The organism is Candidatus Poribacteria bacterium (assembly GCA_026702755.1).
Lineage (GTDB): Bacteria > Poribacteria > WGA-4E > WGA-4E > WGA-3G > WGA-3G.
In genome coordinates this window covers 57672-115342 of the sequence record JAPPBX010000112.1, presented here as the reverse complement: position 1 = coordinate 115342, position 57671 = coordinate 57672, and the positions used below count along the sequence as shown (strand labels likewise).

Annotated in this window: 46 protein-coding genes and 1 pseudogene (2 of these 47 cut by a window edge); 20 read left to right on the top strand and 27 right to left on the bottom strand. The window is 47.0% G+C overall.

What is annotated here, in order from left to right; genetic code table 11:
* Window positions 1-63: the 5' portion of a phytanoyl-CoA dioxygenase family protein gene (locus OXH39_22350; protein MCY3553211.1), read on the bottom strand. It extends 735 nt beyond the left edge of the window; the window shows 63 of its 798 coding nt (coding positions 1-63); the start codon lies at window positions 61-63; the stop codon falls past the left edge of the window.
* Window positions 64-581: 518 nt separating this feature from the next.
* Here OXH39_22350 and OXH39_22345 point away from each other — a divergent pair.
* The 10 genes from OXH39_22345 (at window position 582) to OXH39_22300 (ending at window position 15315) form a co-directional block, all read left to right on the top strand.
* Window positions 582-2816 carry a DUF5916 domain-containing protein gene (locus tag OXH39_22345; protein MCY3553210.1) on the top strand — a complete coding sequence of 745 codons (2235 nt, stop codon included), beginning with the start codon at window positions 582-584 and terminating at the stop codon, window positions 2814-2816.
* A 103-nt stretch (window positions 2817-2919) separates the two neighbouring features.
* A complete protein-coding gene (locus OXH39_22340; protein MCY3553209.1) occupies window positions 2920-3288 on the top strand; it encodes an EamA family transporter in 369 nt (122 codons plus the stop codon).
* Window positions 3289-3291: 3 nt separating this feature from the next.
* Entirely contained in the window at window positions 3292-3741 is a 450-nt protein-coding gene (locus OXH39_22335; GenBank protein ID MCY3553208.1) for a hypothetical protein, read from the top strand.
* Between the two features lie 39 nt (window positions 3742-3780).
* A complete protein-coding gene (locus tag OXH39_22330; protein ID MCY3553207.1) occupies window positions 3781-5121 on the top strand; it encodes a hypothetical protein in 1341 nt (446 codons plus the stop codon).
* A 42-nt stretch (window positions 5122-5163) separates the two neighbouring features.
* Window positions 5164-6126 (top strand): zinc-binding dehydrogenase, encoded by a 963-nt coding sequence (locus tag OXH39_22325; protein ID MCY3553206.1) that lies wholly within the window; start codon window positions 5164-5166, stop codon window positions 6124-6126.
* Entirely contained in the window at window positions 6117-6692 is a 576-nt protein-coding gene (locus OXH39_22320; protein ID MCY3553205.1) for a methyltransferase, read from the top strand. The genes OXH39_22325 and OXH39_22320 overlap by 10 nt, the downstream gene beginning before the upstream one ends.
* Window positions 6693-6872: 180 nt before the next feature.
* Complete coding sequence (locus OXH39_22315; GenBank protein ID MCY3553204.1) at window positions 6873-8675, top strand: carboxypeptidase regulatory-like domain-containing protein; 1803 nt, start codon at window positions 6873-6875, stop codon at window positions 8673-8675.
* Between the two features lie 374 nt (window positions 8676-9049).
* Complete coding sequence (locus OXH39_22310) at window positions 9050-11311, top strand: BatA and WFA domain-containing protein (GenBank protein MCY3553203.1); 2262 nt, start codon at window positions 9050-9052, stop codon at window positions 11309-11311.
* Window positions 11311-13302, top strand: coding sequence for a hypothetical protein (locus OXH39_22305; GenBank protein ID MCY3553202.1), 1992 nt, complete (start codon window positions 11311-11313; stop codon window positions 13300-13302). Before OXH39_22310 ends, OXH39_22305 begins: the two co-directional genes overlap by 1 nt.
* A 105-nt stretch (window positions 13303-13407) precedes the next feature.
* Window positions 13408-15315, top strand: coding sequence for a hypothetical protein (locus OXH39_22300; protein MCY3553201.1), 1908 nt, complete (start codon window positions 13408-13410; stop codon window positions 15313-15315).
* Between the two features lie 321 nt (window positions 15316-15636).
* Here OXH39_22300 and OXH39_22295 read toward each other — a convergent pair whose 3' ends face one another.
* The 13 genes from OXH39_22295 to OXH39_22235 form a co-directional block, all read right to left on the bottom strand.
* Window positions 15637-16617, bottom strand: coding sequence for a hypothetical protein (locus tag OXH39_22295; protein MCY3553200.1), 981 nt, complete (start codon window positions 16615-16617; stop codon window positions 15637-15639).
* Between the two features lie 149 nt (window positions 16618-16766).
* Window positions 16767-17894: an RNA-guided endonuclease TnpB family protein gene (locus OXH39_22290; protein ID MCY3553199.1), complete on the bottom strand. Its 1128-nt coding sequence runs from the start codon at window positions 17892-17894 to the stop codon at window positions 16767-16769.
* A 346-nt stretch (window positions 17895-18240) separates the two neighbouring features.
* Window positions 18241-18819: a hypothetical protein gene (locus OXH39_22285; GenBank protein ID MCY3553198.1), complete on the bottom strand. Its 579-nt coding sequence runs from the start codon at window positions 18817-18819 to the stop codon at window positions 18241-18243.
* A 272-nt stretch (window positions 18820-19091) separates the two neighbouring features.
* Complete coding sequence (locus OXH39_22280) at window positions 19092-20306, bottom strand: DegT/DnrJ/EryC1/StrS family aminotransferase (protein ID MCY3553197.1); 1215 nt, start codon at window positions 20304-20306, stop codon at window positions 19092-19094.
* A 22-nt stretch (window positions 20307-20328) separates the two neighbouring features.
* The gene (locus OXH39_22275) at window positions 20329-20883 is read right to left on the bottom strand and encodes a DUF402 domain-containing protein (protein MCY3553196.1); all 555 of its coding nucleotides are present in this window, start codon (window positions 20881-20883) and stop codon (window positions 20329-20331) included.
* Between the two features lie 17 nt (window positions 20884-20900).
* A complete protein-coding gene (locus tag OXH39_22270) occupies window positions 20901-21938 on the bottom strand; it encodes a homocysteine S-methyltransferase family protein (GenBank protein ID MCY3553195.1) in 1038 nt (345 codons plus the stop codon).
* Between the two features lie 101 nt (window positions 21939-22039).
* The gene (locus tag OXH39_22265) at window positions 22040-23920 is read right to left on the bottom strand and encodes an ASKHA domain-containing protein (GenBank protein MCY3553194.1); all 1881 of its coding nucleotides are present in this window, start codon (window positions 23918-23920) and stop codon (window positions 22040-22042) included.
* Between the two features lie 167 nt (window positions 23921-24087).
* The gene (locus tag OXH39_22260; protein ID MCY3553193.1) at window positions 24088-24729 is read right to left on the bottom strand and encodes a corrinoid protein; all 642 of its coding nucleotides are present in this window, start codon (window positions 24727-24729) and stop codon (window positions 24088-24090) included.
* A gap of 378 nt (window positions 24730-25107) precedes the next feature.
* Window positions 25108-26151, bottom strand: coding sequence for a TRAP transporter substrate-binding protein DctP (dctP, locus tag OXH39_22255; GenBank protein MCY3553192.1), 1044 nt, complete (start codon window positions 26149-26151; stop codon window positions 25108-25110).
* Entirely contained in the window at window positions 26151-27056 is a 906-nt protein-coding gene (locus OXH39_22250; protein ID MCY3553191.1) for a TRAP transporter TatT component family protein, read from the bottom strand. Before OXH39_22250 ends, dctP begins: the two co-directional genes overlap by 1 nt.
* 82 nt (window positions 27057-27138) lie before the next feature.
* Window positions 27139-27978: a universal stress protein gene (locus OXH39_22245; GenBank protein MCY3553190.1), complete on the bottom strand. Its 840-nt coding sequence runs from the start codon at window positions 27976-27978 to the stop codon at window positions 27139-27141.
* A gap of 114 nt (window positions 27979-28092) precedes the next feature.
* Window positions 28093-29205, bottom strand: a complete 1113-nt coding sequence (locus OXH39_22240; GenBank protein MCY3553189.1) for an aminomethyltransferase family protein — start codon at window positions 29203-29205, stop codon at window positions 28093-28095.
* A gap of 54 nt (window positions 29206-29259) precedes the next feature.
* Window positions 29260-33057: a BamA/TamA family outer membrane protein gene (locus OXH39_22235; GenBank protein MCY3553188.1), complete on the bottom strand. Its 3798-nt coding sequence runs from the start codon at window positions 33055-33057 to the stop codon at window positions 29260-29262.
* Window positions 33058-33277: 220 nt separating this feature from the next.
* Here OXH39_22235 and OXH39_22230 point away from each other — a divergent pair, with 220 nt between their 5' ends.
* Window positions 33278-34330 carry a TIM barrel protein gene (locus tag OXH39_22230; protein MCY3553187.1) on the top strand — a complete coding sequence of 351 codons (1053 nt, stop codon included), beginning with the start codon at window positions 33278-33280 and terminating at the stop codon, window positions 34328-34330.
* Between the two features lie 88 nt (window positions 34331-34418).
* On the top strand, window positions 34419-35069 hold the full coding sequence (locus tag OXH39_22225; GenBank protein ID MCY3553186.1) for a nucleoside monophosphate kinase: 651 nt from the start codon (window positions 34419-34421) through the stop codon (window positions 35067-35069).
* Window positions 35070-35100: 31 nt separating this feature from the next.
* Here OXH39_22225 and OXH39_22220 read toward each other — a convergent pair whose 3' ends face one another.
* From OXH39_22220 to OXH39_22210, 3 genes are all read right to left on the bottom strand, one after another.
* Entirely contained in the window at window positions 35101-36819 is a 1719-nt protein-coding gene (locus OXH39_22220; GenBank protein ID MCY3553185.1) for a glycosyltransferase family 39 protein, read from the bottom strand.
* A 97-nt stretch (window positions 36820-36916) separates the two neighbouring features.
* Window positions 36917-37441, bottom strand: coding sequence for a GNAT family N-acetyltransferase (locus OXH39_22215; protein MCY3553184.1), 525 nt, complete (start codon window positions 37439-37441; stop codon window positions 36917-36919).
* Window positions 37442-37465: 24 nt separating this feature from the next.
* Window positions 37466-38062, bottom strand: coding sequence for a GNAT family N-acetyltransferase (locus tag OXH39_22210; GenBank protein MCY3553183.1), 597 nt, complete (start codon window positions 38060-38062; stop codon window positions 37466-37468).
* Window positions 38063-38600: 538 nt separating this feature from the next.
* Here OXH39_22210 and OXH39_22205 point away from each other — a divergent pair.
* From OXH39_22205 to OXH39_22170, 8 genes are all read left to right on the top strand, one after another.
* A complete protein-coding gene (locus OXH39_22205; GenBank protein MCY3553182.1) occupies window positions 38601-39143 on the top strand; it encodes a shikimate kinase in 543 nt (180 codons plus the stop codon).
* Window positions 39140-40228: a 3-dehydroquinate synthase gene (aroB, locus tag OXH39_22200; GenBank protein MCY3553181.1), complete on the top strand. Its 1089-nt coding sequence runs from the start codon at window positions 39140-39142 to the stop codon at window positions 40226-40228. The genes OXH39_22205 and aroB overlap by 4 nt, the downstream gene beginning before the upstream one ends.
* Window positions 40229-40344: 116 nt before the next feature.
* Window positions 40345-41490, top strand: coding sequence for a fibronectin type III domain-containing protein (locus OXH39_22195; protein MCY3553180.1), 1146 nt, complete (start codon window positions 40345-40347; stop codon window positions 41488-41490).
* Window positions 41491-41498: 8 nt separating this feature from the next.
* The gene (locus OXH39_22190) at window positions 41499-42119 is read left to right on the top strand and encodes a hypothetical protein (GenBank protein ID MCY3553179.1); all 621 of its coding nucleotides are present in this window, start codon (window positions 41499-41501) and stop codon (window positions 42117-42119) included.
* Between the two features lie 3 nt (window positions 42120-42122).
* Entirely contained in the window at window positions 42123-42938 is an 816-nt protein-coding gene (locus OXH39_22185; protein MCY3553178.1) for a hypothetical protein, read from the top strand.
* A gap of 4 nt (window positions 42939-42942) precedes the next feature.
* Window positions 42943-43617 carry a hypothetical protein gene (locus tag OXH39_22180; protein MCY3553177.1) on the top strand — a complete coding sequence of 225 codons (675 nt, stop codon included), beginning with the start codon at window positions 42943-42945 and terminating at the stop codon, window positions 43615-43617.
* A 268-nt stretch (window positions 43618-43885) separates the two neighbouring features.
* Window positions 43886-44728: a sugar phosphate isomerase/epimerase gene (locus OXH39_22175; GenBank protein MCY3553176.1), complete on the top strand. Its 843-nt coding sequence runs from the start codon at window positions 43886-43888 to the stop codon at window positions 44726-44728.
* A gap of 2 nt (window positions 44729-44730) precedes the next feature.
* A complete protein-coding gene (locus OXH39_22170; GenBank protein MCY3553175.1) occupies window positions 44731-46110 on the top strand; it encodes a sulfatase-like hydrolase/transferase in 1380 nt (459 codons plus the stop codon).
* A gap of 32 nt (window positions 46111-46142) precedes the next feature.
* On the opposite strand, the gene OXH39_22165 is transcribed toward OXH39_22170, so the two are convergent.
* The 10 genes and pseudogenes from OXH39_22165 to OXH39_22120 form a co-directional block, all read right to left on the bottom strand.
* The gene (locus OXH39_22165; GenBank protein MCY3553174.1) at window positions 46143-47924 is read right to left on the bottom strand and encodes a von Willebrand factor type A domain-containing protein; all 1782 of its coding nucleotides are present in this window, start codon (window positions 47922-47924) and stop codon (window positions 46143-46145) included.
* Between the two features lie 294 nt (window positions 47925-48218).
* Window positions 48219-48932: an SDR family NAD(P)-dependent oxidoreductase gene (locus tag OXH39_22160; GenBank protein ID MCY3553173.1), complete on the bottom strand. Its 714-nt coding sequence runs from the start codon at window positions 48930-48932 to the stop codon at window positions 48219-48221.
* Window positions 48933-48990: 58 nt separating this feature from the next.
* Complete coding sequence (locus OXH39_22155; GenBank protein MCY3553172.1) at window positions 48991-49980, bottom strand: dipeptide epimerase; 990 nt, start codon at window positions 49978-49980, stop codon at window positions 48991-48993.
* Between the two features lie 99 nt (window positions 49981-50079).
* Window positions 50080-52293: an N-acetylmuramoyl-L-alanine amidase gene (locus OXH39_22150; GenBank protein MCY3553171.1), complete on the bottom strand. Its 2214-nt coding sequence runs from the start codon at window positions 52291-52293 to the stop codon at window positions 50080-50082.
* Window positions 52294-52402: 109 nt separating this feature from the next.
* Window positions 52403-52888, bottom strand: coding sequence for a hypothetical protein (locus OXH39_22145; protein MCY3553170.1), 486 nt, complete (start codon window positions 52886-52888; stop codon window positions 52403-52405).
* Window positions 52889-53127: 239 nt separating this feature from the next.
* Window positions 53128-54159 (bottom strand): flotillin-like protein FloA, encoded by a 1032-nt coding sequence (gene floA, locus OXH39_22140; protein ID MCY3553169.1) that lies wholly within the window; start codon window positions 54157-54159, stop codon window positions 53128-53130.
* Window positions 54160-54238: 79 nt separating this feature from the next.
* Window positions 54239-55120 (bottom strand): annotated as a pseudogene (gene floA / locus OXH39_22135) (flotillin-like protein FloA).
* 10 nt (window positions 55121-55130) lie between these two features.
* Window positions 55131-55616, bottom strand: coding sequence for a hypothetical protein (locus tag OXH39_22130; GenBank protein ID MCY3553168.1), 486 nt, complete (start codon window positions 55614-55616; stop codon window positions 55131-55133).
* A gap of 103 nt (window positions 55617-55719) precedes the next feature.
* Entirely contained in the window at window positions 55720-57234 is a 1515-nt protein-coding gene (locus tag OXH39_22125) for a hypothetical protein (GenBank protein MCY3553167.1), read from the bottom strand.
* A 147-nt stretch (window positions 57235-57381) separates the two neighbouring features.
* On the bottom strand, window positions 57382-57671 hold the 3' portion of the coding sequence (locus tag OXH39_22120) for an SIS domain-containing protein (GenBank protein MCY3553166.1). The gene runs 274 nt beyond the window's last position; only the last 290 of its 564 coding nucleotides appear in the window; its start codon lies beyond the right edge, outside the window; the stop codon is at window positions 57382-57384.

Genomic DNA, 57671 nt, shown 5'->3' with positions numbered 1-57671 from the left:
CCGTTTCACTAAGTAACCCTCTGTTTTGAAAAATTCGATGTCCTTCTGTGTAAGTTCAACCATTTTTTTATTATTCCTTGCGGTTAAATGACGTGAGTTTGTGCTTTAAAGTTCTTTGCTCGAATCCGCTCTCCATTTCATTACGAGCTAATCACTTTATACTATGAAGACCAATCGTTGGACAACTTACTTTAGGTGGACTTCGGATTTCACGTGCCTTTTTGAATCCGCTATACGAAAGAAAACAGGCACATTACCCTAATCACATTTCAAGAAATTTTAAAGACATTTAACGATTTTTTCAAGGAAAAGTAACAAATTTTTAGGATTTGACATTACTTTTATAGTAAAGCACACAATTACTTGGACATTGCGGGGAGGCGAGGATGCAATCCTCGCCAGCGGCGGCGGGGTGTTTTGCTTGGGTGTTTCCCCGTTCACTAACCAATTGTCCACATGTTTTCGGATTTTACTATAAAATTGGAGAAGGTGAAATTGGGAACCGGACCGGTGAAGATGGGAAAATTCGCTGAAAACGACGACATTTGACAACACGTCAGATTTCCACTATAATTAAACGCATGCCAAGACTCATAATTGCCTTACTGCTAATGCTCTCATATCCAACACTTCTCCTTGCACATCCAGAAGGAACAGGCGATCACGTCGTTGAAGCCTACCGAATTGTCGGCGAGCCACCGCAAATTGACGGAATATTGGACGATCAGGCGTGGCAGCAAGCAGAACCGCGCAGCGGTTTTATTCAACTCGAACCGGCACGCGGTAGTCCCGCAACCGATGATACGGAGTTCCGTATCGCTTACGATGTGCATAATATCTACGTCGCATTCCGATGTTACGATGCTGAACCCAACAAAATCATCAATCGAATGACGCGACGCGGCGACATCTACGCCTCGGATGTCATCTCTTTCTTCATTGACCCACATCATGATCATCGCACAGGCTATAAATTCGCCACAAACCCAGCGGGTGTTCAAAGCGATAATTATCGATATGAGGATACGCAACGCGACAGCAACTGGAAAGGGATTTGGTGGGTTGAAAGCAATATTGATGAATCCGGATGGAGTGCCGAGTTCAAAATCCCTTTCTCAAATTTCCGATTCACTGACAAGCCAACACAGATCTGGGGTTTCGATGTGGAACGGGTAAACCGCCGGAAAAGCGAAGTCACGGTGTGGAAACAGTTGACACAGGCGGGTGTTGTCACGCGGATGTCCGATTTAGGACATATCGTAGGCATCCAAGGTATTGAGACCGGAAAGAATTTTGAAATTTCGCCCTATCTTTTAGGGGGCGGTATGGATGCTGCCGATACTGACTTAACGCGGCAATTAGGAACAGGTTTAGATGTGCAATACAGTGTTACGAGTGCTTTGAAGGCGAACGTCACTGTCAACCCTGATTTCGCACAGGTCGAAGCAGATCAATTGGAGATCAATTTGACCCGTTTTCCGACGCGCTTTCCAGAAAAACGCCCATTTTTTGTTGAAGGAAACAGTTTTTTTGAAACGCCTTATGATTTGATGTTCAGCCGTCGGATCGGGAGTCGAGGCAACATTCTCTGGGGCAGTAAACTTACTGGGAAAGTCGGGAGCTACTCCATCGGTGTCTTGGGAAATCAGACCGGTGAATTCAGGTTTTCTGAGAGTACTTCATCCGAAAAGGAGGAAGCATGGTTCTCTGCAATCCGTGTTAAACGCGACATCCTCAAACGTTCAAACGTCGGAATTCTATTCGTGAATAAGGAACAACCGGGCAGTGACCGTTGGGAACACAGTCGAGTGGGCGGCATTGATATGAACCTCGCCTTGGGCAAGACTTATCATCTCACGGGACAATATGCGGGTAGTTTTCATCCGGGCGAAGATAGCGATAACTTTGCTTATACCGTTGACTTCGCACAACGCAACTATCTTTGGAGCAGTGGTATCGGATTTGAGCGGGTCGCGCCACACTTTGAAATCAATCAGACAGGGTTTCTACGCAAAGAACGAAACCGTGGCTGGCAGCGTGTTTATATGCGCTCCTCTTATTCTCCACATTGGGGCAATCATCAATTCTTTTCTGGCGTAACTGCCCGCCTCTCGCAAAGCCTCTACACACCAGCGTATTTTACTGAATGGGGGCTGCGGAACCCAGACCTGTCTCTCTCACCTGAATTCGATGAAGACCTGCTCAGATGGAGCGCAGGTGCGGACATCGGGATGGACTTCAGGGAAATCCTCTTGGATGACATTAATGTCTACTATACTCGAAGTCGGGAGGTTGAACTCACCGAAGTGTTTACAGCGGACAGATATGGATTTGAGATGGATACCAACTCCACATATCCAATTGCTTTCGGGATCTCTGTAGATTTCGCAGACTATTTTAACTTTGGACGACAACAAGCAGGCAAACAGCGGGGCCTCTCCTTTGAATCCACCTTACGACCGCAGAGCAATTTTTCTATAGAATTAGACAGCAGCTACGCGCAGAGTCTCGATTTAGAAGGTGCCATTGACGGCAGATTTTTCGTTAGTTCGCTGCGTGCGACATACCTATTCACACGTGAATCATTTCTCCGAATGTTTGCACAGGCGAGCAGGGCACGTCCACTATCTGGTGAAATTCATGAGAGCTACCTACTCAGTCTCCTCTTCGGATGGGAATATAGCCCGAAGAGTCACCTTTTCGTTGCTTATAACGAGGCTTGGGGTGATGCTCTCATTGGTACGACCACTCGTCGTGAGTTACAGTTAGAAAACCGTGTCATTGTTGTTAAAGTAACGTATCTCTATAACCTGTGATGGTGTGAGTTCGATATACGCGGTTGGTTCCCGTAAAACTGAAGTCTCTGCCTATACCAAGTTAAAAATTGTAAAAAGAATCAAGGTGTGATATAATAGAGCCATGAAAGATTTTATACTGCTATTCTTCAATGTTCTATTAACGGTAATAGGACAAATCCTATTCAAACAAGGCATGAATATGGTAGGTCGTGTCAATAGCCTTCGGGACGCGTTGGGGAAACTAACACAGGCGTTTCTCAATCCTTATGTCCTCAGTGGGATTGCAATATACGGTTTCACAACGCTCGTGTGGTTGGTTATTCTGTCCCGTGTTAAACTGAGTATAGCATACCCGATGTTAAGCTTCGGGTATGTCTTATCAATTCTGTTTTCCTGGATGCTGTTCAAGGAATCCATCCCCAAAACCCGCATAATAGGTGCTTTGATTATCTGTATCGGTGTCTATCTCGTCGCACAAGGAGAGTCTTAGTCAATGGCAGAACCGGTAAATGTTCATACTGGACCCAATACGCAAGGTGAACCTGCTCCTGCCCGTTCCTTTGTTGCGATGATACTATCCGCAATTCTACCGGGACTTGGTCAGTTATACTTGGGACAATCCGCAAAAGGGATTATTATCCTTATCGTTTTTGCTTCTGCACTCGGTATTTTTTACGTCAATTCACTACCGGTAACGGAATGGAGCGATTTAATGCGGTTTAAACCTGCTGCAAAAGAGAATCCTACATCGAATAGCACGGGAGATTCTGAAATTCAGGAATCCTATGCAATTCACATCTGGACGTTTGACGATGGAGAAAAATTGATGTATCGTCCTTCTTGGAAATTGAAAATCAGCGCGTCCATTCAAGGGATTTTATGTTGGTTCTATGCAGTTGGAGACGGATGGCGAGGCAGGCGCAGGATTAGAAAACACCAATAATTAATTTTCTGTCCAAATGAAGATTGGGAGACTGGAAGATTGGAAGATTGGAAGAAAATAATAATTCAATGCGGAATTCTCCTGGTTGCCTTAATGATCGGGTGCCAAAATGATACAGCAGTCCTGAAAAAGAGTGAAGAACTCTTGAACGCTGGAACCCCACAAGATGCGGTGGTGGAACTGGAGGCTTTTATAGAAACAGCACCTGAGGAGCCGAAAGCGCGGATGTTGCTGGGGAAAGCCTACAATGACTTGGGACGCTACAATGATGCCGTTGTTGAGTTACGAAAAGCCTCACAACTCTATGCTGCACAACCGGAAGAACGGATTACAGCACGGCTTGAATTGGCGCGCACCTATCTAAGGTTCGGGGACAGAGACTCTGCTTTCCGTGTGCTGCGGCTTGTTCAGCGGAGTACGCCAGACCCCGAGGTTCTGCGTAAAATTATCGAACTTGTTGGCGACAGTTATCATGCAAAACGGCTGACCCGCGGCGATTCAGATAATTATTCCCCTACCTTCTCACCAGATGGCACACAAATTGCCTTCGCATCGTTCCGACTTGACAATGGCGAAATCTATTTAATGGACCTAAACGGACGCATCCAACGCCGTGTAACGTTCACAACAGATTTCAACGATAGTTCGCCAGCATTCCTTACGGTTCCAAATTATCTGTTTTACAGCAGTGAACCGAAGTCATCTCGTGAGGTTCAAGTTGTCATCCAAAGTAGCGGTTCCACGCCGATCTACGCTGGATTTTATGTGACACACATTCATAGCAAAATAACGCGATGCGTTTTGCCAGTAAGTTTTGGTGCCCGCGTGCCTCGCACGTCGCCTATTGGAGATTTGGTGGTTTATGAATCCAATGCAGATGGAAATTTGGAATTATACCTTCTCGATTTGGAGGGTGCTGATCTCGCCCAACTTACCCCAGAGAAGACCAAACACAAACGCATCACCTTTAACGAAACCGATGACGGAAGCCCAACATTCTTCCCCGACGGAAAACGCATTATGTTTGTCTCATCGCGAAATGAAGTGAATCAACTTTACACGATAGGCATTGATGGGCAAAATGAGCAGCACTTCAATCCAAACCGCTACGATTGTTACAACCCCAGTGTGTCTCCTGATGGAAAAACAATCGCTTATGTCTCCGCGAGAGATGGCGATTGGGAAATTTATCTAATTGACGCAGATGGCAAAAATGAACGGCGAATAACTAATGACATCGGTAGATCTATCCAACCCATCTTTTCACCGGATGGAAAGCACCTCGCGTTTGTTTCCGATAGAAGCGATACTTTCCATATCTATCTGATGTCTCTGGACGAACCTGTTACGCGTGAGGACTTAGTTAAACGTTTGCAGTAGGGGCGAGGTTACCTCTCCCCTACGCTTGGAGGTAAAATCGATATGCTTCAGGTAACCAAACCAGAAGGTTTCGGCAACATCCAACTGGAAGAAGTACCGATACCGAAAATAAATGAGCACCAAGTTCGAGTGGAGACGGATACAACGTTGATTAGCCGCGGCTCCGAACTGTTTCGACGATACATCCGAGAAGAGGCAGTTCCGCCTTCAATCATGGGATACTCACTCACAGGCATTGTGGACACTGTTGGGGCTGAGGTAACGGGCTATCAGGTTGGAGAGCGCGTTATGGTCGTAGCACCGCATGCGCAATATGCCGTTGCTGAACCTAACGCAACTGAAGGACGTATTGTCCCGCTCCTTGACGGTGTCAGTTTTGAAGAGGGAACTTTTCTCCCGCTCGCCACGAGTGCTGTCGCTTGGTCGGACTCGTCCGGCGTGAAAGCAGGAGACACTGTCGTTGTTTTGGGACAAGGCTTGGTAGGAAGCCTGATGATGCAGGTGTTGCGTGGCTATAACCCTTCGCGGATTATTACCGTGGACGCATTGCCTCTCCGATGCGAACTCTCAACGCAGCTCGGTGCTGATGTCGTCATAAACGCCGACGAGGCAGACCCGGTTGAAGAAGTCCGTCGCCTTACCGATGGTAAAGGCGCAGATTTGGTCATAGATTGTGTCGGTGGGTACGCCGGAGTCAAATCTTTTGAGCAGGCACAAGATATGACGCGTCAGTTTGGTATTATCCAACTCATTGCGCTCTATCAGCAGGCACCGCTCCCGTTACATTCCTCGAAAATAATGAGTAAACGTCTCGTCGCTGGTATCTTAACGGACGAACCCCGTTCTCAGATCGCTGTGCGCGCCTTGCAAAAGATACAAAACGGCGAGATCCGTGCGTCTGAGATGATCACCCACCGTTTCCACTACACCGAGGCGAAAGACGCGTTTGACCTCCTCTGGAATACACCAGGTGATGCGCTCGGAGTCCTGATAAAATGGCAGTAGATGTTCCCTCACGAGAAGTGGAGTTCCGTACCGAATTGCGCGGTGTGCCGCTGACTTTTGCCGCAACGTGGGGGCTCTTCTCACCGAAAGCGATTGATGCCGGAACACAACTATTGATCGAACATCTGGACATCCAAAAGAGTGATACCTGCCTTGACCTCGGATGCGGATACGGTGCCATCGGCATTACACTCGCCAAATGTGTACAAACGGCAACCGTCTATTTGGTGGACAAGGACTTTGTTGCAGTTGACTACGCGCGTAAAAACGTGCAGCAGAATCAACTCCAGAACTGTCATGTCCTCTTGAGCAACGGATTCAGCCACCTTCCCGACATTCAATTCGATCTCATCGCTTCCAACCTTCCTGCCAACGTCGGCAAGGAACTTCTACAGATTTTTCTCACCGACGCGAAGCAGCATCTCAAACCCAACGGACGACTCTATGTTGTTACCATCTCAGGACTCCGAGCGTTCATCAAACGCAACTTCTTGAGCACATTCGGGAACTATCAGAAAGTTAAACAGCGTCACACCCATACGGTCGCGATGGCAACGCAGGTGTAGCGTTTTATGCTCGCTCAGAGAACTGCTCCGTTCGCGAAGCGTGTTACGTCTGTGAAGTGCTACCCCGAAAGATTTGACATAGGCGTATCCGTTGGGTATAATTGTAACACTGTAGAAACACAACAAACACTCAAAACTTTCTCACCCATTAAACAAATCCCCGAAGGAGAAACATAACAGGTGATCCGTTTAAGTTTTATGTTAGCGATCATTGCTTGTATTGGTATGTCTATTAGTCCTATCTTCGCGCAAGAAGAAGCTGCAAGTGGTGGAACCGTCCGAGGTAAAATCACTGATACCAGCAGCGCACAAAATCCGATTGAAGGCGTTCAAGTTAAAATTGTCGCTCCAGATGGCACAGAATTCATAGCAACAACCGAGGCCACCGGTGAGTACAAGCGAACGAGTATCCCCGCGGGCCGCTATCTTATCAATATTCATAAAGAAGGATACGGCGATCGGCTTGGAAAACCTGTTACAGTTGTTAACGGTGGTGATCACTATGTTCCACTCAAGATGACCAAAAAGGCGGATGGCACTTCCTTCACCCAAGGACTTCAAGAACTCCAAAAACTGATGACATCTGAGAACATGACACAAAACCCACAAGAACATTGGTACAGCCTTACCTTGATGAACACCAAGATCGGCTATATGCACACGTCTACTGAGAAAGCTGAGTATCAAGGGGAAACGGTGGATCGGAATAAAGTTGATATCGTTATGAATTTTAAGGCACTCGGGACGGCTGTGACGGTTGAAATTACGCGTGTTGAGTATACGGGTCCCGACGCAATGCCGCGCCACTTCCTCTCAACGTCCAACGAATCCGGTTTAAAACAGGTCGAGGGATCAATTATAGATGGTGTCGCCTACGTTAAAACAACACTCAACGGCGAAACCACTGAATCGGAAACGCCAGTGCCATCGGACACTATTTCTGAACACATAGGTGTGACATCACTGTTAAGCCAGAAAGCACTTAAAATAGGAGACAAACGGACTTTTCATATATTCAGTTTCGATCTGCTGAAGCCGGTGAAGACGGAAATTGAAATTTTAGGAAGAGAAACCTTAACCTATCAGTCCGGGGAAAAGCAGGTTTATGTTTTGCGTCAGACAATAGACATGATGAACGGTATTACTGCAAAACTGTGGATTGATACCGACGGCGTAAACTATCGGACAGAAGTGCCGTTGATGGGACTTTCCATGGTAACCATGAAAACCGACAAGGAAACTGCCCTTGGTGAGACAGAAGAAGTCGATGTTATCTTAAAAACTCGTATCCTTCCGTCCGGAAAACGTCCTACGCCGAGAGCAAAACATCTTGAGGCAGAAGTGAAACTCTCAACAGGAAACATCGCTGAGGTTTTTATGTCTAACCCTCAACAGAAACTTGAAGTGAGTAATGCACACGCCGGTAAACTTTCCATTGAAGTCCGATCAATCGTAGCGGATGACTGTCCGAACCTACCTATCCAGAATGCGGAAGGCGAATTTCTGGCTGCAAGTGCCTATATTCAAGTTGATCACCCTGACATTCAAGCAAAGGCAGAGGAGATTTTGGAGGGTGAAGTCAATGCATGGAACGCTGCGGAAAAACTATGTCGATGGGTCTATGCATCTATTAGCGACAAAAAAATGAGCGGAGGTTTTGGTTCATCACTAACGACTCTGGAATCACTCTCTGGGGATTGTACAGAACACACTGTGCTTTTTATAGCACTCGCGCGTGCCGCTGGAATACCAGCACGGATCTGCTCCGGTATTGTATTCGCAAAAGATGCTTTTTACTACCACTTCTGGCCCGAAGTCTATGTTGGCAGATGGGTACAAATGGATCCAACATTGGACCAGGTCATCGCCGATGCAAACCATATTCAACTCGGTGGTAGCGTTATGGAGTCAGACAACCTCATGGAGTTTGCAGAAGATGTTTTCCATACGCTCAATCAACTTGAAATTGCCATCGTTGAATAGCCGTCAGTTATCAGTTAAAGAAGTTCCTGATAAACCCATATCTTCTTTGAAACTATTAGCATTTCAAAACGATAATATCTTCAGGACTTACGCAGCTTCCTCGCTGGCGAGGTTTCAAACCTCGTCAGCGGCGTGTGGTAGTCGCATTACCATTTCAGACGATAATATCTTATAGTAAAATCCGAAAATAAGTTTACATTTTGAAAAAAACGCGCCCTGCTTCATGAACCCTGTAGGAGGGAAGAAACACTTTCTTCGCATTGGATTTTAGCGTTTGCAAAAACACTCCGATTCCCGACTTCTTACTCTTAACTGACAACTGACAACTGACAACTGGCAACTGATAACTGACAACTAACAACTGATAACTACTGATGGCATTTCTCAATCCACTCTTTCTTTTCGGACTTCTCGCCGCTGGCATCCCATTGATTATCCATCTCTGGAACCGTCGTCGTGTTGTAACAATAGATTTCAGCAGTCTGATGTTCCTTACAGCGGCACATCGTGAAAACGCCCGCCGATTCCAACTCCGACAACTTCTCATTCTGTTTTTGCGGATGCTAATTGTAGCACTCATCGCGCTCGCCTTAGCACGTCCCTTTTTGACGCTTGGACTGCCCGTCGCGTCCGTGCGCGCGAAAACCGACCTCGTTATCGTTTTAGATAACTCCTACAGCATGGCATATCAAGACATTGATGGCATTCGGTTCGAGAAAGCGAAAACTTTGGCAACTGATATCCTCAACACTTTGCGTCACGGTGACAGTGCCGCGTTTATATTAATGTCAGACATCCCCAAACCTCTCTTTCGGCAACTCACACCGGATGTTGAGAGCGTCACTGAAACCATTAAGGATACGGAGGTCTCTTACCGCACCACGAATGTTCAGCCCAGCATTGAACTCGCCCATGAAATCCTCGCTGAGTCAGAGCAACTGAACAAAGAAATCTATTTGATTTCAGACTTCACCCAAAACGGATGGAAGAACTGGAGTAGGCTCCCGAATCGTTCAGGTGCCCGTATTTCTCTGATTCCTGTTGCCAAAGGTGAAGCGCATAACACAAGTATTAAAGAAATTCGTCCCTCCAATCAACTAATAGGCGTAAATTTACCACTCCAATTGAATGTGACAGCTGTGAATCATTCAGTAGCACCCTTGGAGGAAAATATACTAACGTTGTTCACTGGGGGAAAAAAACAAAAAACTATGAGTTTTTCTGTCGGCGCAAACGAATCACTGAATACGACTTTAATACACAACTTTTCTACACCCGGCACGCATATCGGTTACTTCACATTAACAGAAGATCGACTCAACATTGATAATCTGCGTTATTTTGCCTTTAATGTTCTCGGTGAAGTGCGTGTGCTATGCGTGGGAGAACAGACGGAATACCTAACATTAGCACTAAATCCACATAAAAATAGCCGTCAGCAATCGGTTTCCGTCAGCAATCAGCAAAGGGATTTTCCTAACGCCCGTCGATCACCGACAGCCGAAAACCGACTGCTAACAGCCGATACAATGATTTTACCAACGCAATGCACACCCGCTGAGTTTGAGAACTTCCCACTGGAAGACTATGATGTCATCATTCTCGCAGATGTGCCAAAAATCTCTCGCCAGACGAATGCACAACTCCAAAAATTCATCCGTCACGGCAAAAGTATCATCGCCTTCGTGAGCAGCCGAAGTGATGCAAAAAGTTACAATCAACTTAGCGATATTTGGTTGCCTGCCCAACTTGGTAGTGCGCTGACATGGACACCACCACAACGGGTTCACGCGTATCAGGAAGAACATCCTGTTTTCGATGTGTTTTCAAGTGAAGGATTCTCTACACAATACGCACCGCAGTTTTGCAACGGTGTGACATTATACCCCTTGTCGGAATCCAAGGTTATTGCCCGTTTCGGAGACGATACACCCTTTTTCGTTGAACGAAGTCAAGGTACAAGTATTGTGCTACTCTATAATTGTGGACTCCTTACACAACAGGCGACGACATCTACATCCACCACAGTTTATACAAATGACCTACTTGTTAATCCGTATTTCCTTCCAATGCTCCAACAGAGCGTGCTTTATGCAGCGACAGCCAGTAACAATCTTTTAGCGTGGGAAGGACATATCGGCGACACCTATACAGCAAGTTATCCGCAAAGTGCCGGTGGGAAAGCGTCTATTCGCCTAAAGAGCACAGTTGGCGAATGGAACGATGATACCTCCGATATAGACGATAGCATAGTGGTGCCAATTGCTGAAGATGGTACATTACGATTCCAAGGTACAGAACGTCCCGGTATCTATCAGGTTGAAGTACAAACGCAAAACAGGATCCAACGAAACTTCTTTGCAGCTAATGTTGACACCACCGAAGGCGACTTAACAGGGATTCCATTAGAACGCGCCGCAGCGCGAGTCGGTGCCCAAACAGCAACAGATCAGGAAACTGAGGGAGTAGCGATAGAAGCCGACGCTTACAACATCAATCGACACGGCAGGGAAATTTGGGGCGAATTGCTGGTCTTAGTTGTTTGCCTTATGCTCCTCGAAAGTTTTCTCTCGAACCGGGGTCCCCAGCCGTTACAGGGAAGGGGCGAAAACGTGCGCACGGCAGGTGAAAACTAATGAAACATCTTTGGTATGTCAAGCGCTCGTTTCAGGCTTTATGTTTAATCGTCCTGCTTAGCATAAGCATACAAGTAGAAACCTTGGCAGAAACGGTAGACGCTGCACAGCGTAAAAGCGTCGCTTTAAAAGATGAAGCAAGCGTTGTACGTAGCCTTGTAATTGATGGAAACCAAGCATTCTCTGAACAGGAAATTCGCGCGTTGATGCAGACAGATGTGTGGCGTGTTTACGATGAAGCGGTTCTGAAATCAGACCTTGAAGCGATTATAGGCTTCTATAGGAAAAACGGGTACCGTTTCGCGCGTGTCGGTGAAGAGCAAATTTCTGCGAAGAAATTCGCGGACGGTGTTTATCTCGGCATTGAAATTGATGAAGGCACTATCGGGGAAATTACTTTATCGGGTAACGAGAAAACCAAGAAAGACGTAGTCCTTCGTGAACTCCTGTTTGAGGTCGGGGATACCTATGTAGAAGCGGATAAGAAAGAAAGCGAGCAAATACTCCGAGACAAGACTTATATCGGAGCCGCAAGGATTGAGACGTTCTGGAACGCCAAGGCAAACACGGTTAGGATTCACGTCAATATCACAGAACTCTGGTCACCACCTCTCCCTTCATTCGATCCGGCATTGAACAGTCAAGGTGGAACATTTCTTTTGGGGATACGAGAATCCAATGTATTTGGTTCCGGTCATGACACTGAAGTCCGCTATCAGCGGATTAGCGAGATCGGCGAAAAGACGAAGAGTCTACTCACATGGAAATATAGGATGCCCCGCGTTTTCAGCTCACATTGGAATTTTGATGGTGCCTATATTCAAAAACGTGAGGGAGATTCATGGGCAGTTGTGCTTGAGCGTCCACAATATACGCTGAAGAGTCGATGGAGCGCAAAGTTTAGTCTCTCAGAAGCAATAGGTGATTTCGCATGGTATGAAATGATCCCGCTCTCTGATAGGTTAGAAGCAACAGATAGATTTGAGGTAAATCTTCAAGGCGTAGCCGGGAGAGTCCGCCGATATTTCGGTGACCGGGAACGGCAAAACTATATTGGGGTTTGGGCGACCTCACGCCGTTCAAAGTACGTGTTGATTGAGAAACTCTATGACTCTACGGCAGCACCCTCAAGCCGCGATGTTAAACTGGTTGGTGTTACCGTGGGTCGAAAACGCGTCACCTACTATAAAACCCGGTTCATCAGAAGGATGGGGCGCGAGGAAGATTTCTTTGTCGGATCCGAATACGCTTTCTCACTCGGACAGGCTTCTCCCCTTTACGGTTCAGACAAAGCAGAAACTTACGCAAACTTTATCGGTAGATCGGGTTGGACGGCAGGAAACCGTATATTAGGGACAATCCTTATAGATATGGGCACATACTTTACAACCCGAATTGAGCGTTCCATACTGCAGGCGCAAACCTCGTGGTATTACACAGATGTATTCAACACAGGCGAGATCTATACAGTCGACAAAGGATTTCGTAAGAACGGTTTTTTCGATTTTCATCAAACGTTTGTGGTGGAATTCAAAACGGAGATGCTGTTTGGATGGCGCGGTGAAAGTCAGGTCGTTCTCGGAGCTTTCAACGGACTGCGAGGTTACAACTACCGACAATTTAACGGCGAAAAAATGATGGTGCTACGCCTTGAAAGCCGAACCGTTTATGGTGGGACGTTCTTCAGGAAACTCGATGAAGGGATCGAAGCAGTTGCTACGTTCATTGCGAAGCCGTTTATCAAACGCTCTGTTAACTTAGGTCTTATCGTAAGTTCTACTGCCTTTACTGACATCGGTTACATCTGGAATGGACATTACACATTCAATCTGGCAGAACCGAAACGAAGTGTTGGATTCGGGCTACGGGGTGGATTTGCCAAAGTTAGTAATGCCGGTATATTCCGCGTTGAATTTGCATTTCCGCTTGACGCGCCTTCCGAACCCGCGTTCAAACAGATGATCTTTTGGGGAATTGAGCGTACATTTTAAGTAGTTATCGGTTTTCGGTTGTCGGTTTCAGTTAAAAAAGTGTTTGTGCCTGACACAGCATTCTCTTTTAACCGATAACTAATAGCCATTAAAAAAACAGAAAGCATGGGCATACCCTCACATACTTCAGTCGAAAACGTTACCTGGCGAGCCATACTCTTAGGTTTGCTAACACTTCCACTCAATATCTATCTTGTTGTTCAGACAGAAACGGTGTGGACAACGCAATACCCTACCACGATGGCGATTTTCTTCAACGCCGTCTTTACACTTTTCCTCGTTGCACTTTTCAATCTGTTCCTAACGCGCTATCTTCCAAGATGGCAGCTCACACAAGCAGAAATGCTAACAGTGTATCTCATGGTAACACTGGCATGCGTCGTTTGTGGACACGACCTGTTGCAGGCGACAATGTGCGTCCTGGGACACGCGACGTGGTTCGCTACGCCAGAGAATGAATGGCAATCACTTTTCTTCCGATATATTCCAGACTGGATTGCCGTGATGAATCGACGTGCTTTAGCTGGCTATTACGAAGGCACCTCAAACCTATTTGAAATGGAGCACATCCGCGCATGGCTCACACCGGTGTTAGCATGGTTGGTTTTCTTCTCCGCACTTGCGTTTTCTATGATGATGCTTAGTGTTATCCTCCGTAAACAGTGGATTGAACACGAAAAGTTGAGTTACCCGATCATCCTGCTCCCTTATGAAATGACGAAAGATGCAGGGTTCTACCGAAACCGACTCCTTTGGATAGGTTTCGCTATCGGATGTGGACTTGACCTACTCAATGGTATCAGCTTTCTCTACCCCTTCGTACCAAGTATCCCCATTCGGCACGACATCGGACGCTTGTTCACAGAGAAACCGCTCAGTGCTATCGGTTCAACGCCTATCCATCTGAACCCTTACGCTATCGGTATAGGTTTCTTAATGCCGTTGGATTTGTCGCTCTCTTGCTGGTTGTTCTACCTTTTCTGGAAGGCACAACTCGTTTTTGGCGCGATGACAGGGTTGAATCAGACACCGGGTTACCCGCATATTGACATGCAATCGACGGGTGCGTACTTTGGACTCTGTTTCTTTGCGCTTTGGATAACACACAAGCACCTCTGGCAGGTCGCTCGCAATATTTTAGGTTTGAAAACGAACCTTGATACGACAAATGAACCGATGGGATATCGGGGTGCGTTTGTCGGATTCCTGATTGGTATTGCAGTCGTGTTTGGATTTTGCCTGAAGGCAGGGATGTCGTGGTGGGGCGTACTTGGGTTTTTCAGTATTCAATTTATACTTGTTTTAGCGTTCACCCGGATGCGTGCCGAACTTGGAACCCCGACGATGGATTTTTATCGCGCCGGTCCGGGACTCTTCCTTACGTCGCTTGTTGGTTCCAGAAAGATTGGTCCACCGACGTTGACAGGCTTCGCCTTCCTTTATGGGTTCACTCGTAATTACCGTTCGCAACCGATGCCGAACCAATTGGAAGGATTTAAACTCGCCGATAGAGGCGGAATTAACTCGCGTCAAATTCTTTGGGTGATGTGGGGTGCGACAGTTATCGGGTTAGCTATTGGGTTTGTTGCGTTCCTTCACGCTGGTTATCGACATGGCAATCTGGGAACATGGCGTGGGCAGGAGGCGTTCAGCGATCTACAACGGTGGTTAACCCTCCCGAACGACACAGACTGGGGACGTATGGGATTTTTTGGTTTCGGTATCACGCTGACCCTGACGACGCTCTTTATGCGCCTGCGGTTTATCTGGTGGCAGCTACATCCATTGGCTTATCCGCTTGCGGGGAATTGGAACTTCGGTAGGCTTTGGTTCCCCGTATTTCTGGCGTGGTTGCTGAAATCCATATTGATTCGCCACGGTGGGATTGGTGCGTATCGCCGAACACTGCCGCTCTTTTTAGGGACAATGCTCGGCGAATTTGTGATGGGGAGTATATGGGCAATTTTAGGGTTATTTCTTGAACAACGGATGTATTCGTTCAAACATTGGTAAATGGTTATCAGTTATCGGTTGTCAGTTTAAGTATGAATCTGTAGGTTGGGTTGAACGGCGTTGAGAGGATAGATGTCGGGGAGCCAAACACACCTCAAATCCAAGAGGCTGCCCTATACACTCAAGAACATAGTGAAACCCAACTTCATACCCTCAGAGTCGTGGCACTTCAGGACAAGAGCGTTGGGTTTCACTCGGTCTCTGGCGGATGTAGCGTGTCTGGAGAAAAGTTTGTTTTTTCTTTGGTTTTTACGGTTTTGATGGAATCCGTTCAACCCAACCTACAATACTATAAATGACCCTACCGATCCGAAAAAGTGCTTAATCCGTAGCCTTCTGTAAATGAATACTCCCACCAGAGGTGCGCAATTTCAGCAAGGGACCGCCGCCATTTATGCGACCTTTCAATCTATTTTTCGGAACCTTCCCTTGAATAACCGATTCTACCACAAAATCCGTTGAGACATGTCCGCCGCTGGTTTCTGCTTCTACGTCAACAGCAATGTCCGGGATAAGAATGGTGGTTATTCCGCCACCCGACGTGTGCAGACTACAGTCGCTATCGGGTTGCGTTATCATAAAGGCGTGGATGTTGCCTCCTGACGTTTTCGCATTCACACTCCCACCAACGTTCTGCAGTATGATGTTGCCTCCCGAGGTCTGGACATCTGCCCCGCCACTACACTTCGCAACCTTGATACTGCCTCCTGAAGTCTTGCCCCAAATAGAACCTTGAACGGCACCAAAGCGGAGGTTGCCTCCTGAAGTTCGTGCTTGAACATCACCCGCGACATTGACCACTTCAATACTACCACCGGACGTTTTCAGTTCCGCTTGACCACCACATGATGTGAGTTCGATACTTCCGCCGGATGTCTGTCCCCACACTGTACCTGTAATATCCCCTAAACGCAAACTACCGCCCGAGGTCTTCACACGAACATCACCATCAAGGTCGGCAACCGAAATACCACCACTTGAGGTGTCCAAGTCAACGCTGTACTGTTGAGGCACCGTTACCAGAAAATGGATTTTCAAGCGATTTAACTTTTTTTGCCAGTGTTCTCGACCGCGTTTGAAAGCTCCTTCAATACGAACATCGGAACCCTCATGTTCAAATGCCAACTCAAAATCCTCAAGCACTTCTTGAGATGCCTTAGCCAATTTAGATTTTGATTCTTTAGTGACAGCAACCTCAACTTTATTCTGTTCAGCGGTTTGAATATCAATTGCACCGAACTCCGACACAATAGTCAAACTTCCGCCAGCATTGACACTAAACGCTTTCTCAATTTTTTCCAAAACAGGTTCCTCCGCCGTTAGAGATGTGATACCGCCCACACACTAAAGCGTGGGGCTTCGGCTTCGTAGCGACTGCGGTTTTCTCAAAGAGTCCACCGTCTAACTGTCGCTCCACCAGCAGGCAATTCCCTGAAACTCTGAAACGAGTATCAGGCATATCGTGCGGAAACTTTCACAGGTATCCCTGCCTGCAATATGTTTATCGCAGCGTTGATGTCTCGGTCGTGGTGTGAACCACATTCCGGACATGTCCACTGCCTATCAGAGAGTGTTAGGGTTTCGTTATGAAAACCACAATCGCTACAAGGTTTCGTTGTCGCTGTCCATTGACCGACTTGGAGCAATGTGCGACCATATTTTTGACACTTATACTTCAATATCTCAACAAACTGGTAGAAGGCAAGATCGGAGACCTTACGTCCCCACAAGCATTTCATGCCAGCAAGGTTCAAGGTTTCAATAGCAATCGTATCAAAAGACTTACAAAGATCGGTCGCAAGTTGCCAATGAAAGTCTTTGCGTTGATTGCTGATCTTCCGATAAAGGCGTGTGAGTTGTCGCACACAACGCCACCACCCGTTAGAACCTTTTTGCTTACGACTCAATGCCTTGTTGAGAGACCGAAGTTTGTTCAAGTTAGTTTTCAGGGGTTGTGGGTGTTGTATTTTATCACTTGTGCTAAGTGTCAAATATGCGTCTTTCATACCATAGTCTGCCCCAACACTCTTACCCGTTGTCGGCAGAAGTTTCGTCTCTACAAAATCCGTGAGTATGTAGAGCCAATAATCACCGCAAGTGTCACGCTTGATCGTGATACGACTGATATTTCCGTAAAACTCACGGTGTTTATGAAAAGTATAAGCGACTTTATCATATCGCCATTTGCCATTCTCCCATTTACGAAAGGTAAGGGTAATGCGATTGTCCGTCAAAAACCAGCCCGTTTGTTTAAGCGTGAAGGATTTAAACTTATGCCGTTTTTTGATTTTCGGTCTACCGCCCAGTTTCTTGAAAAATCGCACATACGCTGCATCAATGCGTCTGAGTTCTTCTTGAATGGCTTGACTCGGCAACGCATTCCAATGCGGGTGTGTGGTGCGTTTCAACCCTGTGAGGTGCAGACACATTGCCTCGTAGTTGGCATACGGCAGGCCGTCTTTATATCGCTGACGCTGCCACGTGTGGAAATACTCGTGAACTTGCCACATATCATCAAGCAGGTTGCCAAGACGAATACAATTCGATTGATCGCCAAACTTATACTTATACGTTTTCATGGTATATCACGGAACACAGTTTTAACCCCGTTCAAGTAGGTAGACAGACACATAACCTTGTGATTATGCTTGAACTGTCTGCCACTGTGATACTTTAATCATACCACAATTTGGCTGAATGTCAACTAAAAATGGCGTTTTGGTCCTTTCTACAAAGGCGGTGTTTCATCCCCAACCTAAAGGATGGGGCTTTCACACCAAACTCTCGGTAAGGGGCTAAACATCTTCATTGTATGAGTTATCAGCCATCGGTTGTCAGAAACCTTCAGACAAGAGGTTTTTGGTAAACTCTCACTGCGAGACAACTCTCTTACTGATTGCTGAGCACTGATGGCTGACACCTATTCTAAAGTTCTTTGTTCTGTTCAACTTGTTGTGTCCGGATCTCTTGGAGTATTTCCACAACAGTTTCCATTTGCCCTTCAAGTTTGGCAATACGCTGTTCAACAGATGTCACGTCCTCATCCTCGTCTGAGGTGACCTCAACGGTCTCAGCGGTATCAACATTATCTTCTCGTGGTTGTCCGCTCCAGACATCTTTGAGGAAAGAGGGCATCGATTGCCGTACAACCTCGCCGACATCTTTCAACTCATCGCCGATAGTTTTCTTGATTTGCGAGAAGTCAAAATCGTCAGCGCAGCTCTCTTTAACGTAAGCAGAGACTTGATGACACGCGAAGCAAATATCACCAAAAGCCGCATCCGTTTCTAAGGGTTCAAACAGACCGTCGGGGACCGCACCAAGGTCAGCAAGGAGGTTAAGGGCATTGTTAAATTGTCGAGCACATCGCTCTTCACCGTCTGAAAATTGGTCTGTAATCGCTGAAGTTTCGATGAGGCGTGCTGTTGTTTCCAATAGCCGCAGAATCTGCCGTATCTCCTTCATCCGACGTATTTCCTTCTGGGCTTCCCATTCGTTAGACATGATTTTCTCCTATTTATGTGGATTTACCTATATAGAGTTCCTTAAGACTGAAAAGGATAGTAAAATTTTTTTAACTCTAAGAATAGTTATCGGTTTTCAGTTATCGGTTTTCAGTTAAGAGGTTTTCGTCTAACAGAACCCTCTTGTAACTGACGACTGACAACCGAAAGATTTTTCGTAGAAAAATCGTACTGAAAACTATTCTTTGCGCTTGTCTATATAGACCCACTTCAAGCCAAAAGGATAGTGAAAAATTTAATGAGGTTGACCCGCTAAGAAGTTTCCGTCTTTAATTCAGCAACATTCCGGCGGATTTTAATTGCTGCCTTAATGATATCCTCTATGTCCTCTTCGCTCGCCATCAACACATTTTGACTTAAGGAGAGACCTGTTTGACATATCTTCTCGGTTTCAGGACAATGAACATCATCATAATTGAGATCCTGACCGAAAAGATTAGAGGCGAGAAAAGAGGCTCGATACATAGGCGTTGAATACCAATATCCCATCGGTATTCCCTCCGCGCGCATCGCACGCAGAAACGTCTCACGTGAGATGTCCTCAAACTCCTCAGCGTCAAAGATTGCTTTATAACCGTGACATCCGCCACGTGTGGCGCGCGGATCAAGTGGGGTGACCTTAATACCGGGAATCTCGCCGAGCCAACCATCTAACCACCGCATATTTTTATGTCGGTAGTTGGTTTCAGCTTCAAGTCGCGTTAAACGGGAGAGAAGGAGTCCCGCTTGCCACTCTGTCATGCGGAAGTTACCACCGAAGGGTTCTGCCTCTCCGAACTCAGCATCGGGTAGTGTGCGTCCACAATTATGCAGTGCATAAGCGCGTTCATAGAGCTCTCTGTCGTTTATGAGGACGATACCCCCTTCACCAGCACACAGGTTTTTCGATGACTGAAAACTAAAACACCCGAAATGACCCCAACTCCCGACACCTCGCCCGCGCCATTCCGCACCGTGAGCCTGTGCGCAATCCTCAACAATCCCAAGGTTATGCCGATTCGCAATATCAACAAGTGCATCCAGATCCGCTGGATATCCAGCGATATGAACCGGCAAAATGGCTTTCGTTTTTTCTGTTATTGCAGCCTCTACTTTAGAAGCATCCAGCAGAAAACTGTCGGGAGCAGTGTCTACAAAGACAGGCACGGCGTGCGTCATCAGAATCGCGACGACTGTCGCTTGGAAGGTATACGGTGTCGTGATAACCTCATCACCCGGACAAACGCCTGCTGCTTTCAGGGCGATATAGAGTGCCGATGTGCCGCTATTGACGCAAACGCCATATTTTGCCCCTTGGAATTTGGCGAATTGCTGCGCAAATTCTGGCACCTTCGGTCCACCGACTCCCCACTGTCCACTCTTGTAGATACTTTCAAACGCTTCGATATCGGCAGGATCCTGCGTGGGCCAGGTCGGATAGGAATCAGTACGGGTGGGTTCGCCACCGTTTATTGCCAATGTTGCCATCTCTTCATCCTCCCTTCAATTCTTAAAGTAACTTTTCTACATAGTCCCGCAAATCTGGAAGTTGCGCTCTATCAAACACTTCTTGCAAAAGAGATTCTAAATGACCATCTTCAACCTTAGCAATTAATGTATTCAGTACTTCTCGTGCTTTTCTTTCCAATTCAGCGTTGATCGCGCCATTTTGAATCGCTTCTTCAAACTCGTCTTCATCCTGAATTTCATAAGTGCCATCTGGATTTACCCAAAGGTCCAAGAACAGATCCGTTATTTCAAAACGATTAAGTTTCCCATTTACATCCACACTCCGCTTGACTGGCTTCAGAACATCACAATAATAACCCGTCCACTCGTTATCCAGATTGTAAACTTTCCCGACATCGTACCACAGTCCCGTAAACACAAACCAGATGGCGGCGAAGTTATCCCCTAAAACTGTTTCACCGTTTTGAACGATAGGTGAGGAGGGTTTAACCCGTTGAGAGGTAACAATAACCGCATCGTCGAGATAAAGTAATTCCTGTTGAAAGTAATTGACTCGATCAGGGGGCCTTTTATAGGTAAGTGTTACTATTTCCAAAAGAATTTTCCTTCAGATTATCCGTTGTCTTGTGCTGAACGGTGGGACGCAATTGCTTCACGGAAGGCTTTGATATGCTTCGGCGTTGTTCCACAACAACCCCCTATTAAGTACGCACCTGATTCAATGAGTTCTGGAACGCGACTTGCCATCTCTGTTGGTGTCTGCGTATAGACGGTCTGATGGTTTTCATCAAGCTTCGGCATGCCAGCGTTTGGATATGCCATCATCCATTTACCATCAGTTCCTGTTTCAGTGAGTGCCGTGCGCAGCTGCTGGATTCCTGCGATTGCATAAGGCATTCCGGTATGTTCATCACGTCTGGATTCAGCCCCGCAGTTTACACCGATGATGCTAACGGAATCCAATAACGAGTCTCCACCTGAAAGTTCACCTTGTGTGAGAATATCCAGCAGATCTGCCGGGGAGTTTCCCCAATCCGTCCGATAGATGACCTTGCCAGTCCGCCGCTCCTTCGTCCATTTGTACGTCAAGTTCACCGCAATAGGAAGGGCGGTCTCACGCGCAATATCTACGGCGATTGCCGCTTCTTTGGCAGAAAACATTGTCTCCAGACAGAGAAAATCCACACCCTCTTCTACCAAGGTATGGATTACCAATTTATGTGCTTCTCTCGCGTCTTTATTTGCAATGCCGAAGGTCGTATCTCCGCTATCGGCTTCAATCGCACCAGGGGAGGGTCCCACGGAGCCTGCAATATATACCTCTTTTTCGCTCTGTTCGACAGCGGCTTTCGCATGTTGAACAGCGAGTCGTGTGAGCCGTTGTGCGTCCGATATGTCTTGTCCCGCCATTTCCAGATGAAGCGGAGATGCTACAAACGTGTTTGTTCCAATTGCTTCAGCACCCGCGTTGATATAATCCGAGTGAATATCAATAACACTCGTGGGATGCAATTCATTGGCGAGCGCACTGTTGGTGAGTTCTATATCGCGTGCGAATAACTGTGAACCGAACCCGCCATCGTATAGAATCGGTTCATCCAATTTTAATCGTTCTTGAAAAGGTGTTTTAACTATTGGGTTTTTGCTCATTTTTTCTCTTAATAGTTGTCAGTAACTCGCTTGTAGCGGAAAAAAACGTTCTCACCTGCCACGCGTCTAACTGGTAACTGACAGCTGATAACCGACAACTCCTAAGCCATCGGTTTGAATTGACAACCTTCCACGAATATATCAAAGAAATCTGGTGTCGTTTCCAATTCAATATGCTCGATGTTATTAACGAACGCTTCGATATGTGCGCGCTTCCTTTCAGAAAGGAGGACAGCGGTCGCCCCTGCTACCGCGGCGTTACCGATTTTGACGACATTTGCCTCGGGTACAGGCGCGAGGAACCCAATTTCAACTGCATCTTGCAGGTTAACGTAATTGGCGAATCCGCCCGCTAAAAAGAGTTTCGTAATGTTCTCAGGAACGCAGCCGAAGTGTCGGAGCACAATATACTGCCCACAGTAGTTTGCCGCCTTTGCCTGTGCCAAATTGCTCGCGTCCTCACGTGAGAAAGTAATGCCGTGTTCCGGTAAAAGCGACATAACGCGTTGCTTCCTATCTGCAAAAACGCCCTTTGGTGTCATCTGATCGTTCCGACGCAACTCAGCGAGGAGTGAAATCAGTCCAGAACCGCACAGTCCTTGTGGCGTTTCTTCATCAATTGTATCATAGTCGAACTGACTACCGTTCCATTTCACAGACTCAATCGCACCCGGGTAAGCAGGCATCCCGTATTCAATACCACCACCTTCAAATGCTGGACCCGCAGGACACGATGCAGCCACCATCCGCTCCGCATTACCGACGACGACCTCTGTATTCGTTCCAACATCAACTAACATAACGATTTCATCCTGCGAGGGAATATCAATTGAAACTAAATCCGCTGCAACATCTGCCCCGACGTGACTGGCAATCAATGGCAGACTGGACACCATCGCCTTCGGATTCGCACGGATCCCCAAGCGGCGGGTCTTCTCAGTCAACGAAGTGGTTGAGCGGACACCGTCCCGATATTCATGCTCAATCAGCGATTTATACGGTTTTTGGCCAATGCTTTGAACATCCTGTTTGAAGAAAATGTCGCGCATGGTTGTGTTACCAGCGACGATGACCTCATAAATCTCCTGACGGACGAAGTTGTGGCGGGTACACATCTCCATAATCTCGCTGTTTAGTGCAGCGATAAGTGAACGGCGCAGTTCTCCTTGAAATTCACCGTCGTAAGTGATGCGATTCATAATATCGCTACCACCGAAACGCTGCGGGTTTTCAAAGGAACTGACAGAAACGGTTTCCCCGTTCTCCAGATTCACCAGATTTGCTACCACCGTCGTTGTTCCAATGTCCAATGCCAACCCGTAAAGATGTCCTCGGTAGCGGTCAATAGGTTCGTCGTTGTAATAGACAGTCCCATCGCGATGAACGACTCTCGGATCTAATTCCGGTGCCCCTCCGTCCATTGCCACAGCGTGCGTCAGAATTTTAGGGGTGCGCCGAAGTGGGGTGAACTCAATGTCCTTATCAACATCAAGAACAACCGCTTGACAGGCGAGGCGATAGTTGTCTCGGAGGAAGGCTTCTGCTTCGTTGGGAGGTTGGAGACCTTCCATACCACGTTTAATCTCAACGATGCATTCGTGGCACTGTCCGGTTCGGAAACAGGAGGTAGGTACTTGGACGGTTAAATCGTCCGCATAATCAAAAATAGTTTTTCCGGGGGTGAGTTGATAGACCTTTCCGTCGCATGCGATTGTGCCTTGGGATTCTGTTGTTCCATCAGGCGCGTCGGTTTCCCACGCGCTCCGATAATCTAACTTATCATCCCCGACACAGAGAAGGCCCGTCCCTTCATCAATTTTCCGCTGGTTTCGACACCCGAACTTCGCTGTGCAGTGGTCAAATCGATTTTTGTAGGGACAACGGTAGGTGGCTTGTTCATCCGCATGGACAACCAAACCTTCAAAAATTTGCGTAATTTTATCGAGTCGTTTTTCGTATTCGGCTTTATCTATTTTTTTCATGTTTATTGGTTATCGGTTATGAGAAAAATGGTTTTCAGTTTTAAAATCGTCAGTTGTCGGTGCGGTTTTTCGCCGAAAAATCTTTCAGTCGTAGGAGCGAGGTTACATCGCCCTTACAGAGGCCTTCGTTTAACGGCACCCTCTTGTAACTGATAACCTATAACTACCTACCACTCTTCGTCCGTTGCCTCAAGAAACTCTTTGGCAAGTGCGACACATGCCAGTGCATCTTTACCGTATCCATCGGCACCCATGTCATCGGCAAATGTCTGTGTAACCGGTGCACCGCCTACCATAATCTTGACCTCTTCCCGCAAGTCTTCGTCAATAAAGGCATCAATTGTTTTTCCCATGTTCGGCATCGTTGTCGTTAGCAGTGCTGACATACCCAAAATCGGTGCTTCGTATTCCTCAACAGCCTCAATAAAGTCATCTTCAGAGGTATCAACACCTAGATCGTGTACAACGAAACCCGCGCCGCGCAACATCATAATACATAGATTTTTGCCTATGTCGTGCAGGTCACCCTTGACGGTTCCCATAATCACTGTCCCAACAGGTTCGATGCCTGAGTCCGAGAGAATCGGTTCAATATGCGCCATTCCCGCTTTCATTGCGCGGGCACAGGCTAAAACCTCCGGGACGAAAATGAAATTCTCGCGGAACTTGATGCCAACGATACCCATCCCTGCGATGAGCCCGTCATCCATAATTTCCAACGCTTCTGTGCCGTCCTCCAGAGCCGCTTCTGTCAACTCATCAACAGTGTGGTGATCGCCATCAATAAGCGCAGCAGAGATGTCTTGCATGGCGAGTGTTGCCTGCGCGAATATCTCAATTGTCCGTTCTATTTCATCAGGTTCTTCTAAGAACTCTTCAATCTCTTCTCTAAGAAATTCGTTTGCGATGTCATTAATAGATGCCACAAGTCTTGAAGCCTCCTCAAAAATATAATGATACCACGCACAAGGAAAAATAGCAAATGAATTTTGAGTATCCACTCTTCAGATACAGTAGAGCGAGCATAGAGGAAACGTAAATATTTCGGAAATTATTTCACTTTCGGGATAGGTAAGTGCTGGACCACACAACTATCCAGAAAAATAGGATTTATAGAAATTAGATAGGCGTGCTTTGGCAGCACGCCTATTCCGGAAAGGTTTACTGAAGAGCCACACCGGTCTTACCTATTTGCCTTTTCGGTACTCTTCCAAGAGGGCATTGATCTTGTCAAGAAACTCTTGTGAGTAAATCTCACCGACGAGCTGCTTATGGGTTTCCACAGCAATGGCATCCCACGCTTCTCGGGCATCATCTTCAAACTCAACAATTTCAATGCCTGCCTTCTTTTGAAGTGCCTCAAGTGACCTTTCATTATCTTTGCGAATACTCTGAATTAATTCGCTCTGATACGATTTCGCTGTTTCACGCAAAACCTTTTGCTGATCAGGAGAAAGCTGGTCGAATTTCTCCTTCGTCATGACGGTGGCACCAACACCGACGCTAACAGGTAGATCCGTCATATATTTAAATTTATCAAACCATTGCAGTGCCACAGTGACATACGGTGATACGGCGACGGCGTTAAGTCGACCTGAATAAAGCGACCCCAAAACCTGCGTAACCTCACCTGGGACAGTCGCAACCCCTGCCCTTTTGTAGAATTCAAGCCCAATTTTGTCGGTCGTACGGACCCACATCTTGACACTTGGCGACTGCAGGTCGGCAATATTTCTGATGGGTTGATTACTGAATATGTAATAGAAGCCGATATCTCCCATACCGAGCAGGACATATCCGGCATCCATAAAAGTTTTGTAGAGGTCCTCGTAGAGATAGTCGCGAACATAGTCAAGTTCTTCGTAGGTTTTGAACATCCGCGGCAGTTGAAAAATCAAGACTTCTTTCTCGATTTCGCCAAGTCCGGTGGCTGTCATAGCCCCTGCATGGAGCAGTCCAGCACGCATCTTGCGGACGACATCAATCTCATCGCCTTGTACACCGTTGGGATAGAAACGGATTCGGAGGTCACCATCCGTTTTAGAGCGAAGTTCTCTCGCCATGGCATCGAAATTGTTCATCCACGTGGAACCCTTTGGGGCAAGTGTCGCGAACTTAATAGATTCCGCAGCGAGAGTGGCCACTGGTAAACACAGCACCACCAAAATCAATAGAATCACGCCTGCTAAACCAGCGGCGTGTGTTTTAAATCCTGTTTTCTTTTTTCTCATTATTCTTCTCCTTCTTCCAATTCTGGATCAAAAAGAACATCCGTCTGATCAAGCCAGCGTTTGGCGCGCGATTTTGCCAACGAGGTTGCAGCTTCCTCTCCAGGATAAATATCCGATGGTGCATCAAGCACTTCCTGCAACGCTTGCTTGTATAACTTCACGTCCTGTTTAGGATAGGCATAGTAACGTGCGAGATAGAATTTGCTCATCAGGAACTTACCGTCATTGATTCGATCTACATGGTTGATGTGTTCCTTTGCCTTCTCTGGATCGCCACCGATTGAGACTGACCGGTCGCCGTAATAGACGGTATAGAACAGATGCGCGCTTCCGTAGTAGAAGGTTTCATCCAACTCAAGCACCCGCCGCATCATCAGTTCCACCCGCGCTAAGTCAATTACCTGCATCGGGTCATCCTTCTGAAGGCTAATGCCGCGCCCCATCGCATAAGCCGCCCAAAACAGCGGTTCAACATCCTTCTTTTTCAGTTTCTGAAGTGCTTTTTCAAACACATCCATATCAACAGTTCTTGCCTCATTGAAGGTTTTGTTAGACTTCGCCAGAGCTTTGAACGCATAAGCTTCAGAACGTATATAATGATCAATTGCGCGTGCGCGCAGTGCCTCCGCGGTCTCTAAATCGCCTGCTATTTCAGCCTCTTCCATCTTATCTTCGATAAAACCGCTGTAAGATGAATACGCGCGAGCCGTTTTAGTAATGAGATTCTTATTCCCAACCTTAGCCAGACGTTCAAGTGTACCGATGTTTCCCTCAAGGGTAGCTTCTACCACCGCGAGGTCGCTCTCCCCCTGAATTCTCGCCAACTTGGCAAGACCGCATCCACCTAAAAGCATTGGGAGGAGTAGTAAGAAAGATATACGAAAATAAAACTTGCTGTATATCATGGGTATTAAATTACCTCCTATAAGCGTTGTGTACCTGTATTATAGACGAGTTGTAATTACAATGAAAATAAATATATCTGCCTTAATGGTAAAGGAAAAGTGGGATTTCCGTTTCGTGAATCAGATGATATGTGACGCTACCGACGAAAAATTCACGGACACTCCTTCTGCCATAAGCACCCATCACCAACATATCAATGTCATTTTCCGCGATATAGGATTTGACAACAGTATCAGGATGTCCACTTCGTGTAGCAAGCGTCGGTTTAATCCCGTAACTCTCAAAGAAACCACCAAGATTGCCTAATAACTCTTGTGCAGCTGCAGCATCGTTATTAACAGTGAGAAGCGTTATGTCACAAGCACCCCATATACCGAGTAGAAGAAACATGTGTACGACTTTAGAAGCCGGGATGCTATTGTCATAGGCAACAAGGACGTTCTTAATCTCCCGTACGGAATCTGAGACAGCCAGTACTGGGATAAGTCCATTCTTTAAAACACGTTCAAGCGTCCCATAAGTTTCATTAGTATCATATTCAAAAGATGTCTGCTTCCCGATGACAATGAAATCGTGAAATTTGGATTCCTCAATAAGTTCGGAAACAGGACTGCCGATATCGGTGTGTAAAATGGCATTTATCTTACGCTCATCGCAGATACGCGCAAAGTTATCAAGTATCGCTTTTGCTTCCGCTTGCGTTTCTTCCAACAACTGATCTTCAAGTTTTACGTCATAATGCGTGCCACCGATCGGCACCGGTCCACTTGAGGATTGAATGCCGGGTTCGTCGATAATAGCGACACCTGTAATTGTTGCGTTGTGATTTAGAGCGATTTGACATGCATACTCAATTGCTGCTTCTGCATACGAAGAACCGTCTAAACCGAGCAGAATTTTGGAAAAATTTGAATGTCCCAAAGTAAAAATTCCTCCTCTACAGTTTTACCTACGCGCCTGTCGTACCAAAAACAGCGCGCTCATAGAAACCTTATCGTGATACTTAGTGTAGTGTAGCAAGTATCGGCTGATAAGTTATGCTGAAAATGGCAGTCGTACGACTGTGGCATCAACACGTCCGTCTGAGGTCTCAACTTGGACGCGACTGCCCGCTTCTGTGACCGCAATGCGGACGTATCCCAAAGCGATCTCTTTTGCGAGTGTTGGGGCAAAAGAGGCACTCGTAACCCAACCAACCGCCTTGTCTCCGTTGAAAACCTTTGCGTTTGGACGAAGTTTGCAGTCGTTTTGAGTTATCGGTTTCCCGTCTACCTCAATACCGCGTAGAAGCCGATTCGGGTGTCCACGATATTTCATCCGTGCGACAATTTCCTGTCCGATATAACATCCCTTCTCAAAATCGATAGCGTGTTCCAATTCAGCCTCAAGTGGGATGACGGCATCGGTTAATTCCGTTCCGTATCTGGGCACCCCCGCCTCAATACGGAGTGACTCAAGGGTGTCCCAACCGATCGGTTGAACGTTAAAACGCTCCCCTTCAGTCATCAACGTCTCCCAAAGCGACCCTAACGCCTCGGCAGCGGTATAAAGCGTCCAACCTATTTCGCCAGTGCTATCTGTTCTCACACAGACGATCGTGTGTTTAAAGTCTCCATCTGCTTCGCGAACACAGTTGTGCCGTTCAGACAAAGTAGCAAGCCCATTTAAACCGAGTACAGACTGAACAAGGTCCGCTGACTTTGGACCGTGGACAGCAATCGCTCCAGTTTCAGCGGTTACATCGGAAAGTTCAACGTCATCAGCGATGATGTATTTATCCAATTCGCTGAAAAGATTCTCTGTCGTCTCAGGTGCGGTGTCAATACTGATTGCATCTTCAAGAACAGTGATATTCAAATCGGCGATAATTTTGCCGCGATGCGTTAAAAGCATAGCGTAAGTGCCTTGTCCAGTTGTGAGATTTTCAACATCATTGGAGATGATACGGTGTAGAAATTTTGCCCGGTCTTCACCCGTTAACCGATGCCTAACTCGATAGGACACGTCAACAATACCGACGTTGTTCCTGACAGCGAGATGTTCAGAGACAGCGTCAGTGAATTGCGTGGGGATATTCCAATCCAAATGCTTTTCCGCAAAAGCTGCACCGAGTTGTTCATGAATGGAATAGAGTGGTGTTGTTTTCATTTTTTTAATTTTCCTTGCGGTTCGGTCAGGTGACCCCGTTGATCTCCTCTTTGACTAAAAAATGCGATCTAGGCGCAAGATGACTTTTGGACTTCGCAAAGAGAAAGATGAATCGAGCGGTCCTGCTATTTCAACCCCAAGACTCCATGGCGAGGCAGTAGCGAATGGATCTGCAAAAACGGAGCCTCCGATGCCGATTGATGTTTTCAGTCGCGTCATAAAACCCTCAAAATCGGAAAAGAGCATTTCATCATACCACCACACACTGCCCGTATCCAAGAAACAGCTGAGAGACCACCCGAGCATAACATCTTGTTCGGTGAGAATTGTCTCTTTGATAAGACGATACTCAAGATTAAGCAGGAGTCGGCTATCCCCAGCGAATGCGTTAAAATCGTGACCGCGCAGGGTGTTACCACCTCCAAGGTGAAGGAGCCGTTGTCTGGGCAGTGGTGCATCAGAAAAATCACCCGCAACACGAACGTTTAAATGATGTGGACCCGATAAAGGTGTGTAGCGTGCCACCTCAAATCGATAGAAATTGAAGGCGTAATCGCCGCCGAAACTTTGTCCTGCTACCTCAATTGCGAATTGACCGCGCCATCCACGCCGAGTTCGCTCATTTGCGGAAAACAGCGTGTGGAAATGCCGTGTGCTTGTTGATTTGTGGTCCCGGGTGTCAAACCCTAAAACGAGGGAGAGATTCCTCAGCTGTCCACGATCAATTCGAGCATTGCCCCGCTTAAGTTGATTCCGGTTTAAGTAGCTCCAATCCGTTGATTTAGAGAGATTATCGTGCTTTTCCCCTGTAAATTCCAACCTGAGATAACTCCATTGAGTAGGCGCGTAGGTGATCCATCCTTGGGCTCCTAAACGTTGGTAATAATCTTGAAGTGCGGAACCGTAATAGGTGGCACTCAGGGTAGCATCACCGTGATGTAGATAAACATTAGAACTGACATCGGTAAGTTTATAAAGACTCCCACCGAGTTTCAGGAGTTGTCGCTTAGAGAATCCCTGCTCGATACCAATTTGATAGTTCCATATTTTGCTCGAAAATCCACGGCTTATTGAACCGAAAACCTGTTCTCTGCCTGTGAGTTGTGTCGCGAGTGTCCCGCCCGCGCCGAGCATTAACCCGTGAACACGATTGAATTGAACGATCGGAAAACCGCCGTGTCGCGCGAAGGGCTGTTCCTCAATGTCAATAATCATGACATTTTTTCCACCTTCACGTTGAACACGCCAATTCCGAACTGATTTGAAATGCTCATTGTTCTCACTGAGTTCTTTACTCATGCGGTTTATCTTCGATTGACCGAGGGTACGATGATAAACATCCGAGGTTTGTGAACCCCGTTCTCCAGCAACCCCAATTTTCAGATCAAGTGCTGATAACAGTTCCGCCTCCGTGATTCGAGTATTTCCTGTAAAACGAACTTCGTGCAATATCCCTTCGTCAATGTTAAATTCAAGGATATTGTCAACAAATTGATATTCAACCGTGGCGAATTCATATCCACGATTTAAATAAAAATCAGCAATTAAGAGTTGTTTCAGTTTAACAACTGCAGCAGCGAGATAGCCGGGTTTTAACTGGAACCAATCCTTAATGAATTGCGAGGGAAAACTTCTATTCCCTTCAATTTTAATTTCTTGAGCAAAAAACACAGGGGCTTCCGTCACTTGGATATGTAGATTAACGCTTGGCTGGAAGGCTGGAAGGCTGGAAGGCTGAGTATCTCCTCTTTCACCCTTCCTGTCTTCCGTTCCGGTTTTTTGCTGATCGCTGACCGCTGATTGCTGAGGGTTGACGGGGTCTTCACCAACATTGACCTGCTGAGTCTCCAAACGCACCTCCTGAAACCAGTCCCGTTCCCGTAATTCTGCGATTAGCCAAGAGAGTTGTGAAAGTGTGATGATGTCCTCAGGTTGAACGGGGAGGGACTTTTGGATGATCTCCGTTGAAATCTTGGTGTTACCTTTAATTTCAATAGCAGCAACCTTAAATTTCGCCTCGGGTGCAAAGTCTTCAGAGGCGAGGGGCATCGTTACGAATTCCAAAAAACCCATTGCCGGACCGTAGCGTCCCGAAAGTGCACCTACATACTCCTGAGGCGAATGTGGCCACCAGGGATACTCGTCATCATAAATTGGCTGCCAATAACTATATTCTCTGGTTGTAGAAGGTATAAGGCTTTTCGTGTTACGAGTGTACATCTTACGGTGGACGTTAAAAAGCCACCGGCTTTCAAAGGAGGAATCAGACTGCGAATCCATTTTAGGAGAAGACTCCAAGGTTTTACGCGGGAGAGCGATTTCAAGGCTCCAAAAAGTGGTGTTAATTTGGGTGGCAACTTCTATTTCTGAATTCCATTCACGATCGGCATTGAAGGATGTTTGCATCGCTGTCCGATCCAAAGTGATTTGGACATCACGAGGCGCGAATCGGAAATTGGGTTCTCCATGTGTATCAACCCGCTGATCAAAATACGCACCGATTGGGTTGATGACAAGGTGATGATAGATATCAGTTTTCGGATTCGGATCAATTAGGATTTCAATACACTCATCCTCCCAAATCGGAGAGTTGTGCTGAGTTTGTGAAATATATAGAAGATAGAAGTCAAATACGGATGCTTTTACACCGATATAAAGATTCTCTGCATCCCACATTAAAAAGGTTTCAGTCGGATTTTTGGGAGTTCCGGTGCCATTTGGATTTTGGAGTGGCGCGAGCGCACCAGCTGTTTGCCACGCGATTTCAGATAAATTACCATCAATAACAGGCGGTTGTGCTATTTGCGGAACAGGTTGAGCAACATCTGCGAGCGGATTCGGTTCGGCATCGGCAAATGTGTCTTTGTCATTCGGTGGACTCGACAGCAGTGAAATTAAGTCGGCGGCTTTTAACCGCAACAGCGGTCCACCATCGTTAACAATGGTTAATCCCGACTCATCGTCAATTTGTGCTGGCAAATTGACAACGATTTGCTGTTTCTCACTCTCAAATTCGACATCAGCAGCGTAATTTTCAGGGAGCTGTAAGCGAATGCTACCACCTCCTGCGGTTATATCCATCGGTGCTGCAACGGGGTCAAGGATCAGCAACCCGATTGAACCGTTTTGCGTCTCCAATTTGTTCTGTCCTTGGGTTAGCAAGATTTTTCCATCAATATCACCATTCGCTACACTGATGTTATAGTTCCCCAAGGTTTCATCTAAATGTACATCCCCTACTCCCATCGCAACTTCTATCTTCCCACGGATACGCTGGAGGCTTATGTTCCCCGCTTTCGCCTGGAGTTTAACAGATACATCGGCAGGCGTTTTAATCGTATATTTCAGTTGAACTCGATTGTAGAGCGTTGCTTGTAGGTTTTCTTTATTGGAGGATTCATTAGATTGCCCCTCAGGGGCGTTACCCGGCAGGTGGACCTTCAACTGAAGCGTGCCATCGTTTTGTTCACCGGTCACTGTGATGCTGTCAAGGTAGGTGCGAATTAGCGTATCCTGTTCCGTATTTGTAGCCGGTGCCTGTTTCTCAAGAAGGACGGTGATGTTTTCACTCTCCGTAGCAATCAAGTCAATGTTGCTTGGAACATCTATATTTAACTCTATCCGATAAACGTCTTCGGAATTGAAGGTTTCTGTTGATGTTGTCCCGACTATCAAGGTCTGCACTTCATTGGCTAATTCGTTGACGGTTGGAAGTGGTGTATCTCCTACGACTTCGTGATCTGCTGCGTCTACATGTTGGGTAGATAGATTTAGCGCGAACACGAAGAGACAAAACGGGTATAGATAGCGGCGAATCGCGCGAGATGCGGGTATCATTCCAAGAAAATCCATTTTTAATCCAGCAGATATGACCTTGCAATATCGACTCGAAAACGATAACTACAGAATTACTTGACACATTTTAAATAATACTTTATACTTATTTATTGGAAAAGTCAAGTGGTTTTTTCGTGCCCTTCATAGCTATTCAAGCGTTTGTAAAGTAAAGTGAATTAAAGGCGATTAACCTGAAACGAAGTAGAACAAAAAACGTTGCGCATAGGAGAAAAAGATGAGCGAACCTTCTAAAGGGACAACAGAATACTGTTTCTCTTTTGGACCATGGAACATACATGAGGGGTTAGACCCCTTCGGACCACCTGTTCGAGAATCGTTTAGTTTTGACGAAAAGGTTGGGTTTTATCGGGACCTCGGTTTTGTTGGAATTCAATTTCACGACGATGACATTGTCCCCGATATTGATGAGAAAACATATACGCAGCTAATCGCGCGGACAAAAAATGTCAAAACGCAACTCGACAATCACGGTCTGACAGCAGAGGTGGTGGCACCACGGTTGTGGGAATCTCCAAAGACTATTGATGGGGCTTATACCTCCAACTCTGCAGAAGAACGACAGTATGCGCTGGAACGCTCAAAACGGTGTGTGGATGTTGCTAATGAAATCGGGTGCAAAAATCTTGTATTATGGCTCGCCCGCGAAGGCACTTACATTCGGGAAACGAAAAACGCGGCGGGGGCTGTTGGACAGATTTTGGACGCAATTAACGCGATGCTTGAATACGACCCAGAAATCCGAATCCTAATTGAACCGAAACCGAATGAACCGATGGACATCGCCTATATTCCAACCATCGGGCATGCGATCGGTTTGGCTTATGCGAGCAACGCGCCAGCGCGCGTTGGCGGATTAATCGAAAGTGCACACGCCATTCTCGCAGGATTAGAACCGTCCGATGAAATGGGGTACGCGCTCTATCATAAGAAACTCTGGAGTGTACATCTCAACGACCAAAATGGATTAAAATTCGACCAAGATAAGGCTTTCGGTTCCGTTAATTTGCGGCGAGCATTTAATCAGGTGCGCGTACTTGAAGAGAACGGATACGGTAGAAACGGTGAATTCGTTGGTTTGGATGTGAAAGTCATGCGAACACAACCGCGCGACATCTCAACAAAACATTTATTGAGTAGTCGCAGAACTTTTCTCAACCTACTTGAAAAGGTCCGGACGTTTGATAAAAAGGTTGAACAGGAATTTATTGCAGCTCGAGACTATGAAGGCTTGGACTTCTACATTCTTGAACACCTCCTTGGTGTATGAGGTTTATTATAGGTGCACTTGAAACTTTTGCGCGAGGTACGCCAACTCAATGAAGAGAAATAAAAGGCGGCAGAGGACAAAAACAGACATGACAACGGATATAAGCCCTCTACATGAGGCGGATGGACCGTGTTATCAAGCAGTGATGCTCGTTGGTCCCCCCGGTGTTGGTAAGGGAACACAAGGGAAAATGCTGGCACAAATCCCAGGCATTTTCCATGTCTCCAGCGGAGATATGTTCCGCGAACTTGATGTCAATTCCAAATGCGGACAAATTTTCCAACAATACGCAAGAATCGGTAAATTAGTTCCAGATCACATCACAATCAAAATCTGGCAGGACTACATGGCGGCAAAAACCCATGAGCAGGTTTACGCGCCAGAAAACGATCTGCTCATACTTGATGGCATTCCACGAAACATCACGCAAGCCGGTTTGATAGCCCCTTATATAAAACTCTTTAAGGTGATCTACATGGTCTGTGAGGACCGAGAAGTGATGTTTAAACGCATTCGGGGACGGTCGCTGAAAGAAAATCGAATCGACGATTCCGAAGAAATCGTAGTTCGCTACAGGTGGGATGTTTACAAACGGGAAACCGAACCATTGATTGATTACTATCCGCAAGATATGATTCGAATCATTGATGCCGACACGACTGCAGCGGATGTACTTCATCAAATCTTATCAACGATTGTGCCCATTCAAAAAAATCATTTCAAGCCCCCGCTCATGTAAACAATTGCGCAAAATCCCATTTCTTGTCCACTCAGGGCATTCTTTCATCGGCACGGCGATAAACGCGGAATTCAGAATGTGCAAGCGAGCGCATTGGAAACGGCGCACCACTATCGGATATTTGAATACCAAAAAACGCTGGTGTCCGTCGGAATGTCTTGTGCAATTTGTAGGGGCTTCCTTCCCCTAAAACGTGCATGTAAAACGCGAGCACTTCCTCCAAGTCAATTTCACTGAGAGGATACCAATCCTTTTTTTCGTAAGATTGAGGACGCGCTCGATATTTTTGAAACACTTCGAGATCTGGCACAAGGATAAGAACCCATTTTACCTCTTCACCTATCACCATGTCCAATTCAGGAAGAAGCCAGTCAAATAGAATTTCTGGAGCAACAGCAATAGATTCTTCCTGAGGAATGTGTACTGATACCCAGTTCGATACCTCGATTCGAGTGGGTTGCGTGAGCAGGACAGAAGCAAAAGAGATAGTATAAACAAACGAGTAAAGCACGACGGCACCACCCAAGATTACGCGAAGCCATCTCCCAAATGCTTTGACTATAGTCGGATGTTCAGAGTTTCCAATCCTACGTGAACGTACTACCCCCAAAAGTGTCTCTACAACATTCGGTAAGTGTCTGAGTGCGGCAGCAGCAAGCACGGTGAGTATTGGATAGAGTATTAGCAGATGGCGTACAAACTTAACCTTGTGTATCCCGATAAACAGTAAATAAGGAATAACGAAAGATAGTAAGAGGATGGATTGGAAGGTTGGAAAACTCGAAGGTTCTTGGTTGGAAGATTGGAGGGTTGGAAGGTTGGGATCCTCATCCTTCCCTTCTTCCGTTCTGCCAGTCCGTTGCTGACTGCTGACTGCTTTAAGCGACACGAACGCACACAAGACCCCCAAACTGGCAAGGACTGCAAGTGGCAGCCCCATACCCCATTTCAAAAGTGTCCACAGATAGATAAACCGACCCAGCCAATCAGATTCTGCTGTGCTCATGAGACCGAAGTGTCCCCAGTGATAATGAGACGCTTCATACCAAAAATCCTGAAAGAAGAGATTCCATTCCGGTGAGATTAAATCTATGAGCCAATAAGGGCAGAGAAAGGTAAAAGTTAAAGCAGAGATACCAACAATTGTCGCAAGCCTGCGATAAAAATGTCTACTACCGACAAAGCACAACAAGGCAAAAACAACAAAGATAGTCGTAAATTTGACGGCGAAGCCGACCCCCACAATGATGCTGAGCCATATCGCGGTTTGAAACGTAAGCGTAGTTGAGGCAGAACGCGCGCGCGTCAGGTGCCAGAAAAACAGTGTCACACAGAGAGTGGCAGGGATGTCGACAAGTGCGAAACGCGACTCGTTAGTGGCGTGTAACATCGCAACAGCGAGCAATCCGGCTGCAAGTTGACCTACACGTTTGCTGTAACAGTGAAACCCAATACGATAGGTGAACCAAAGCGTTGCTGTAGACAACAGGACATTGATGCAGCGTGCCAGTAAAATTACGCGGGCCTCTGTCGGATACCAACCACAGAACGATAACAATTTGCCTACGCCAGCAATGATGTAAAACCACGCTGTTCCGGGCCAGTTGTAGATTTGTGGAGGTGCCGTGAAGTGGATAAGATTCAGCACATCTTGTGCGATTAGAACTTCACGTGGGTCGGGAGAATCGGGTAAGCCAACGTTTACGCCGATGAGGCGTAGTACAAAACCAATAGCGAGAACCGTTGGCATAATAAGGTTATTCGTAAAACCAGCGTAGTTTGCCAGATTGAAGGATCTTCTCACCGTAACAAGCGATTTCATCTTTTATGGTAAAATCGTAAACATCCTATGCGATCACGCCACGGAGAATATCCAGCTTTTTAAAGATTGTCCGCCAACGCTCTCCGTGATTTTCACCTACATACACAGGAACAAACCCTAAGTTGAGATAATTCTTGATTGCAGGAAGACGAAAATCGTCTGTGTCTAACATGACATACGCCACATACCGCGTTTTAAAATAGTGCAGGAGAAACACCGTCAGCCATTTTCCAAGTTTATGTCCAGTATGTTCTGGGAGCACAGCGAGCATATCAATGTAGCCGATCGGTTTGCCACGATGACACCTATTCCAAGCACACGCCGTGCCGATAGGAACATCTCTGTGGATGGCGAAGCAGAATCCATCTGGATCAAAATTGGGTTGGTTGATAACGTTAGCATAAGTATCTTCAGAGGTTCTGCCTTGGTCTACAAAGGTTCTGTCCATTATTCGTGCCCAATAGACTTCGTCTCCGCGCTGATAAGTTCGGATATGATAGTTGTCAGGACACCGAAACTTCGGTAGATTCTCCAAATCATACCGAGCCATTCTGAGTTGATCTTCCACCATATATTAACGTGAAACTTTCGTCCACAGTTCCTCGGGAAGTGTTTCTCTAACGTTTGCAATTTCTGCTGACATAGAGGGCAATCCCAGTTTCTCAAAAATCTTCCGCCATCGTTCGGGTTGTTCGTCTTCAACGTAAACAGGTATAAATCCCAGATTCAGATAGGTCTTTACAGCAGGAACACGAAAATCGTCGGTATCCAGCATTGCACTTATGAACCCGTTGTCGCGGAAGTAGGTGAGAACAGCGAGCGAAACCCATTTTCCGAGTTTATGTCCGGTGTGTTCAGCGACAACACCTACCATGTGCACATATCCGACATCCTTTTCATCTACAGATTCCCGCCACGCACAGGCAGTCCCAACAGGAACATCTTGATGTGTTGTGAAGTAGAGTCCATCAGGGAGAAATACATCTCTACCAGTAATCTCATTCCTCGTATCCTGCGCGGTGCGTTCTCTGCCACCGAACGAGTCGCTAATGATATTTGCCCAGTGCACCTCGTCACCTTCTTGATAGGTTCGCATGCCGTAGCCTGCCGGAAGTTCTAACTCTGGTAAATCTTCCAAATTGGGACGTACCATTCTAAGTTGTCGTGCCATTTTTTTAATTTTCCTTGCGGTTAAACGACGTGGTCTGTACTTTGGTGCTCTTCGCTCAGGATCTGAAGAAACACCCAAGCAAAACCCCTCCACTTCGTTTCGGGCTACGGTTTCGTTACTGTTTTATCTGTAGATGTCGCTGGCATAGGAAATCCGAAGAAGCACCATTTTACTTAGGTGTTTCTGACACAAAAACCCTTCCACTTCGTTTCAGGCTGCACGCTTTTATCTATGTCGCGAATCCAGATTTACAAAATATCCAAACTTTCGCAATTATATCACACCTCAAAAATTGGTGCAAAATCTTTACAATATTTTTCCAAAATGCTATAATAGCTGTCAGTCATCAGTTGTCGGTTATCAGAAGAATAGTTTTCAGTCGTCAGTCGTCAGTTTTCAGTTAAGAAGTTTCCTCTAGCAATCGATCCTATGTTGGAATATGCTAAGAAGGGCTAATTTGTTACAAACTGCTCTTTAACTCTCACTGCGAGGCAAACCGACGACTGGTAACCGAAAACTATTAAAAGGCGGAAATCAGGTGAAACAACCGGTCAAAAAAAGCCCCAATATCGTGCTCGTCGGTTTTATGGGAACCGGAAAAACCTCTGTCGGTAGACGGCTCGCGACACAACTCAGGATGCGTTATGTGGACACAGACGACATTATCGAGCGAGATAGCGGGCGACGTATCAGCAATATCTTCGAGGAGGACGGGGAAACCGCTTTTCGAGAACTTGAAAGCGAAGCCGTTCTTAAAGTTTCCAAACGGCATAACTCCGTTATCTCTACAGGAGGCGGTGTTGTCTTAAAAGAAGCCAACATGATAGCACTGAAGCAGAACGGTGTTGTTTTTTGTCTAACAGCAACCCCTGAAGAAATCTATCGGAGGGTTGGACACCAGACACATCGACCGTTGCTCCAAACACCCGATCCGCTCGCGCAGATCCAGTCAATGTTAGCAGAACGACGGCCTTATTATGAAGAAGCCGATTATATGGTGAGAACGACAGGACGCTCATTCGGTGAAATCATCTTGCACATCAAACGGATGTTTGTAAGAAGCACCAGGAATCCAAAATGACGAAAACCTTACACGTGGAACTCGGAGATAATAGTTATCCCCTTGTCGTTGGGATAGGACTCCTCAACCGAGTTGGCGAACTCCTTACACCGCATACAAAATCGAATAAGGTGCTCATCGTTTCGGACACATTCCTTAAAGCGCGCTATATGCCTGTTGTCCTGAAGAGTCTTGAAGATGCTGGTCTTGATGTAAGTACAATTGCAGTTCCCGCTGGCGAAGAGAACAAATCATTGACCCAATTCTCCCACATACAGGATAGCTTAGTCGCGCATCAACTCGATCGCGGTTCAACGCTTATCGCGCTCGGTGGTGGTGTTATCGGTGACTTGGCTGGATTCGCCGCAGCTGTGTATATGCGCGGTATCCCTTACGTCCAGATTCCAACGACGTTACAGGCACAGGTTGACGCAAGCGTTGGGGGTAAAACAGCGATTAACCATCCGAAGGGCAAGAACCTCATCGGCGCATTCCATCAACCGAAACTGGTACTCATCGACGTAGACACGCTCAAAACGCTACCGCAACGCGACATCCGATCAGGACTTATTGAAGTTATCAAGATGGGCGTTATCCGCGATGAACCGCTGTTTGAGACGGTTGAAGAAAACCTTGACGCTATCTTAAATTTAGACAACACAGCACTCACTGAGATAATTTCGCAAGCGTGTATTAACAAAGCAGAAATCGTTGCTAAAGACGAAAAAGAGAGTGGATTGCGGATGGTCCTCAACTATGGGCATACCTTCGGACACGCGCTTGAAGCATTGACACATTACAATAGGTATCGACACGGTGAAGCGGTTTCTATCGGGATGAACTGCGCCGCACAGTTAGCAGTAAATTTGGGAATGTTCTCCGAAACCGATTTTCAACGGCAACAGACACTCCTAAAGCGTGCGAAACTGCCGATTGCCTTCCCACCCGATCTCACCCCAGAAGCGTTATGTGACGCGATGTATTTGGACAAAAAGACGTTAGGCGGTAAACTCCGCCTCATCCTGCCGACGCGTATCGGAGAAGTCGTTATCCGCGACGATGTAGACGATCGGCATGTTTTAGAAGTTATCTCGCAATGTTTTTAATAGTTATCAGTGGTCAGTCTTCAGTTATCAGTTAAGAGGTCTCTTGTGGCAGCCACAGCACCTCTTGTCACTGAAAACTGATAACCGATGACCATTACACGAGGAACATAACATTTATGATAAAAACAACTCAATGGACAGTCGTCTGCTTGGTGCTGTGCCTAAGCATTGGCACTGCGTTTAGCCAAGGACTCAGCCCACCGGCAAACGTCACGGCAGTGGATACACCCAACGACGATGGCTCCAGCATCACTATCAAGTGGGACACAGCCCCCGAAGATAGCGGTATCACAGGATATCAAATCCTGCGGCGGATAGCAGACGGCGATCTTGAAGAAATCGGTGAACTACTGCCTGCCGGAACAGCGACTTATGTCGATTCCTCTATTGAAAAAGGGAACGCCTACGCCTACATTGTGCGCGCCGTTAGCGAGACAGAGGCAACAGTGGATTCCGAACAAACCGTCCCCGTCAAAGGAACAGGGGAATGGTTTCATACCGGCAAAATCCCGCTGTTTATCGCCATGCTTCTTTTTGGTGCCGTTATTCTTTGGAATATCTATTATGCGCGGAGTGGTAAAGATATCTTCGTTCGGCGCATCCCTGGACTTGAGGCTGTAGATGAAGCCATCGGTAGAGCCACGGAGATGGGACGCTCTATTCTCTATACCTTAGGGTTAGGTCGCGTAGATGATGTCCCTACTATTGCGAGTATGACAATTCTGGGGCAAGTGGCACGGCGAACTGCCGATTATGAAACACCATTGCGTGTGCCTTGCCGGGATCCAATTGTTATGAATGTCGTGCGTGAGGTCGTGCGAACAGCATATCTTGATGAAGGTCGTCCGGATGTCTATAACGAGGAAAACGTTTTCTTTGTCAGTGAAAGCCAATTCGCCTACGCTGCTGGTGTGGATGGTATTATGCTTCGTGAAAAACCCGCGGCGATATTTTTACAAGGTCAATTTTTCGCTGAATCGCTTATTCTCGCGGAAACAGGCAATTCTATTGGTGCCATTCAGATTGCAGGAACAGACTCTGAGCACCAACTTCCGTTCTTTATCGCTGCATGCGACTATACTTTAATTGGTGAAGAATTGTACGCAGCGAGTGCTTATCTGTCCAGAGAACCGATGTTACTTGGGAGTCTCAGAGGACAAGATTGGGGAAAGGTACTCATTTTCATAACTATGATTCTGGGCGTGATTCTTGAGTTGTCCGGTGTCAATTGGATAACAACGCTCTTACAAAAGGTGAATTAGGGGGATTTATGAAAAGACAAGTACCTTTAGTGCTCTGTTTTCTTTTTGGCGTTGCGACAATTCTGACCCGATTTAGTCCACACCCCTATTCTCAATTCTTTTACGAAGAGGTGAATAGTTGGGTACTCATTATTACGCCTTTCGCATTGGTCTTGGCGACAGTGACACTTATCCGCGCGCATGTGACACGTATTCGTCGGCGTACAGAGTATTGGCGATACAGTTTTATTGTTTTCGTCGGCATTATCATAATGGTTGTCATAGGGGTACCCTTTGGACCGCAGCATTCTGTGTTTGAATGGTTATTCAACAACGTTCAAGTGCCGATGGAGGCCACTATGTTTTCACTCTTAGCCTTCTTTATTGCATCGGCGGCATATCGAGCATTTCGTGCTCGCTCATTTGAGGCGACCCTACTCCTTGTCACTGCGATTATTGTCATGCTGGGGAATGTCCCAGTTGGAGACTTAATTTGGAGTGAGACATCAAGTATGAAACAGTGGATCTTAAATAACCCGAACCTTTCAGCAAGGCGGGGAATTATACTCGGAGTGAGTTTAGGTGTAATTTCGCAATCCATCCGAATTATACTCGGAATTGAACGCTCGTACTTAGGGGGAGGAGATTAACAGATGCTTGATAAATTGATGAACATGGACAGGCGAGTGGTCTTTATTCTCGTTGCCCTTGCAGTTATCATCCCGACGAAACTACAGGTGAATTTACCCATTTCGGTCTCTGAACCCACACAGCAGCTCTACGATTATATTGATAATTTAGAAGCAGATTCAACCATCATGATTGCATTTGATTATGGGCCTGCAGGTCTACCGGAACTCCATCCGATGGGGAGGGCCGTCCTCAAACAGTGCTTTGATAAAGGTGTCCGTGTTATTGGTGTCACATTAGCTCCCGATGGGCCCACCTTAGCAAATACACTGATGGAAGAAATTGCCCAAGAGAGCGGAGCCACGGCTGGCGAAGATTATGTTTTCCTGGGCTACCGACCCGGAGGTGTACTGGTTATGCTTGGAATGGGAACCAATATCGCCGATGTTTTTGAAAGTGACTACAACGGAACAGCACTTGCTGAAATTCCGATAATGGAAAACATCACAAACTACGACCAAATCTCTCTTCTGGTGGACTTCGCTTCTGGCAGCACCACAGAGCAATGGATCAATTATGCGAACACACAATACAATTTACAAGTCGCTGCAGGTGTCACCGGGGTTATTATAGCGCAGATGTATCCGTTCCTGCAAACCGGACAATTGGTAGGCTTAATAGCAGGTATTGCGGGAGCTGCTGAGTATGAACGCCTCATAGATGCTCCGGCAAAAGGAATGCAGTGGATTAATATTGAATCGTTTGTGCATCTATTGATTGTCGGTTTAGTCATTCTTGGTAATATCACATTCTTCATTCGGAACCGGCAAGAGGAGTAAATTTATGGAAATTTTTGGCATCTGGCTCGCGGCGTTTTTGACGTTGTCCATTTACAGTTTCCTTTATCGAGATAATCCATTCTATCGGTTTGCTGAATATCTTTTTATAGGAATATCAGTTGGATACTACATCGTTATTTACATTCACCAAGGCTTTATCCCATTTGCTTGGGAGCCATTTTGGGCGGCGGTTAAACCTTTCTGGCCAGGAATCCCTCGAGAAGCCGGCTGGATAGGATTGATAAAATTGATTCCAATAGCACTGGGGCTTTTGTTCTTTGGTGGTTTGTCTCCGCGGCACACATGGCTGATTCGCTATCCGAGTGCTGTTCTTGTCGGGTTTGGATCAGGAATCTCCATTCCACTGATGTTACAGACATTTATTTTCGCGCAGACACGCGGAACGGTTGAACCTTTTGGGGGCATCCATGCTGGGACCGTCACTGGCTGGGGCATTCTTGAGGCAGGACTCATGCTTGCTGGGGTTGTTTGTACACTCACCTATTTCTTCTTCTCTGTTGAACACCGAGGTCCTGTCAAATGGCTTTCAAAGGTCGGTATCGCCTTTCTCATGATCGGGTTCGGTGCTGCATTCGGGAACACCGTTATGGGTCGTGTTGCGCTCCTCATTCAACGTGTTGACTTCTTGCTAAACACTTGGCTCAGCGCAATTTTTTGACATCTTTTAACTATTAGATTTATGCCTTGTGCTCCAAGTATAAAGCAAAGACAAATTATGCCATTTAAGGCATAATTTCATTTTTCACAGATTTTTGGTGGATCAGACGTTCCTCTTAGAGTTGGACGTGAGCTTCGCTAAAAACCATCGTGAAATCTTTTTCATAGTACTACAAAATCTGTAGCCCGTAACGTAGTAGAGGGCGAACTTAAAAAAAGGATGCTAAAGTTCAAATCCACATCATTTAACCGCAAGGAAAATTAAAAAGATGAAACTCGGATATAGCACATGGGGGATGCCCACCGTTCCTATAGACACTGCCATCTCCCATCTCGCGGAACTTGGATACGATGGCGTTGAACTCACCATCATTCCACGCTTCACGACCGAACTCAGCACGCTTGACGCTGCAGAACGGAAACGGATAGCATCTCTATTGGAGCAGCACGACTTAGCACTACCGGCAATCGCGGCACACTCCAGTCTATTGGAAATAGATCCGGACGCACACGCCAAAAACATGTGGCGATTAAAAGGTGGTGTTGATCTCGCCGTCGAACTTGCACAAGGTGATGAACCGCCCGCGGTCAATACGACTCCAGGCGGAAAACCGGAAGAATGGGAAACCAAGAAAGATTTCCTTGCAGAACGGGTCGGTGAACTCGTCGATTACGGGGCATCACGCGGTGTTACTATTGCCATGGAACCGCATATCGGTGCAATCATCGACACACCTGCAAAAGTGCTTGAACTCTTGGAAATCGTCAATTCACCGTATCTCAAAGTCAACTTCGACATCAGCCATTTTGATATTGTGGGTATGCCGACGGAAGAAACGGTGGCGGCGTTAGCAGCGGTATCAGCACATACACACGTTAAGGACCAGCGCGGCACTGCACCTGACCACGAATTCCTCATCCCCGGCGAAGGCCCTTTCGATTATGTTGACTACCTCAAACGGATGCAAGCACACGGCTATGACGGATTCATCACTGCCGAAGTGAGCTTTATGGTGCAGGCACGAGAAAACTATGATCCGCTCGCTGCTGCCACACTCTCATATCAAACACTGTCAAACGCCTTCACGGAAGCCGGAATTGAACGAGGATAGTGATGAGTACCCCAAACATTCTTTTCCTGATGACGGATCAGCAGCGGTGGGATGCGATGGGCTGCAGCGGTGGTTGGGTGCAGACACCACATCTGGATCGTATCGCAAGTGAAGGTGTCCGATTCACCAACTGCGTCACAACATCTCCGGTCTGTATCCCAACGCGGCTCAGTTTGGCAACAGGTTTGTATCCCCACAACACCCATGTCTGGAACAACATGAACCATCAGATGCCTCCTGAAACGTCCACATGGATGCAAGCTGTGCGCGAGGCTGGCTATCGGACGAGCCTTTTCGGTAAGACGCATCTCCACCCACATAACGGGGACTTACGTGAACGCGAAGGATTGATGAACGCTTATGGATTAGACGATGTGAACGAAATCGGTGGACCGAGGGCAAGTGCGAATGTGTTGTCACACATGACGGCGGAATGGGAGGCGAAAGGACTTTGGGATGCCTATCGCGCCGATTATCGCGAAAGGTTCAGCACGAAACCGCATCTTGTCCGTCCGTCAACGTTGGGATTTGAAAATTACGCCGATGTCTATGTCGGACAGCAGGCAAAGCAATACCTCCAGAACTATGATCGAGAGGAACCTTGGTGCTGTTGGGTCAGTTTCGGTGGACCACATGAGCCGTGGGATACCCCCGAACCGTATGCCAGCATGTATGACCCAGAGAATATGCCGCCAGCCATATCGCGTCCACCTGCCGGAGAGCGTCCACGTGGACATTTAGATCGACTGATGCAGCGGGTGAATCCAACGTTTGAACCCGGTGAGATCGGGAGACTCCGCGCGAATTACGCAGGCAACGTCACGCTCATTGACACACAGATTGGCGAGATTCTTGACACAATTGAGGCACGCGGCGAACTTGGAAACACAATCATTGTCCACACCTCCGACCACGGTGAAATGAACGGTGATTACGGACTCATCTATAAAAGCAATTTTCTGAACGGCGCAGTCCGAATCCCGTTGCTCGTGCGAACCCCTGACAGCACAAACGCCGGAAGTATCTGCGAGAGTCCGGTAGAATGGATCGATATCGGTCCAACGCTCGTTGAATTGGTGGGAGGCGAATTAGAGCACAGTCAATTCGGAAAATCGTTGTGTCCAGTTCTCACGCAACCGGAAACGACACATCGTGAATTTGCAATTTCAGAGATAGAGGGTGAGATTATGCTCCTAAATCAGGAGTGGAAGGCTGCTCTCAACGCCGAGGGTGAAGTCTATCTCTTGTTTGATGTGCAGAACGACCCGGATGAAACACAGAATCTCGCCGGTATACCTGAAGTGGCGGATGTTGAAACGGTGTTACGCCTGCAAATCTTGGAGCGACTTATGCAGACGCAACTGAAAAAACCGTTTCGTTAATAAAAACAACTGAGTGGCTCTGTCGAAAAATGCTATAGTGCTTTTTGCTCTTTAAAGCGTTGCGCTTTACGTACAAGACTCAGTAACTCTTCGTTCCTCTCGCTGTGTTCCCGAGTTTTCGCATGGATATGCGGTAAGACCCCTTCAAGCGTCTCGCGCACACTTTCTAAATTCCCATCTTGTGCCCAGAAGCTGCCTCGCAAGATTTCGGCGAACTCAGCAACAGAAGCAACCAGTTGGAATGCAGGGGTTGCCTCTTCAAATGAACCCTTCAACCCATCCGTAGAGATTGACCTGTTTACCTCTGTTACATTCCCTGTGTCCGGGTTTTCATGCCGAATGGAGACCGTCGCGAGTTTGCCGTTAGCATCTTCGTGAATCTTAATTTCATAGAGCGCGGTGACACTATGTCCTGCACCGACCTCGCCAGCGTCTACAGTGTCATTGCGAAAATCTTCATGCGCGAGCCGTCGGTTTTCATACCCCAGCAGCCGAAATCGACTGACGGTTTCCGGGTTGAACTCAACTTGGATTTTAGCGTCTTTCGCAATGACTTGTAGCGTGCCAGTCAGATTCTCCACAAAAACACGTTTCGCCTCGTTCAGTGTATCAACATAGGCATAACTACCATTTCCCTTGTTGGCAAGTTGTTCCATAAGAATATCGTTGTAATTCCCCATGCCGAAACCGACTGTTGTCAGCGTTACGCCTTCTTTAACGTAAGTGCGAATTTCTTTGAGAATCGCATCGGAACCGGTTTGTCCGACATTCGCTACACCATCTGAACACAGAATCACGCGGTTAATGCAATCTGGTTTTGAATTCTGGAGGGCAAGTTTATATCCCATTCGGAGTCCTGCCTCTGCGTTCGTTGCCCCTTCTGGAGCAAGCGCACGGATTGCGGTTAAGATGTGTTCTCGATTCACAATGCCGGTATGAGGTAGCACCACCCGAGCATTGGAGCCGTAAACGACAATGCCCACTTTGTCATTGGGACGGAGCTGTTCAAGCAGAAGTGTCAATGCTTTTTTTACCAATTCTAATCGATTTTCCCGAGACATTGAACCAGAGACATCAATCACGAAGGTAAGTATCGCATCCTTTCGGTCAGTGTCAGAAATAACGCGCCCTTGGATGCCGATTCGCAGCAATTGAAGCCGCTTCCCTTCGCCAAACTTTGAAGGCGCGCCCTCAAGATGAACAGCGAATGCCTCGTCTGCCGGCGGTGTGTAATTGTAATCGAAGGCGTTGACGAATTCTTCAACGCGGACCGCTTCTGGGGGTGGGAGGTAACCGTCTCGGAGGTAACGCCGCATGACGGAATATGAAGCGGTATCTACATCCATGCCAAACGTCGAAAACGCGTCATCTTCTGTATCAATGAACGGATTGGTGCCGGCACCTTTAAAGAAGACATCATCATAGACAGTGCCGTTTGGAGGCATTAATATCTGAGGATGTTGTTTCGGTACTTTAACACCACTGAGTCTCCTGTTTTCAACAGTTTGGTCTCGTGCTGCACCGACCTGTTGAACCATTGCTAACCCAGGTGGTCTTTCAAACATAATGCCATTAGCGGTTGGTGTGTTTGGAGCATTTGGGTTCTGCAACGGAGCAGTTGATTTAATCACAGATTCGATAACCGGTTTACGCACTTTCGGTTTCGGTGCTTCTGAAAATAAAATAAATTCTGCCCCAAGAAGTTCTTTGAACTGACGGTCTTGTGCTACCAAATGGAAACCGGTAATAATAACAACAACGATGTGACACACGACTGAGACCACGAGTGCACCTGAAAGTCTTTTGATACGCATTTCTTATACCTCCAAAAAGTTCTTAGTGATATGAAAGTTTCACCATACTCTACGAGTCTTGTATAGGACATAAGCAATTTGCGTGCCATTCTCTGAGACGACCGATATAGGCGAATTTGGAGGAAGGACGGAGATAAACTGCACAAAATCGTGCAAATCGATTCGTGCCCTGCACAAAATGGGACAGGATGGCGAGGGATAAATAGATAGGGTTGCGTAGGTTGGATAAGAGTGAATTGCGCTTTAAGGAAAGTGGGCGGACGACAATGCCCGCCCGTGCAAGAGGTCAGTAAATTAGGCTCTGCCGTAAACAGGGATAGCAGCGCCGTTGATGATAGTTGCATCGTCGGAAGTGAGGAAGCATATCACCTTCGCTACATCGGCAGGGGCTACCCATCGGTCATGGTCCTCGTCCGGCATAGATTCTCGGTTAGCAGGTGTATCCATAACGCTCGGCATAATGGCGTTGACGTTCACTCCCGAATCCATCACCTCTGCAGCCAATGACTCGGTTAAAGTACGTACACCACCTTTAGAGACACAGTAAGCACTCAATCCCGCCTCTCCTTTTAAGCCAGCGCGCGCAGAGACGTTAATGATCTTCCCGTAACCCTGCGCGGTCATGTGCGGAATTGCCGTCTTACAGCAGAGGAAAACCGACTTAAGGTTGAGGTTCATCATGAAATCCCATCTATCCTCTTCAAGCTCCGCAGTTGGGATCCCACCGACAAACCCTCCAACAATGTTCACCAGGACATCCAACGAACCAAATTGGGATATGAATTCCTGAACGGTTTTCTGAACTTCGGTTTCCTCGGTAACGTTCGCAAATAGGAAGGTGACATCTTCAAAAAGGTCTGGATTGAGCTTTTTGAAATTCTCAACTTCGTTCTCAAACAGATACGTGACAGCAACGTTATCGCCTTGGGCGATATAGGCTTTGGTGCCGGCACTTCCTAATATACCGGTGCCGCCGGTGATAAGGACATTACGGTTCTGTTTTGTCATTTTAAAATTTCTCCATTTGGTTAGTAGTTATGTATATAAAGGTTTGAATGAAAACATTTCATACAACCCCGATACCGGGGCGTTTTGGTAGTATCAATTTACCTTCATCAAGAGTTACACCGGTGTATGGATCGTTGGCAATAAGCAGATGACCATCCAGATCGGCATAGTCTACGAGTGGTGTCAGGTGTGCAGCTGCGGTGATACCGAGCGAACTCTCTATCATACACCCCAACATAACAGATAAGCCGTGTGTACGAGCGACACTTATCATCCGGCGCGCTTCAAGCAATCCACCACACTTGACGAGTTTGATATTGATACCGTCAACACATTCAGCGAGAGTCGGTATATCGCTTGCGCGTTTGACGCTCTCATCGGCAATAATCGGTAATTCTGAATGTTCGCGGACAAACTTGAGTCCTGCCAGATCATTAGGTTTCGTCGGTTGTTCAATCAATTCCACACCATATTGAGCAAGTTCTCTGATCTTACCAACCGCTTCTTTCGGTGACCACGCCGTATTTGCATCGACGTAAATAGGTTTATCTGTCACATCGCGAAGTTTCTGAATTGTCTCAATATCGCGAGGTGTGCCGAGTTTAACTTTCAGGATCGAATACATCTCAGCGCGTCTCGTTTTCTCCGCCATCATTTCAGGTTCATCAAGTCCAATGGTAAAAGATGTACAAGGGGTTCTATGACGATTGAGTCCCCAAAGTTGATAGAGCGGAACACCCAACTTTTTACCGAGTCGATCGTGGAGTGCCATATCAATGGCGGATTTCGCTGCGTAATTGCCGCCGAGTGTTGTTTCAAGAGTCTCCATCACATCATGGATTGCATCCAGATCGCCAGAAATCGCGGGCGCAAGGATTTCCAATGCTACACTGACTGTCTCAGCGGTTTCACCATAAAATCGCGCGGGTGCCGTTTCACCGATGCCACCGTCAATCTCTACCGAGACGACCTGTCGGGATGCGTCTGTCGCACGGCGGGCGATCTTGAAGGGGTCCTTGAGGTGCAATTCTGTGATTTTAACGTCCATTTTCCTAATTTTCCTTGCGGTTCGTTCAGGTAGATTGCTCTTTTGACATGCCTTTCCGTGGATCCGCTTTCCACTTCGTTCCAAGCTACGTACTTCTGTCTAATAAGGGGAATATGCTTGCTTTTCTTTTCGGTATGCCATAAAACGCTTCTGTTTTTCGGCATCAATTTCTCCATCGCCTTTCAGGAGAGTCCACGCGCCGAAGAAGATTGCATAAGCCTCCTGTACAGCAGAAGCGTTTGGATGATTCAAAGATCTGATTTCGAGCGTCATCGCCATTTTGTTCGTCTGCTGGATTTCAGGCGTTGTTCTATCTTGGACGGTGACAATAGGTGTTTCAAAGAGTGTGTTGTTGAATTGTTTCAATATTTCTTTTAGAAATGTTTCTGTCCCTTGATTGCCTCGGTAGTGCGCTGCAACCAATGCAGGTTGTCCCTTCGTCCACTGCCCATGATTAATCTGTAAATAATATCCGCTATCCGCGATAGCGTTAACTGTTTTTATTCGCTCCTCTACAGAGATTCTTCGTCCGGGGCTATGGATATTATAGACCTTCGCCCCAGCGAGTTTCAGTAGTTCCTCTAACGTTTCAATCAGTTTTTCAGTGGTAGGCGTATCACTTTGTGAGTCAAGAACGATGACAGTCGAAGCAAACGCACCGTCTGCAATCGGATGAAGTTCAGAACGGACAACCATTGACCGATTCGTCTTGATATAAATCTCACGTTTGTCGGGATAGTAACCCGACTTAGAAATGTGAAGCACTTTCTCACCCAGATTTTCCAGATCGCTACCGGTCATGATGAAAAAATGTCCCTCAGCATCTGTGGATGTGGTCAAATGTGGAGGCACATGTAATTGTACATTCTCAAGGGGTCTCCCAGAGTTTGCGTCAGAAACTTGTCCTTGAACAATCGCATGGTCAATGTCTGAAAAGTGAATTGTAAGCGATCCGCTTGTCTCCCCATAAGAGGCTTTCACTGTTGCCGTGCCGGGTATCTCAGGAGCATATAGATAGAAGTACGATGTGCCACCTTTTGAGAGTTGACGGGTCGCAGCGAGTGTGCCGTTTGAGGTTTCAGCGTGAATCGGTTCACCATCAGCGATAGGCATTCCCTCAGCGTCGCGTGCGGTTACAGAGATACCAACGTAACTTTTCCCGTCCGCAGGGAGCGTATCTACCCACGCGTCGAGATCCAACATTACTGCAGGCGGTGCCACCTTAAACCATTGTGGCGAAGGGAGACTGTGATTACCGTAATAGTTCACCAACTCAGTTTCGACAAAATGTTTCCCGTTTGATAACGGATTTTCAATGGCGACAGTAATCAGATCTGTATCGCGATCATAGTGATATGGGACACTCACACCATCAATTTTGACGCGGATGGAGTCGGTGAATATCTGTTGGCGTTTGAGCATCCACGCGCCCCGTTCATGGAGTCCATCCTTAACTTGAATCTGGAGAAGCGGTGTTTTCGTCTGAATGACGGAGGCGTGTTGCGGTTCTACCAGTACACCTCTCGGAAACCCGCCTTCCACATAACGGGCAATACCGAGAAAATAACCGTACGCCTCCTTTCTGAGGTAGTCGTCCTCCTGCAGTCTCGCTTCCTCCTCTGGGTTCGAGAGAAAAGATGCCTCACACAAAACTGCTGGACATTCGGTCATTCGCAAAACCCCGAAACCAGAGGCAGTTATTAACTTATCTGAATAAAGTCCCGCTGCTGGAGAGGTGGGCAGCTCCAGCGCGTCCGAGACACCCAGCTGAATATACCGTGCAAGATCAAGACTCTGGCGCGAATCGTCCGCGTCGCCGTGATACCACGTAGAAGTATAGTTCGTTTTCGGATTATCAATTCCGTTATGGTGAAGCGAGATAAAAAAATCGGCACCGCTCTCGTTGGCAATCTGGCTTCGCATTGCCAGACTCACATAAGAATCATCAACACGCGTCATAATGACATTTGCCCCGATCTCTTGTAACAGTTCGCGTAGATAAAGGGCGACTCGTAGATTCACTTCCGCCTCGCGAACGCCTGTTGGTCCGCGTTTATAATTCGGAACATGTCCCTGTCCGCCATGTCCCGGATCCAGACAAATTTTGAAATCCTTAAGATGACGAGTGTAAGGGGGAAAGTGAAAAGGTGCCTGCTGCTCCGCCAATTCCCGACGTTGGGAACAACCGACAAACACCAGAAAAACCAGCAGGATAACAGAAATTTTGTGAAATATTTTAATTGTTCCTTGCGGTTCGATGAGGTGGGTGTTGGTCCCTGACATGCTTTTGCGTATATCTGAAGAAATACCCAAGCAAAAACCTCTCCATTTCATTAGGAATAACTATCGGCTTTCAGTAAAGAGGTTTCTTTCTGATAAACCAGCGTCCTCTTGCTGACCGCTGAAGGCTGATGGCTAATTTTCACTGACGGCTGACGACTGACCGCCGACGGGTACGTCCTTTGGGACGACCAAGGATCTCTGAGAGAATGATGCCTTGCCGAAATGTTTGCGGTGACAACTGCAGTAATGACGTGCCAGGGATAGGTCGCCTTCCGGTTGGAGAATCTACAGGCACTGGAGGTAGTTGGGGTTGTGGTGTTTCAACAACCGGATCCGGTTCCTCCGATTCGGGAGGTGTTGATTCTACGGCAGCAACTGGCATGGTCTCTTCGTCCTGCTGTGAAACCTGCTGCTCTAATTCCGTCACAAACGGAAAGTCTTCCATGAAAGGAGGCAGCGCATCATCACTTTCCGGCATCGCATTCTCATCCGTCTGCCTTTCAATATTTGGTTGTTGCTGTCTTTCCATATTCCGTTGTTGTGCTTTCCGCCGACGCGAGTTACTCACGAGTGATATTAGAATCACGATAATCAGCGGTGCCAGCAGCTGGATGATACTTTCCATCATTTTCTCCTTCGTTGGTTATCAGTTAATAGTCATCAGTCATCAGTGGTCAGTTATCAGTTAAGAGGTCTCTTGTGGCAGCCACAGCACCTCTCTTTTAGAGTCATCAGTCATCAGTTAAGAGGGTATCCTTTAACGGAACACTCTTGTTACTGACTACCGACAACTAACAATTATTCCTCTGAAAACTGAAAACCGAAAACTGATCCTCTGACCACTAATAACTGATAACCTTCCTACTATGAAAGTCCGAGAGAGTGCGCTGAACGGGTTGTGTCCATTTCCTGTGTACCACCGGGTGAAGCGATCGACTGACGCATCTCCGTGTCCGCGAGGATATTACGGAGTTCGTAATACGTCATCACACTCATCCTCTGCGTATCAAAGGTGTCCGAGATTGCAAGCGGTACCTCTGCTTCAGCCTCAATCAGTTTGACTGTCATCTCTTCGACGAGTGCTTTGTTCTCTTCCTCTTCCGCTTCGGCGCGTGCGCGGCGTTCTTCCGCTTTTGCACGTGCTATCTTGAGTTCAGCTTGCGCTTGGTCGGTTTGTAATTTTGCACCGACATTCTCGCCGACATTTATATCGGCGATGTCAATAGACAGAATCTCAAAGGCAGTCCCAGCGGCCAACCCTCTATCAAGGACTGTCTCTGAAATACCAACAGGGTTTTCCAAAACCTGCTTGTGGCTTCCCGATGAACCGATCGTTGTAATAATTCCCTCGCCGACTCTGGCACGGATAGTATCTTCGGTAGCCCCTCCAACGAGTCGGTCAATATCGGCTCTCACCGTAACACGTGCTTTCACAATTAACTGGATGCCATCACGGGCAACAGCAGTGATGCCGTTGTTAGGGTCTTCTCTACTTGGAATATCAATAATCTCAGGCGTAACGCTCACCTGAACGGCTTGCAAGACATCACGCCCGGCAAGGTCGATTGCTGCCGCTTGCGCGAAACCGAGATCAATGTTGGCTTTATCCGCGGCGATCAGCGCCGCCACGACGCTTGAAACGCGCCCACCGGCAAGAAAATGCGCTTCCAAATCGTCAAGTGATAGATTTAAGCCTGCTTTTGTTGCGTTAATCTGCGGTTCCACAATCCCAGCGGGTGGGACACGCCGCAAACGCATCGCAACGAGATCAAAAATCCCGACCTTCACACCTGCTGCGATAGCAGTAATCCACAAACCAATTGGAACGAGCCAGCTAATAACGATTAGGAACAAGATAAGCGCGACAGCAATAATTGCGACCATTGTTGTTGTCATATTTACAATTCTCCAATACAGCGCGATCATCCGACCACGCCTATATTATTAAGTTCGGTTACTGTTCTGTTGAAGTGTCTAAGTTGCCTTCACGGAATGCACCCGCCAAGGAACGAGGGACTTGTGCTTCTGCTTCAACGACTTTCGCACGCATCTCCTGCACGCCTGCAGTCATCTCCTGCTTCCGAGCGACTGCCATAGCCCGGCGTTCCTCCGCCTTTGCTTGCGCGACAACCAAATCCGCCTCGGCTTGCTCCGCTTGGAGTTCCGCTCCGATATTTTTGCCAACGTTGACATCAGCAATATCAATAGAGAGGATTTCAAAAGCAGTTCCAGCATCAAGCCCGCGGTCGAGCACCGTTTTTGAAATAATATCCGGATTTTCAAGTACGTCTTCATAGGTCTCAGAGGCACCGATTGCGCTGATAATGCCCTCGCCGACACGCGCGATGATCGTCTCTTCACCGGCACCGCCGACGAGCCGATTGATGTTCGTACGCACCGTAATACGGACGGTGGCTATCAATTCGACCCCATCTAAGGCGAGCGCACTGATTTTTGGTGTGGTAATTACCCGCGGATTAACGCTAACCTGAACTGCCTCAAAGACATCCCGTCCAGCCAAGTCTATAGCAGCAGAGCGTTGAAAATTCAACTCAATTCTCGCTTTATCCGCAGCGATAAGTGCGCTGACAACATTGAGTACATTACCACCGGCAAGATAGTGCGCTTCCAATTCGGAAGTGACGGCCTTCAACCCAGCCTTGTGGGCACTAATTAAACCCTTCACAATAACGTTCGGATTTACGCGCCTGAGACGCATCCCGATCAGGTCAAAAATTCGGAGAGGAACCCCCGCTGCAATGGCAGCAATCCAAAGACCAACGGGGACGAACCAAAAGAACGCTATGATAACAATTAAGACAACAAGGGCAATTCCCCCTGTAAATACATCTATCATTATTTGTCTCCTATTGTAAACTACGGACGACGACACGACTGCCTTCCACAAAAATAACTTCGATCTCAGTTTCTGCGGGAACAAACTCGCCTTGTGTGACAATATCAACGCGATGTCCACTGATGAGCGCAGCCCCCGCGGGTCGCAGGGGTGTCAACGCCTTACCAGACTTTCCAACCAGACTTATCAATTCCGACGGCGGCGCATGGAAACCCTCTGACTTATCTTGGGTTGCACTTAAAATAAAGGTTTTACCGACAGGCGTTGAACGCATTACCGACAACCCTATTATTGCCAACGGGATAACTGTCACCAGTGTTATCCCTCCATAAATCATTGCAGTTTGGAAACCAAATTTCCACCAAGCAACCCCAAGACCTATGAGTACAAGGAGGCAGCCCGGCACACCCGCCGCCCCAAATCCTGGGAGGATTAACAACTCGATAAATACCAACAGAATTCCAAAGCCTATCAGGAAAACCAGAAACCATATCATAGTTGTTCCTCCAAACCACACACCCCCGGTACCGGAAGGTATTATGCACCGCTGGCGAGGTGTGAAACCTGACCAGCGTGGGAAGCTGCGTAATTCAATACAATCAAACATCCTCAACGGCTTCTACGAAAACTTTTGATCCTTCAACCTCTACGACTTTGACGTTACTATCCTGCGGGATGAAATCACCGACCGTAACAACATCCACTCTTTTATCAGCGATCCGAGCTGTTCCAGAGGGGCGCAAAGGTGTGAGTGCGACCCCGGACTGTCCAAGATACCCCTGAAAATCCTCCGGGCTGGACGAGTGGTATCCCATCTCCGTATCCATCACTGTGGATAAAGCGAGTCTCTGAAAAAGTCGCGTCTCAGGAAGGTAAAAAGCGGCGAGAATCGTCATTCCAGCAGTCAAAATTATGGAAATTGAGAGCCACATAACCGCCGTACGGAATTCGTAAGCTTTATCAAAGACAAAGAAGACGCTCCCCAACATCAAGGTAATACCAAGAAAGCCGGCAATACCAAAGCCGGGAATTACAAAAACTTCCAAGGCGATCAGTCCAAGTCCGAGAATGAAAAGCAAAAATGCCCACTCCGCCCCGATTCTCGTCAGCATGTGTCCACCAAAGAAAAGCCCTATACAAAGTAAACCGAGGAATCCGGGGACACCAAAACCCGGCGTGCGAATTTCTATAAAGATACCGAGCGTGCCCAACGAAAGCAGAAGCGTACTGATAAGCGGATTTGTGAGAAAGAAAACAATCTTATCAGCAAGTGTTGCCTCAACCTCAACAGTCTGCGCGCTGTCTAATATTTTTAGACGGTTGACCTCTGAAGCCCCAAGCTCCCGTTGCCATCGAGCGATGCCGTCTTCCGTTAGCGGCAACTTGGTTCCAGCGACCTCAACAATTTCGTATTGTGTCAACAATTCTGTGAGAGTTTCGGCTTGTGCATCTGCAAATCCATAATTTAATGCCTGTTGGGTGGATAAGGTGAGAAGTTTCCCTTGTGCACAGAGAATTTCCATCTCTTCACCTTCCTCTTCACGCGCAGCGTATTCTTCGGGCAGAAGTTTAATAATCTGTCCATCTGTGAGCTTAACGAGGACGAGTTCTTTATCGACCATCGCTTCGGCAATGTCAGGGTTCCGATTCTCCCGCTCCGCTGTGGCGCGAATCGTTCCTTGGATATAGGAAACCGCTTTTTCACCGACTTCATCTCCCTGGATATTAACAGGTGCGGAATCACCGATCGTTCCCCCGGAAGTCATCACAATTTGATTACAAGCGATAGAGATCATCGCCCCTGCAGATATAGCCTGACGATTGACAAAAGCGATTGTGGGAATTTGTGTGTCTTGAATGGCGCGTATGATATTCACGGCAGAATCAACCCTACCACCGGGTGTATCTACATCAAAAACGATGGCATCAGCACCGGCTTCCTCTGCTGTTTGAATACTATCACTGATGTAGGTGCTGAGACCACTCCCGATCTCGTTACGGATGTCAATCACGTAAACCAGCGCGGTGTCTTGGGCAGACAGATCGCCATTTATGAACAGACATCCTATTAAAGAAAGGAGCACGTAAACCAGAAAATCTGTTCTGCGTCTCATAATAATTACTCCTTATCTGTCCCTCTGTTCGGATTGCAAGTACAGCCTTTTCCAACTCTGAAGTGTTTTTTGAAAATAATTTAAACGGTTGATAACTTCTCTAATTATACCTTAAGACAATCGCGCACGTCAAGGTGTATTTTAAATTCAATCTGATGTCAACTCCTCATGGATCCACGCGTGGAGGACATGATTTAGGATGAGATGGACATCTTCAACCGGTCCATAGCGGTCACTATCCACAACGACGTTCACATCGCAAATCGTTGCCAAGATGCCACCACCGAAGCCACTCCATCCGATCGTCTGGCATCCAATCTCTTTCGCGTGTCGCATCGCACGAATCACGTTCTCGGAGTTGCCGCTTGCACTGATACCAATAACCACATCTTCTGGGTTCACAAGATTTTTCAGTTGCTCAACGAAGACATCTTCGT

What these genes read in the sequence shown, in the direction of transcription:
- OXH39_22280 (MCY3553197.1), bottom strand. Translation starts at nt 20,306, where the DNA reads ATGGCAACATTGGCAATAAACGGTGGCGAACCCACCCGTACTGATTCC.
- OXH39_22325 (MCY3553206.1), top strand. Translation starts at nt 5,164, where the DNA reads ATGCTTCAGGTAACCAAACCAGAAGGTTTCGGCAACATCCAACTGGAA.
- OXH39_22235 (MCY3553188.1), bottom strand. Translation starts at nt 33,057, where the DNA reads ATGGATTTTCTTGGAATGATACCCGCATCTCGCGCGATTCGCCGCTAT.
- OXH39_22305 (MCY3553202.1), top strand. Translation starts at nt 11,311, where the DNA reads ATGAAACATCTTTGGTATGTCAAGCGCTCGTTTCAGGCTTTATGTTTA.
- OXH39_22270 (MCY3553195.1), bottom strand. Translation starts at nt 21,938, where the DNA reads ATGAGCAAAAACCCAATAGTTAAAACACCTTTTCAAGAACGATTAAAA.
- OXH39_22225 (MCY3553186.1), top strand. Translation starts at nt 34,419, where the DNA reads ATGACAACGGATATAAGCCCTCTACATGAGGCGGATGGACCGTGTTAT.
- OXH39_22210 (MCY3553183.1), bottom strand. Translation starts at nt 38,062, where the DNA reads ATGGCACGACAACTTAGAATGGTACGTCCCAATTTGGAAGATTTACCA.
- OXH39_22250 (MCY3553191.1), bottom strand. Translation starts at nt 27,056, where the DNA reads ATGATATACAGCAAGTTTTATTTTCGTATATCTTTCTTACTACTCCTC.
- OXH39_22220 (MCY3553185.1), bottom strand. Translation starts at nt 36,819, where the DNA reads ATGCCAACGGTTCTCGCTATTGGTTTTGTACTACGCCTCATCGGCGTA.
- OXH39_22320 (MCY3553205.1), top strand. Translation starts at nt 6,117, where the DNA reads ATGGCAGTAGATGTTCCCTCACGAGAAGTGGAGTTCCGTACCGAATTG.
- dctP (MCY3553192.1), bottom strand. Translation starts at nt 26,151, where the DNA reads ATGAGAAAAAAGAAAACAGGATTTAAAACACACGCCGCTGGTTTAGCA.
- OXH39_22300 (MCY3553201.1), top strand. Translation starts at nt 13,408, where the DNA reads ATGGGCATACCCTCACATACTTCAGTCGAAAACGTTACCTGGCGAGCC.
- OXH39_22170 (MCY3553175.1), top strand. Translation starts at nt 44,731, where the DNA reads ATGAGTACCCCAAACATTCTTTTCCTGATGACGGATCAGCAGCGGTGG.
- OXH39_22335 (MCY3553208.1), top strand. Translation starts at nt 3,292, where the DNA reads ATGGCAGAACCGGTAAATGTTCATACTGGACCCAATACGCAAGGTGAA.
- OXH39_22125 (MCY3553167.1), bottom strand. Translation starts at nt 57,234, where the DNA reads ATGAGACGCAGAACAGATTTTCTGGTTTACGTGCTCCTTTCTTTAATA.
- OXH39_22215 (MCY3553184.1), bottom strand. Translation starts at nt 37,441, where the DNA reads ATGGCTCGGTATGATTTGGAGAATCTACCGAAGTTTCGGTGTCCTGAC.
- OXH39_22145 (MCY3553170.1), bottom strand. Translation starts at nt 52,888, where the DNA reads ATGGAAAGTATCATCCAGCTGCTGGCACCGCTGATTATCGTGATTCTA.
- OXH39_22180 (MCY3553177.1), top strand. Translation starts at nt 42,943, where the DNA reads ATGGAAATTTTTGGCATCTGGCTCGCGGCGTTTTTGACGTTGTCCATT.
- OXH39_22260 (MCY3553193.1), bottom strand. Translation starts at nt 24,729, where the DNA reads ATGCAAGACATCTCTGCTGCGCTTATTGATGGCGATCACCACACTGTT.
- OXH39_22230 (MCY3553187.1), top strand. Translation starts at nt 33,278, where the DNA reads ATGAGCGAACCTTCTAAAGGGACAACAGAATACTGTTTCTCTTTTGGA.
- OXH39_22290 (MCY3553199.1), bottom strand. Translation starts at nt 17,894, where the DNA reads ATGAAAACGTATAAGTATAAGTTTGGCGATCAATCGAATTGTATTCGT.
- OXH39_22155 (MCY3553172.1), bottom strand. Translation starts at nt 49,980, where the DNA reads ATGGACGTTAAAATCACAGAATTGCACCTCAAGGACCCCTTCAAGATC.
- OXH39_22240 (MCY3553189.1), bottom strand. Translation starts at nt 29,205, where the DNA reads ATGAAAACAACACCACTCTATTCCATTCATGAACAACTCGGTGCAGCT.
- OXH39_22345 (MCY3553210.1), top strand. Translation starts at nt 582, where the DNA reads ATGCCAAGACTCATAATTGCCTTACTGCTAATGCTCTCATATCCAACA.
- OXH39_22130 (MCY3553168.1), bottom strand. Translation starts at nt 55,616, where the DNA reads ATGATATGGTTTCTGGTTTTCCTGATAGGCTTTGGAATTCTGTTGGTA.
- OXH39_22160 (MCY3553173.1), bottom strand. Translation starts at nt 48,932, where the DNA reads ATGACAAAACAGAACCGTAATGTCCTTATCACCGGCGGCACCGGTATA.
- OXH39_22340 (MCY3553209.1), top strand. Translation starts at nt 2,920, where the DNA reads ATGAAAGATTTTATACTGCTATTCTTCAATGTTCTATTAACGGTAATA.
- OXH39_22195 (MCY3553180.1), top strand. Translation starts at nt 40,345, where the DNA reads ATGATAAAAACAACTCAATGGACAGTCGTCTGCTTGGTGCTGTGCCTA.
- OXH39_22165 (MCY3553174.1), bottom strand. Translation starts at nt 47,924, where the DNA reads ATGCGTATCAAAAGACTTTCAGGTGCACTCGTGGTCTCAGTCGTGTGT.
- OXH39_22190 (MCY3553179.1), top strand. Translation starts at nt 41,499, where the DNA reads ATGAAAAGACAAGTACCTTTAGTGCTCTGTTTTCTTTTTGGCGTTGCG.
- floA (MCY3553169.1), bottom strand. Translation starts at nt 54,159, where the DNA reads ATGACAACAACAATGGTCGCAATTATTGCTGTCGCGCTTATCTTGTTC.
- OXH39_22175 (MCY3553176.1), top strand. Translation starts at nt 43,886, where the DNA reads ATGAAACTCGGATATAGCACATGGGGGATGCCCACCGTTCCTATAGAC.
- OXH39_22265 (MCY3553194.1), bottom strand. Translation starts at nt 23,920, where the DNA reads ATGAAAAAAATAGATAAAGCCGAATACGAAAAACGACTCGATAAAATT.
- aroB (MCY3553181.1), top strand. Translation starts at nt 39,140, where the DNA reads ATGACGAAAACCTTACACGTGGAACTCGGAGATAATAGTTATCCCCTT.
- OXH39_22310 (MCY3553203.1), top strand. Translation starts at nt 9,050, where the DNA reads ATGGCATTTCTCAATCCACTCTTTCTTTTCGGACTTCTCGCCGCTGGC.
- OXH39_22285 (MCY3553198.1), bottom strand. Translation starts at nt 18,819, where the DNA reads ATGTCTAACGAATGGGAAGCCCAGAAGGAAATACGTCGGATGAAGGAG.
- OXH39_22185 (MCY3553178.1), top strand. Translation starts at nt 42,123, where the DNA reads ATGCTTGATAAATTGATGAACATGGACAGGCGAGTGGTCTTTATTCTC.